This window comes from Paenibacillus sp. FSL R7-0026, assembly GCF_038004485.1.
GTDB classification, from domain to species: domain Bacteria; phylum Bacillota; class Bacilli; order Paenibacillales; family Paenibacillaceae; genus Paenibacillus; species Paenibacillus xylanexedens_A.
The window spans coordinates 6,169,164-6,226,834 of the sequence record NZ_JBBORG010000001.1; the positions used below are offsets into that span (position 1 = coordinate 6,169,164).

General features: G+C 48.7%; 49 protein-coding genes (1 of these 49 only partly in view). 21 read left to right on the plus strand and 28 right to left on the minus strand.

What is annotated here, in order from left to right; translation table 11 throughout:
- Window positions 1–93 precede the first annotated feature (93 nt).
- Complete coding sequence (locus MKY44_RS27030; RefSeq protein WP_341009386.1) at window positions 94–837, plus strand: MBL fold metallo-hydrolase; 744 nt, start codon at window positions 94–96, stop codon at window positions 835–837.
- 176 nt (window positions 838–1,013) lie between these two features.
- Here the strand turns inward: MKY44_RS27030 and MKY44_RS27035 are convergent, their stop codons facing one another.
- The 3 genes from MKY44_RS27035 to MKY44_RS27045 form a co-directional block, all read right to left on the minus strand.
- Complete coding sequence (locus MKY44_RS27035) at window positions 1,014–1,646, minus strand: hypothetical protein (RefSeq protein ID WP_341009387.1); 633 nt, start codon at window positions 1,644–1,646, stop codon at window positions 1,014–1,016.
- Between the two features lie 539 nt (window positions 1,647–2,185).
- The gene (locus MKY44_RS27040) at window positions 2,186–3,667 is read right to left on the minus strand and encodes an alpha-amylase (protein ID WP_076328674.1); all 1,482 of its coding nucleotides are present in this window, start codon (window positions 3,665–3,667) and stop codon (window positions 2,186–2,188) included.
- Window positions 3,668–3,870: 203 nt separating this feature from the next.
- Window positions 3,871–6,183, minus strand: coding sequence for an ATP-dependent DNA helicase (locus MKY44_RS27045; RefSeq protein WP_100528276.1), 2,313 nt, complete (start codon window positions 6,181–6,183; stop codon window positions 3,871–3,873).
- 169 nt (window positions 6,184–6,352) lie between these two features.
- Between MKY44_RS27045 and MKY44_RS27050 the strand changes: the two genes are divergently transcribed.
- From MKY44_RS27050 to MKY44_RS27065, 4 genes are all read left to right on the plus strand, one after another.
- Window positions 6,353–6,565, plus strand: coding sequence for a helix-turn-helix transcriptional regulator (locus tag MKY44_RS27050; protein WP_036612923.1), 213 nt, complete (start codon window positions 6,353–6,355; stop codon window positions 6,563–6,565).
- Window positions 6,555–6,869: a hypothetical protein gene (locus MKY44_RS27055; protein ID WP_341009388.1), complete on the plus strand. Its 315-nt coding sequence runs from the start codon at window positions 6,555–6,557 to the stop codon at window positions 6,867–6,869. The genes MKY44_RS27050 and MKY44_RS27055 overlap by 11 nt, the downstream gene beginning before the upstream one ends.
- 91 nt (window positions 6,870–6,960) lie before the next feature.
- Entirely contained in the window at window positions 6,961–7,458 is a 498-nt protein-coding gene (locus MKY44_RS27060) for an antibiotic biosynthesis monooxygenase family protein (protein WP_341009390.1), read from the plus strand.
- Between the two features lie 230 nt (window positions 7,459–7,688).
- Entirely contained in the window at window positions 7,689–9,611 is a 1,923-nt protein-coding gene (locus MKY44_RS27065) for an LTA synthase family protein (RefSeq protein WP_445670700.1), read from the plus strand.
- Between the two features lie 559 nt (window positions 9,612–10,170).
- Here the strand turns inward: MKY44_RS27065 and MKY44_RS27070 are convergent.
- The 4 genes from MKY44_RS27070 to cidR form a co-directional block, all read right to left on the minus strand.
- On the minus strand, window positions 10,171–10,842 hold the full coding sequence (locus MKY44_RS27070; RefSeq protein ID WP_341009394.1) for a GNAT family N-acetyltransferase: 672 nt from the start codon (window positions 10,840–10,842) through the stop codon (window positions 10,171–10,173).
- Window positions 10,843–10,888: 46 nt separating this feature from the next.
- Window positions 10,889–11,563, minus strand: coding sequence for a GNAT family N-acetyltransferase (locus MKY44_RS27075; RefSeq protein ID WP_341009395.1), 675 nt, complete (start codon window positions 11,561–11,563; stop codon window positions 10,889–10,891).
- Between the two features lie 254 nt (window positions 11,564–11,817).
- The gene (locus MKY44_RS27080; RefSeq protein WP_076209665.1) at window positions 11,818–12,675 is read right to left on the minus strand and encodes a carbon-nitrogen hydrolase family protein; all 858 of its coding nucleotides are present in this window, start codon (window positions 12,673–12,675) and stop codon (window positions 11,818–11,820) included.
- A gap of 112 nt (window positions 12,676–12,787) precedes the next feature.
- Window positions 12,788–13,672: a cidABC operon transcriptional activator CidR gene (cidR, locus tag MKY44_RS27085; RefSeq protein ID WP_341009397.1), complete on the minus strand. Its 885-nt coding sequence runs from the start codon at window positions 13,670–13,672 to the stop codon at window positions 12,788–12,790.
- 163 nt (window positions 13,673–13,835) lie between these two features.
- Between cidR and MKY44_RS27090 the strand changes: the two genes are divergently transcribed.
- From MKY44_RS27090 to MKY44_RS27100, 3 genes are all read left to right on the plus strand, one after another.
- Window positions 13,836–14,207 carry a CidA/LrgA family protein gene (locus MKY44_RS27090; protein ID WP_017691758.1) on the plus strand — a complete coding sequence of 124 codons (372 nt, stop codon included), beginning with the start codon at window positions 13,836–13,838 and terminating at the stop codon, window positions 14,205–14,207.
- Complete coding sequence (locus tag MKY44_RS27095) at window positions 14,204–14,884, plus strand: LrgB family protein (protein WP_047840819.1); 681 nt, start codon at window positions 14,204–14,206, stop codon at window positions 14,882–14,884. Before MKY44_RS27090 ends, MKY44_RS27095 begins: the two co-directional genes overlap by 4 nt.
- A 106-nt stretch (window positions 14,885–14,990) precedes the next feature.
- On the plus strand, window positions 14,991–15,509 hold the full coding sequence (locus MKY44_RS27100; RefSeq protein WP_047840820.1) for an AbrB/MazE/SpoVT family DNA-binding domain-containing protein: 519 nt from the start codon (window positions 14,991–14,993) through the stop codon (window positions 15,507–15,509).
- Between the two features lie 193 nt (window positions 15,510–15,702).
- On the opposite strand, the gene MKY44_RS27105 is transcribed toward MKY44_RS27100, so the two are convergent.
- The gene (locus MKY44_RS27105; protein WP_051447288.1) at window positions 15,703–16,083 is read right to left on the minus strand and encodes a DoxX family protein; all 381 of its coding nucleotides are present in this window, start codon (window positions 16,081–16,083) and stop codon (window positions 15,703–15,705) included.
- A gap of 423 nt (window positions 16,084–16,506) precedes the next feature.
- On the opposite strand from MKY44_RS27105, the gene MKY44_RS27110 reads away from it, so the two are divergent.
- Window positions 16,507–16,806, plus strand: coding sequence for a winged helix-turn-helix transcriptional regulator (locus MKY44_RS27110; RefSeq protein ID WP_026081419.1), 300 nt, complete (start codon window positions 16,507–16,509; stop codon window positions 16,804–16,806).
- Between the two features lie 104 nt (window positions 16,807–16,910).
- Here MKY44_RS27110 and MKY44_RS27115 read toward each other — a convergent pair whose 3' ends face one another.
- The 5 genes from MKY44_RS27115 to MKY44_RS27135 all read right to left on the minus strand — a co-directional run bounded on the left by MKY44_RS27115 (window position 16,911) and on the right by MKY44_RS27135 (window position 23,089).
- Window positions 16,911–17,915, minus strand: coding sequence for a Gfo/Idh/MocA family protein (locus MKY44_RS27115; RefSeq protein ID WP_047840822.1), 1,005 nt, complete (start codon window positions 17,913–17,915; stop codon window positions 16,911–16,913).
- Window positions 17,916–17,983: 68 nt separating this feature from the next.
- Window positions 17,984–19,642 (minus strand): glycerol-3-phosphate dehydrogenase/oxidase, encoded by a 1,659-nt coding sequence (locus MKY44_RS27120; protein WP_341009400.1) that lies wholly within the window; start codon window positions 19,640–19,642, stop codon window positions 17,984–17,986.
- Between the two features lie 400 nt (window positions 19,643–20,042).
- Window positions 20,043–21,530, minus strand: a complete 1,488-nt coding sequence (gene glpK, locus MKY44_RS27125) for a glycerol kinase GlpK (RefSeq protein ID WP_341009401.1) — start codon at window positions 21,528–21,530, stop codon at window positions 20,043–20,045.
- Window positions 21,531–21,558: 28 nt separating this feature from the next.
- On the minus strand, window positions 21,559–22,128 hold the full coding sequence (locus MKY44_RS27130) for a glycerol-3-phosphate responsive antiterminator (protein ID WP_074092664.1): 570 nt from the start codon (window positions 22,126–22,128) through the stop codon (window positions 21,559–21,561).
- Between the two features lie 193 nt (window positions 22,129–22,321).
- Complete coding sequence (locus MKY44_RS27135; protein WP_341009403.1) at window positions 22,322–23,089, minus strand: GTP cyclohydrolase II; 768 nt, start codon at window positions 23,087–23,089, stop codon at window positions 22,322–22,324.
- 323 nt (window positions 23,090–23,412) lie between these two features.
- Between MKY44_RS27135 and MKY44_RS27140 the strand changes: the two genes are divergently transcribed.
- The 4 genes from MKY44_RS27140 (at window position 23,413) to gntK (ending at window position 28,363) form a co-directional block, all read left to right on the plus strand.
- Window positions 23,413–24,687 carry an ABC transporter substrate-binding protein gene (locus MKY44_RS27140; RefSeq protein WP_341009404.1) on the plus strand — a complete coding sequence of 425 codons (1,275 nt, stop codon included), beginning with the start codon at window positions 23,413–23,415 and terminating at the stop codon, window positions 24,685–24,687.
- 128 nt (window positions 24,688–24,815) lie between these two features.
- Window positions 24,816–25,682: a carbohydrate ABC transporter permease gene (locus tag MKY44_RS27145; protein WP_036613110.1), complete on the plus strand. Its 867-nt coding sequence runs from the start codon at window positions 24,816–24,818 to the stop codon at window positions 25,680–25,682.
- A 20-nt stretch (window positions 25,683–25,702) separates the two neighbouring features.
- Complete coding sequence (locus tag MKY44_RS27150) at window positions 25,703–26,530, plus strand: carbohydrate ABC transporter permease (RefSeq protein WP_036612996.1); 828 nt, start codon at window positions 25,703–25,705, stop codon at window positions 26,528–26,530.
- A gap of 282 nt (window positions 26,531–26,812) precedes the next feature.
- A complete protein-coding gene (gene gntK / locus MKY44_RS27155; RefSeq protein WP_341009405.1) occupies window positions 26,813–28,363 on the plus strand; it encodes a gluconokinase in 1,551 nt (516 codons plus the stop codon).
- A gap of 393 nt (window positions 28,364–28,756) precedes the next feature.
- Here the strand turns inward: gntK and MKY44_RS27160 are convergent, their stop codons facing one another.
- Together MKY44_RS27160 and MKY44_RS27165 are read right to left on the minus strand one after the other, a co-directional pair.
- On the minus strand, window positions 28,757–29,278 hold the full coding sequence (locus tag MKY44_RS27160) for a hypothetical protein (RefSeq protein ID WP_341009407.1): 522 nt from the start codon (window positions 29,276–29,278) through the stop codon (window positions 28,757–28,759).
- Window positions 29,279–29,475: 197 nt separating this feature from the next.
- Window positions 29,476–29,874: a nuclear transport factor 2 family protein gene (locus tag MKY44_RS27165; RefSeq protein WP_445670666.1), complete on the minus strand. Its 399-nt coding sequence runs from the start codon at window positions 29,872–29,874 to the stop codon at window positions 29,476–29,478.
- 163 nt (window positions 29,875–30,037) lie between these two features.
- On the opposite strand from MKY44_RS27165, the gene MKY44_RS27170 reads away from it, so the two are divergent.
- The 3 genes from MKY44_RS27170 (at window position 30,038) to MKY44_RS27180 (ending at window position 32,318) form a co-directional block, all read left to right on the plus strand.
- Window positions 30,038–30,355 carry an ArsR/SmtB family transcription factor gene (locus MKY44_RS27170; RefSeq protein ID WP_341009957.1) on the plus strand — a complete coding sequence of 106 codons (318 nt, stop codon included), beginning with the start codon at window positions 30,038–30,040 and terminating at the stop codon, window positions 30,353–30,355.
- A 69-nt stretch (window positions 30,356–30,424) separates the two neighbouring features.
- Window positions 30,425–31,240 (plus strand): hypothetical protein, encoded by an 816-nt coding sequence (locus MKY44_RS27175; protein ID WP_341009410.1) that lies wholly within the window; start codon window positions 30,425–30,427, stop codon window positions 31,238–31,240.
- Window positions 31,241–31,358: 118 nt separating this feature from the next.
- Window positions 31,359–32,318: an MraY family glycosyltransferase gene (locus MKY44_RS27180; RefSeq protein WP_237177487.1), complete on the plus strand. Its 960-nt coding sequence runs from the start codon at window positions 31,359–31,361 to the stop codon at window positions 32,316–32,318.
- Window positions 32,319–32,499: 181 nt separating this feature from the next.
- Here MKY44_RS27180 and MKY44_RS27185 read toward each other — a convergent pair whose 3' ends face one another.
- From MKY44_RS27185 to MKY44_RS27195, 3 genes are all read right to left on the minus strand, one after another.
- On the minus strand, window positions 32,500–33,318 hold the full coding sequence (locus tag MKY44_RS27185) for a carbohydrate ABC transporter permease (protein ID WP_340387935.1): 819 nt from the start codon (window positions 33,316–33,318) through the stop codon (window positions 32,500–32,502).
- On the minus strand, window positions 33,318–34,211 hold the full coding sequence (locus MKY44_RS27190) for a carbohydrate ABC transporter permease (protein WP_076320327.1): 894 nt from the start codon (window positions 34,209–34,211) through the stop codon (window positions 33,318–33,320). The genes MKY44_RS27185 and MKY44_RS27190 overlap by 1 nt, the downstream gene beginning before the upstream one ends.
- A 138-nt stretch (window positions 34,212–34,349) precedes the next feature.
- Entirely contained in the window at window positions 34,350–35,693 is a 1,344-nt protein-coding gene (locus MKY44_RS27195) for an ABC transporter substrate-binding protein (protein WP_341009412.1), read from the minus strand.
- A gap of 490 nt (window positions 35,694–36,183) precedes the next feature.
- On the opposite strand from MKY44_RS27195, the gene MKY44_RS27200 reads away from it, so the two are divergent.
- Window positions 36,184–37,215, plus strand: coding sequence for a LacI family DNA-binding transcriptional regulator (locus MKY44_RS27200; RefSeq protein ID WP_341009958.1), 1,032 nt, complete (start codon window positions 36,184–36,186; stop codon window positions 37,213–37,215).
- A gap of 680 nt (window positions 37,216–37,895) precedes the next feature.
- Here the strand turns inward: MKY44_RS27200 and cydC are convergent.
- Genes cydC through MKY44_RS27220 form a run of 4 tightly spaced genes read right to left on the minus strand, consistent with a single transcriptional unit; the run spans window position 37,896 to window position 44,168 of the window.
- Entirely contained in the window at window positions 37,896–39,833 is a 1,938-nt protein-coding gene (gene cydC / locus MKY44_RS27205; RefSeq protein WP_341009413.1) for a thiol reductant ABC exporter subunit CydC, read from the minus strand.
- A gap of 1 nt (window position 39,834) precedes the next feature.
- Window positions 39,835–41,751, minus strand: a complete 1,917-nt coding sequence (gene cydD, locus MKY44_RS27210; RefSeq protein ID WP_341009414.1) for a thiol reductant ABC exporter subunit CydD — start codon at window positions 41,749–41,751, stop codon at window positions 39,835–39,837.
- Window position 41,752: 1 nt separating this feature from the next.
- On the minus strand, window positions 41,753–42,808 hold the full coding sequence (gene cydB / locus MKY44_RS27215; RefSeq protein WP_240768199.1) for a cytochrome d ubiquinol oxidase subunit II: 1,056 nt from the start codon (window positions 42,806–42,808) through the stop codon (window positions 41,753–41,755).
- Window positions 42,753–44,168, minus strand: a complete 1,416-nt coding sequence (locus tag MKY44_RS27220) for a cytochrome ubiquinol oxidase subunit I (RefSeq protein WP_341009416.1) — start codon at window positions 44,166–44,168, stop codon at window positions 42,753–42,755. Before MKY44_RS27220 ends, cydB begins: the two co-directional genes overlap by 56 nt.
- Before the next feature lie 383 nt (window positions 44,169–44,551).
- Here MKY44_RS27220 and MKY44_RS27225 point away from each other — a divergent pair, with 383 nt between their 5' ends.
- Genes MKY44_RS27225 through MKY44_RS27240 form a run of 4 tightly spaced genes read left to right on the plus strand, consistent with a single transcriptional unit; the run spans window position 44,552 to window position 49,047 of the window.
- Window positions 44,552–45,844 (plus strand): tetratricopeptide repeat protein, encoded by a 1,293-nt coding sequence (locus MKY44_RS27225; RefSeq protein WP_341009418.1) that lies wholly within the window; start codon window positions 44,552–44,554, stop codon window positions 45,842–45,844.
- Window positions 45,841–46,836 carry a glycosyltransferase gene (locus tag MKY44_RS27230; protein WP_341009420.1) on the plus strand — a complete coding sequence of 332 codons (996 nt, stop codon included), beginning with the start codon at window positions 45,841–45,843 and terminating at the stop codon, window positions 46,834–46,836. Before MKY44_RS27225 ends, MKY44_RS27230 begins: the two co-directional genes overlap by 4 nt.
- 1 nt (window position 46,837) lies before the next feature.
- On the plus strand, window positions 46,838–48,379 hold the full coding sequence (locus MKY44_RS27235; RefSeq protein WP_341009422.1) for a glycosyltransferase family 4 protein: 1,542 nt from the start codon (window positions 46,838–46,840) through the stop codon (window positions 48,377–48,379).
- Window positions 48,376–49,047 carry a class I SAM-dependent methyltransferase gene (locus MKY44_RS27240; RefSeq protein ID WP_249912783.1) on the plus strand — a complete coding sequence of 224 codons (672 nt, stop codon included), beginning with the start codon at window positions 48,376–48,378 and terminating at the stop codon, window positions 49,045–49,047. The genes MKY44_RS27235 and MKY44_RS27240 overlap by 4 nt, the downstream gene beginning before the upstream one ends.
- A gap of 261 nt (window positions 49,048–49,308) precedes the next feature.
- Here MKY44_RS27240 and MKY44_RS27245 read toward each other — a convergent pair whose 3' ends face one another.
- The 6 genes from MKY44_RS27245 to MKY44_RS27270 all read right to left on the minus strand — a co-directional run.
- Window positions 49,309–49,773 carry a hypothetical protein gene (locus tag MKY44_RS27245; protein WP_341009423.1) on the minus strand — a complete coding sequence of 155 codons (465 nt, stop codon included), beginning with the start codon at window positions 49,771–49,773 and terminating at the stop codon, window positions 49,309–49,311.
- The gene (locus MKY44_RS27250) at window positions 49,740–51,296 is read right to left on the minus strand and encodes a tetratricopeptide repeat-containing glycosyltransferase family 2 protein (protein ID WP_341009425.1); all 1,557 of its coding nucleotides are present in this window, start codon (window positions 51,294–51,296) and stop codon (window positions 49,740–49,742) included. The genes MKY44_RS27245 and MKY44_RS27250 overlap by 34 nt, the downstream gene beginning before the upstream one ends.
- Window positions 51,297–51,419: 123 nt before the next feature.
- The gene (locus MKY44_RS27255; RefSeq protein WP_341009426.1) at window positions 51,420–53,390 is read right to left on the minus strand and encodes a tetratricopeptide repeat-containing glycosyltransferase family 2 protein; all 1,971 of its coding nucleotides are present in this window, start codon (window positions 53,388–53,390) and stop codon (window positions 51,420–51,422) included.
- Entirely contained in the window at window positions 53,347–55,629 is a 2,283-nt protein-coding gene (locus tag MKY44_RS27260; RefSeq protein WP_341009427.1) for a glycosyltransferase, read from the minus strand. The genes MKY44_RS27255 and MKY44_RS27260 overlap by 44 nt, the downstream gene beginning before the upstream one ends.
- Before the next feature lie 78 nt (window positions 55,630–55,707).
- Window positions 55,708–57,153 carry a DUF6385 domain-containing protein gene (locus MKY44_RS27265; RefSeq protein ID WP_338707274.1) on the minus strand — a complete coding sequence of 482 codons (1,446 nt, stop codon included), beginning with the start codon at window positions 57,151–57,153 and terminating at the stop codon, window positions 55,708–55,710.
- Between the two features lie 45 nt (window positions 57,154–57,198).
- A protein-coding gene (locus MKY44_RS27270) for a DUF6385 domain-containing protein (RefSeq protein ID WP_341009429.1) crosses the window boundary here: on the minus strand, window positions 57,199–57,671 show its 3' portion. It continues 25 nt past the right edge of the window; 473 of the gene's 498 nt are visible here — the last part of the coding sequence; its start codon lies off the right edge, out of view; it ends in the stop codon at window positions 57,199–57,201.

Sequence of the window (57,671 nt, forward strand, 5' to 3'; positions counted from 1 at the left end):
AAAAGGTTGATTTAGGCATATATTCGGGAACAAGGTATACTGGATTTAACGCAAGGATGCTGATCTGAAGATCACACAAGGAGATGAAATGAATTGAAAGTTACTTTTCTCGGCACAGGAGATATGTTCAGCGTGGAGCAGCACCACAATAGTATGCTGGCTGAATTCGGAGACACGCATCTGGTCATTGATTTCCCAGAATCAAATGCTAAAGCACTCAAGGAATATGGATTCGCCATGACCGATATCCACAATGTGTTCATTACGCATCTACATGAAGATCATATTAACGGTGTACAGATGCTCGGATACTACTCACAGATCGTAGGCGACCGCAAACCTCGTCTGTTCATCCACGAACAATTGGTAGATCCGCTCTGGAACATTCTATCCCCCGGCATGCGCTACACAACGGATGGTGAACGTACCATGAGCGATTACTACGATGTCGTCCCCCTGCCAGATGGAGGCACATTCGAACTGGGCGGCGTGACGTTTGAGACGTTTCGGACGCAACATGTTCCCGGTATGGTCAGCAATGGGCTACTCGCCAAACCTTACTTCTATTACAGTGCTGACAGTACACTCGATCAGGAACGGGTGGAGCAAGTTGCCGCTGATGTGCAGCTGATTTTCCATGAATGTCATATGCATGATCTCGTGATCAAATCCCATACCTCATTGAAGGATCTGGAGCAGTTACCCGCGGAAGTGAGACAGAAAACCGTACTGATGCATTATCATGATGAATATGCTGATGCCGACAGACGGGAACAATTCAACCGCGCGCATGATCTGCGGATGGTTGGCACGTTAGAATCATTTGAACTGGAGTAGGTAAAACCACAAACCCGAAAAGCCTGGAGCATTTTCAAAGGAACGAAGTGAGTTCAATCGAATGTGGGATACGATGAATCAGTATTTTGAGAAGTAATAACCTTACTATCTCAAATAGATGAACCGGCAGCGTCTACTCAGATTCCTCATACGGAACTGGTGGGCGTTGCTTTTTCCTATTTTACTATCTCCCATGACTTCATATACTCAATCGTCCTTGAAGACGGCTCGGCCTGAACATGAAAATAATCTTCCGTTCGCTGATCATTTGGGCCATAGGAAATTTTGATATACATATCTGCATAACGCTGGAGGATATTGCTGTCGATCTCCGCCTTTGGCTTCAAGACGTAACTTCTGCTCAAACTCAATCCAAGCGGTTCCTTGTCAGACTCTAAACTAATCTCGTGTGTATTGCTCACATTGGAATGAAATAACTCTCCGGCATCTATTCGATTTATCATGTTGGGATCGAGGGTGAAGGACTGAATGACATTAACCATGGGCACCCGAGCCTCATTCACCAAAATCTCATAAGTAATCCGATCAACTCCGGATTCATGACTCACATCCACCGTTGCAGTCAAAGTATAATCATCAGGCGAGTTCGTCTGAAAAGACTCAAGGTTCTTCGTAACCCGCTCTTTTAAGTCTCTTCGCTCCGAATTCAACGTATACTCATCGGTCCGCTTCGGTTCACCCGCTGGCCCCTGGTTTGGTCCCAAACTGCAAGCCCCCAGACACACGGCTATTACAAATAGGTACATGACCAACGGGAAGAAACGGTTCATCTCTCTTTTGGGGCTCATGCCATCCCTCCTCTTCTCCATCTTCTGCAAAAAATATCGCTTATTACGTTCTCTCATTTTGTTTTCTAACACTCCATATTTGGATTATTGTACCATGTATTAAGATGTGGAACCGAAGTGTTCCTTTCTCATTTCATGTTTTTACTTGTAGCAATGATACGTTTGCCTATGGTGAGCCTTAACCCACGTGAAGCTAACGAATCTGAGAGGGCTTATTCGGCTGAAATCCGAGTTACCAAGTATTCTAACGAATCTCAGACGCGTTAATTTGGTAATATTGCTCCAATTGGCGCTATTTCAATCGTTTTTGAGAGAAATAAGGTTACTGAGGTTCGTTAGAATTCCAATAACGCTAATTCAGTGCAAATAAGGCGTGCTGAGTTCGTTAGGATGGAGTTTTAGTTGTACCTAGAAAAATGCAAAAAAACCACCTGAACACAGGCATGCATGCTCTCCTGTTCAGGTGATTCAACGATCTATCTATATACTGTTTTTATGCGGTCGGTGTACCTTTTCTTATCCTGCCTAGCACTATGCCGTTACTCAGCGTCAGCACAGTCCTCATTCTGTTCAGGAAGGGCCCATACCGAGACGCCTCCACCACACACATGGAAGGTGGCCCAGCCGTCTTCCTCAATGGTAATCTGATCATCACAGCTCTTCGTCAGATCCACCCAAACTTCACCAGCACGATGCTCTCCGATGAACATTCTCTTCTCACCGTCATCCCCGTTGGAGATGACCACTGCACAACCGGAACCTTCGATTTCCTCTACGCCACGACGTACCCAGCCAATCGTATTGGCGTGATCGAAGTAATCTTCCTGCTCCCCATATGCCTTGTTGCAGCGGGCAGATAACAGAATGTCCAGAATTTCTTTTTTGCCATCCACAGGTTCAGGTCCACCAATGCCATAATAATCTCCGTAAAATACAACCGGATACCCATCACGACGTAATAAAGTCAACGCATACGCGCTCGGCTTAAACCAATCACCAATCCATGATTCCAACGCTTCATGAGGTTGGGAGTCATGATTATCTACAAAAGTTACCGCATGGGTAGGATGCGTCTGAACCAGGGTATCATCAAAAATTTTGGAGAGATCAAAGTCTCTACCTGCAAGCGAAGCCTCATGCAACTTGTAGTGAAGAGACACGTCAAATAGGTCGATCTGATAGTCTACCGTATCAAGGAATTCACGACATGCATCCAGGTTCGAATTCCAGAACTCACCTACGATGTAGAAATCCTGACCGCGTTTGCGGATCATCTCTGCTGCGAACTCCTTGATGAATTCGTGGTTGATATGCTTGATCGCATCCAGCCGGAACCCACCACACTGGAGGGTATCGATCAGCCATTTCCCCCAATCGATCATCTCGCGCCGAACATCCGGGTGGTTATAATCTATATTGGCGAACATCAGATAGTCATAGTTGCCAAACTCATCATCGACATTCTCATTCCATTTTTTATTCTCTCCTGCGATGCGGAATACACCTGTTCGTTCTCCCTTGGCATCAAAGTCCGTGCCGTTGAAGTGTTCAGAGTTCCATTTAAAAGAGGAGTATTGATCCCCGCGACCCGGGAATGTGAATTTGGTCCAGCCCTCAATTTCGAAAGGCTCAGAAATTTCCTTCGTCCGATCATTCGGATCAACCTCGATCACTTTGAACACTTCTGTCTCATCTGCTCCGGCCTTGTGATTCATGACCAGATCCACATAGACGGCGATTCCGTTCTTCTGACACTCGGCAATGGCCTCCACCAGTTCCTGCTTGGTGCCATATTTGGTCCGTACGGTACCCTTTTGATCAAATTCGCCCAGATCGTACAGATCATATACACCATAACCTGTATCTTCTGCGGACACTGCCTTGGTTACAGGTGGTACCCATACCGAGTCAATACCTTTGGCTTTCAGTTCCGGGGCCATTTCAGCCAGTCGCTTCCAATGATCTCCGTCTGCAGCCAGGTGCCATTCAAAAAACTGCATCATGGTATGATTTCTCTTCATTTTAACCGACCTCCTTGATTGCTTTCGAAGCGGACCGCGGAACGGATAGGGTAATCGCCGTTGTTCGTTCGTTGCTAACCAAGTTATAACCCTTTCACCCTACCCTTCAATCATATAAAGGAAAGAAATCTGAGAAAAATGTTAAACTTCTTGGTTCAGCATTTGCCTGATTCCATTCAAATTGCTGTGAAGATACATCATATTCAAATTCGTTTATAGTCCCGCCACTCCTCGGGCAGCAAGGAACGATAAGGTTCTTGGATAAAACGATCGTCGACCAGCACCAGCACACCCCTGTCTTCCTCCGTCCGAATCAGCCGTCCACCCGCCTGCAGCACCTTATTCATACCGGGGAAAATATAGGCATAATTGAATCCGTTGCGTCCTGTCCGATCATAATAATCACGTAATACGTTGTTCTCCAGACCAATCTGCGGCAGCCCCGCACCTACCACAACCACGCCATTCAAGCGGTCTCCCGGGAGATCAACCCCCTCCGAGAATACGCCACCCATGACGGCAAATACCAAGCGTGTTCGTTCAGGATTCGGCTGAAATCCATCCAAAAACTGCTCCCGTTCCAGTTCGTTCATGCCTTGCTTTTGTATGACCGTATCCGCTTCATTAGGAAGTTGTGCATAGGTTTCATATATCTCGCGCATATATGGATAGGAAGGGAAGAACACCATCAGATTGCTGCGAGGCCATTCACTTACCAGCTGTTGCAGCATCTCCGCAATGGGTCGCCGGGATTGCTCCCGGTCTTTATATCGCACAGATAAAGGCAGGAGTCTCACATCCAATTGTTCGCGCTGAAACGGCGATGGAATCTGCAATGTATAATCCTCTTCCTCTGCACCCAGCATATCCCGATAATAGCGAAGAGGTGACAATGTGGCCGAAAAATGAATGAGAGAGCGAAATCCTTTAGCCGTCTGACGAAGCAGTACGGAAGGATCAAGACAGAATAACTTCACTCTCACTTCACTTCGAACACACTCTGCATAAGTAATAAAACGTTCATCATACAGCTTGGCAATACGCAGGAAATTCTGTGCCGTGAAGTAGGCATCCAACAGCAACTGATCCGTCTCGGCATTCCCCGAACCACCTTCAACAAGACATTGCTCCGCGACCATGACAAAAGGCTCCAGCCGTTCAATCAGTTCCTCCGGTGCTTCCTGCTGGATGATCTTTCCTTCTTCTCCACCGTTCTTTCGAAGGGTAATCAGATACTTATCAATGGCCCCGGTGTAATCAACAATGGCTTTGGCAGCAGGCACACTGCTGTCCAGCGACTGGAACTCTCTTTTCACATCCAGGAACACTGCCTTCTCCAGTTCGGCGGAAAACATCATTCGGCCACGATCGACCAGATTATGAGCCTCGTCCACCAGTAACACCGTCTTGCGTTTCTGCTCCTCCAACATTCTTTTCAGAGAGATCCTCGGATCGAAAATATAGTTATAATCGCAAATGACCGCATCGGCTGCATACGCCGCATCCAGGGAAAACTCAAACGGACACACCCGATGTTTGCGCGCATACTGCTCGATGACCGGACGTGTCATCAACGTCTCATGTTCCAGCATGTCCAGCACGGCCCCGTTAATACGGTCATAATATCCTTCACACATGCCGCACTGCCCCTTATCACAAGCTTCCTCTTCCTTAAAACAAATCTTGTCCTTCGCGGTCAGACTGATCACATGCATCTTCAATCCTTCCGATTGCATCCGGGCAAAAGCTTCTTCTGCCGCCACCCGTGTCGTCGTCCTTGCGGTCAGATAGAACAATCGGCTCGCTTCGCCTTCGCCAATCGCTTTGACTGTGGGGAACAGCACGGACATCGTTTTACCAATGCCTGTTGGTGCTTTCGCCATCAACCCCTGACCTTCACGGATCGTCTTGTATACGGCTCCTGCCAGCTTCCGCTGTCCCTCCCTGTATTTGCGAAAAGGAAAAGGCAGCTCTTTCACACTGATATCACGCTTTTCTTCATATGCAGCGATCATCTCTGCATATGGCGCATAACCGGCAATCACTTCTGCCGCAAACTGCTCCAGTTCCTGCCGTTCTGCCATTCGGCGAAACCGTCTTTCTTCATGGGTTACCGAATGCACGTACGTCAACTGCACTTGCATGCGTGGTTCATCTTGCTGAACAGCGTACATGTAGGCATACATCATGGCCTGCGCCCAGTGCACGGGAAGACCTTCTCCCAGATCATCCAGATTGCCCGCAGTTGATTTGATCTCATCCACCGTCAACTGACCCTCCAACCGGATCAGGCCATCACATCGTCCCTCCACCACATAGGTCAGATCCCCATGTTGAATCTCAGCTTCGAGCACAATCTCTTTCAGATCCTCTTCCGTGTACTCCTTCTGTACCCGCTGGTGAATTCGAGTCCCCTCTTGCATCGAGGCATTGGTCCGGAACCCTGGACGTATGCTGCCACTGCGGTACACATACTCCACCAAAGGTCTAACCGATATCCGAATTGTTGTTGTCATACGATCACCCGTTCTGTTTGTAGTGATTATACTTTATCATGAAATATGCTTTTGGACACAGCATCACCTCGAAGAAGTGGAAAATATTATAAAGAGAGATTGACATTCCATCGTCGCATAAGTAAAGTTAGCTTTACGTAAAGTTAACTTTACTTATGGGAGGATATACTTGCAAAATCTAATCAGAGACAAACGAATACATATGCACATCACACAGGAAGAACTGTCTCAACGTCTTAAGGTCTCCAGGCAGACCATCATATCGTTGGAATCCGGAAAGTACAAACCTTCTCTTGTTCTTGCTCACAAGCTTGCCCAATTATTTGGCTGTCAGATCGAGGAATTATTTATTTTTGAAGGAGATGAGAATATTGAGTTCTGAATTACTGAATCGGATGATCGGGATCGGTGGAATTGTAGCTGGTTTGTTATTTGCAATAATCATTATTTTCTTCACAAGGATGATTGCAAAAAAGCACAACGGGCTGGATGAGCGGTACCTCTATTGTATCACGAGGGCAAAGGCCTTCTCCTGGAATGCGACAACCATCAGTCTTGCTCTGGCTTGGATCCTCGTAGTTATACTAGACGGGATATCGCTTTCCTTTTTCATTATTACTGCAGTGTTTGTCATTCATTGTTTATCTTCTATTGCGGCAAACCTATACTACTCTGCTCGGAATTAGCCCACCTGTCCGATACATGTGAACCGATTGGACTCACTGATTTCCATATGCTATCTTGAAATAGAATGTACTTAATGAGGAGGCAGCTTCTATGTATATCTATTTGGTTCCTTCACCGATTCCAGATGCACTTGCTGCATACCCGCATCTGACATTGCGAAGCGAAGAGCACGTGCGTCTGGCTATTGAATCCGCAGAACGCCTGATGAATATTGAGTCTGATGATAAAGTAGCCGCATATGAAGCTTTCGATGCCGCAGGCTCCTGGACTGGCGGTAGTTATGCTGTTCTCAACAATATCCCTGTCACAGAGGATGGTCGGAACGATTTTGAAGAACGGTTTAAGAACCGTGCCCGCAAGGTAGAAGACGAGCCTGGCTTTGTCGGTATTCGTGTGCTGCGTCCTCTCAAGGATGACACGTATGTCGTACTTACACTCTGGCAGTCCGAGGAACATTTCAAAGGCTGGCAGGAATCCCAAGCATATAGTCACGCTCACCGTAACCGCAGTACAAGCGAAGGCCTGACCGCACAAAAGCCTACCATGTTCCCCAGACCTTCTTACGTCACAACGTACACTATAGAATAACGAAATTGGGTCACATCTGGCTTTTATCGCAGTAGCCCATGTTTTTCAAACCTCTTCCTGCATGGAAGAGGTTTTTTGCCATCAAATGTTGAAGGCTCTCATTTTTGACACAGCCATGCTGAGATAGGATAATACTTGTTAAATGAAACTTCGGAAGGGAAGGCGGTACCTTGTCACGCAGTTCACTCACCCGATTTCTAAGCGGACCGTTTATATTCTTTACCATTATCATGATGATCAAAAGTTCACTGGCCTGGATCGTTATCTTCGATGACATCCCTGTCTGGAAACCACTGCTGACCGAATTGCCGCTCATCTGGATCGGATTCTGTCTAATTGAGTGGTTTGCTGTCAAGCGGCGAATGTGGATATACCTTGCCATGAATTTGCTGCTCTCAGGGATTTTCTTTGCAGCCATCATGTACTACAAATACTATGGCGTAATCGTTAACTATCACGCGCTGGCACAGGTGAATCAGGTGACCTCGGTCAAGAGCAGCATGTTCTCTTTGCTTGATCCCTATTATTTGTTTATTTTTGCAGACGTTCTGATTATCGGGGGGATACTCATTCGTCGTCGAATCAAGCTCGGGAGTACAGAACGTCCGAACCGCATTCCGCTTGAACGACGTGCCAGAAGACGGGTTGCCTCGGTCATTCTGACCCTTTCCATGATCCTGTGCATGCTTAACATCTATCCCAATCGGGCCAGCATGAGTGAACTTACACAAGCAGAACAGATGGGCATCCTCGGTTACGAGGCGTATACCATCCTGGATCGACCTGATAAACCTGTGCCCATCGCTCACATTGATCAGACTGACATCGACCAACTGAAACAAACGACCGCACTTCCTGCGATTGTGGAGAAGGGTGCCGCAAACGGACGTAACGTGATTATGCTCCAGTTGGAATCGTTCCAAAACTTTCTGATTGGATTAGAGGTAGATGGACAGGAGATTACGCCTAATCTGAATCAATTGGCTAGACAGAGCCTGTATTTTCCGAACTTCTATCAGCAAGTGGGACAGGGAAATACATCAGATGCAGAATTTGTTGTGAACACATCGTTCTACACCCCGCCGAACGGGGCAGCAACAACTGTATATGCGGATAAAGCTCTGCCGAGTCTACCCAAGTTGATGTCAGCAAACGGATATCAGACAGCTACATTCCATACAAATGATGTTCGCTTCTGGAATCGGGATCAGTTATACAAGGCACTTGGATTCGACCAGTATTATGATATTGATTATTTCGGCATGCAGGACTCTATCGCCTTTTCGGCCTCGGATGAAGTCCTATATTCCAAAACACTGGATAAGCTGGAATCCATGCAGTCTTCGGGTGATCCCTTCTATGCCCATGTCATCTCCATGTCAGCCCACCACCCGTACACTTTGCCTAAAAACAAGGTGAAGCTGACGCTGCCAGAGCGTTACAAGGATACGTTGCCCGGTGATTATCTGATATCACAGCATTATGCCGATCAGGCGGTTGGACAGTTGATTGCTGGATTGAAAGAACGGGGATTATGGGAAAATAGCTTGTTTGTCTTGTACGGGGATCACCTGGGGCTTCCCATCTACTCATTGGATCGGGATGACAAAGTCCTTATGAAAGAGTTGTATGGTCGGGAATACACATCGGCAGATATGATTAATATCCCACTCATTATCTCGGCCCCGGGCATTACCCCGGGTGTACAGCTGGAACAGATCGGAGGCCAGGTGGACATTCTGCCAACGATTGCCGGACTTACTGGAGTCTCACTGGAGGACCAATTACACTTCGGACAGGATTTGTTACACGAAGGTGGAAATCTCCTACCCGAACGTTATTACCTTCCTTCCGGCTCGGTGCTAAACGATGCTTCTCTCTTCATACCGGCGAAAGGATACGGGGACGGAACGCATTATTCCCTAGCTGATGCGGGCAGACAAGATGAAGGGCAACAGCAGAAGAATGTTCCGTCAGAAGAGGTACCGAAAATTTCGGCGGACAAGGTACCTCCAGCACTCACCACACCCAATAACAGTGGGGTGTCCTCTTCACGGTTTATAACGAAGGAACAGTATGATCGAGCATTGGATCTTGCACACTTGTCCAACAGTTATTTGAGCCAGCTACCGGACCGAAAGGACGTTAAATAAAAACTAATCGTTACATGTACGGTTAAATAGGCTTCATTAACAATGAATAATAATCTAGGGTATGTTTTCAAAATTAGGTAAGCTATATGATGATAGATATCAGCGTACAGAAAATAAAGTTTCGGAGCCCCCTCTTGAGGTCCCAGCTAGCCGGATCCTGGCCAATGGGTAGACGAATTTCTAAGGAACTCAGGAAGTCTTATTTGACCTTTAGGTCCTCCTGATACATTGTAAAGAACATCAGTCACGTTATTTCCCAAAATCCCTCGAAAAAACGCTGCAAACGGCTGTTTTTTCGGATATAGCGTGTCTCAGGTTCTTTAGATTTCTGCGGATGCTTCAAACCCTTGAATAAGGCGCCTCAGATTCGTTAGGCCTCGCTTCGTGCCTTGCTCCAAACGCAAGCTTAGCAATCATTTTATATCTACATCCAATATCTTTAATGAAACTGAAAAGCCCATTAAACAGAACCGATAACGGTCTGATTAACGGGCCTTTTCTGGTTTTATTGTGGCATAGGACATTACAACACCATTCTCTGTGACAGCCCCGCTTCCGTTTACAACGGCAGTAACGCAACAGACTTACGAGCAGTCAATTGCTCTACCATGGCAAGCCATTCCTGCGGTTTGTTTTGTAACACCGCATAATATCGATTCAGGAAATCAGCCACCAGACTGGCTGGCAGTTCACCAAGCGACTCATCACCTGGCATAAAGCACAGATCCAATCCTCCAACTGCTTCACCGTCCCCTTGCCAGGATGGATGAACATACGGGAAGTCCAGGCGCTGATATCCCAGATGGGACAATACTTCACGACGTACATACGGGTCCATCGGCTTGATACCGCCGAACTCGTGATCCTGACTCAGATAAGGATTATAGATTTCGGCAAACATACCGAACAATTCTTTCCCGTTTGCTGCAGCCAGCTTTTGCAGATCACGCTTGCGGTGATTCGCCAGGAAACTGCCAATTCCCAGACCTTCGCGCCCAATAATCGTGAAGTCCGTCATGGCTACGTTCCAATCCTCGTAATAACGGTACTCCGTCGCTCCAACAACCTGTCCCTCATGCACAGCCACGAACACCCGAATACCCGGATCTTCCAACGGCTCTTCCCACAGTGGGAAGTCCAGTACTTCTTCCCGCGGGAAAATCTCCTGCATCAACTTGTGCATTTGGGCAAACAATGGATCTTTAATGGATGTAATACGCGTGAATTCCATGAATAAATACCCCCTCGATTGATGATGTATTTCGTTTAACATTTCTTTATCTGAACGGATTCCGCCACTCCATCAGGGCAGCATAGTTGCAGGATTCCTCATCGTCCAGATAGTCTGCGGTCACACCAACAGGCATGCGGCCACAGCGAAGCAGGAACGATATCACCGGGTCACGCCTCTCTCCCGCTGCTACCTGATCCAGATATTCCTGCGCAGACAGTTGGTCTGCAACCAAATGATAACCGGGCATTCTACCAGCACCTAGTAACCGATCCATCCCCTGAGCGATGACAAGGTGGTACATCGCCTGCATCATAAGCTGAGCCAGTCCCCATTTGCGGTACTTTGGACGAACACAGAGATCGACAATATACAGCGTGTTGCCATCTGGCTGGTGGTTACGAATATAACCGTCATCCGTTACTTCGGCCCAGGTATGACTTGCTGGATGTGCAGGGTCCCACTGCATCCGCAGCGAGGTCATTGAGCCAGCCAATTCTCCATCCACTTCAATACAGATGGCACCCTCCGGGTAATGCTGCACATGACTGGTGAGCTGCTCGTGACTCCAGAGCAGCTCTTCCGGATAAGGAGGAGGGAAACTCTCCGCCTGAATACGAATGAGCTCCTCAAAGTCGGCAGTAACATAATTGCGGACGACTGCCCTTACCCTTTTGCCACTTCGCTCCGGGTCGGTGATCAGCATTTCTTTGGTATACATGTTGCCGGGTCACCCCTTTCCACTGACAAATGAACTCCAAAACTCTGTTTTGCTTCGGTTTTAATTATGTGTTCAAAAAGGTCGGTTTTCAGTACCGAGAAGATGGGATGAAGCTAGAAATGGAGTAGCGGAGCGTAGGGAAGACTACGTGAGCAACGGACATTTCGGCTGAATTCCATATCCGATGCTGATGATGCCACTAGGCATCCTTCGTAATCAAAAGCGGGCTTTTTGAACAACCTCTATAAGGTTGCCTACTCCCAATCGGTATATAGATCAGTACGGCGGTCACGCCAGGTCGTTACCGATCCACGTTCGCGCACCTCGTACAACAAGTCCAGATCCAGATCGGCGGTCACGATCATATCGTTGTTAATCTCACCCTCGGCCAGAATGCCACGTGGCGGGAACGGAATATCATTCGGCGTAATAATTGCAGCCTGTCCATAGTTTGCACGCATGAAATCAACGGTCGGCAGGTTACCCACTGTTCCGGTTAACACAACGTACACCTGATTCTCCACCGCGCGGGCATGACTCGTATAACGCACACGGTAGAATCCGTGACGATCGTCCGTACAGGAAGGACAGAAAATCACATCAGCACCTTTGGCTTTGGCCATCCGCACAATTTCCGGGAACTCAATATCGTAACAGGTCAGCATGGCAATACGGCCTTTATCCGTGTCGAACACCTCAAGTCCATCCCCGGGAGCCATATTCCATTCCTGTACTTCGGTTGGTGTAATGTGAATCTTGTCCTGGCGCGCGATGCGACCATCCGGGTAGAACATGTGGGCTGTATTATACAGCTTCCCCTCACGTCGAATGACGTGGGTTCCCCCGATAACGTGCATACCGTACTTGGCAGCAAGTGACGTGAACAGTTTTTCATATTGCTCCGTAAAGTTTGGCAGATCCTCAATTGTCAGTGCATTGCCTTGTTCGTCCCCAATGGACATTAATTGTGTTGTGAAAAATTCCGGGAACAGCACAAATTCGGTTCCGTATTCGCTCGCTGTCCGTATGTAATGCTCAGCCTGAGCGGCGAACTGCTCAAACGAGCTGATTGTGTGCAATTGGTATTGTACAGCGGATACCCGCAGTTTCATGTTCGTACACCTCCATCATGATTATGCTTCCATTGTAACAACGATCCGGGGTCAACAAAAGAGTATTTACACTGGGCACTACAATGACAGAACAACCTTCCGATCGCTTCCCTTACTCACCCAGCATCGACTGCGTGAATCCGATCCACTCTCTCGTGGCAAAAGACAGATAGCGGTCCTTCCGCCAGATCATGCCGAGCTGCCATGGAATCGCCGGTTCCACCACGGGTATAATGCGCACGCGCATGTGGTCTACCTCACGACAAATCGTTTCCGGTAGCAAGGCTACCCCCAGATTGGCGGCAACCATCGCGCTGAGCAGATCCCACTGGGAGCTTTCATATACTACCCGGGGCTGGAATCCCGCATGCTGACAAGCCACAATAATCCGGTCATGCAACGCAAAATCTTCCCTAAACAGCACAAAGGCGTCGTTTTCCAGTTCATGCAGCGCAACCGACTCTTTCCCTGCAAGCGGATGTGAAGGGTGTACAAGCAGGTTCAGCTTCTCTTTCACAAACACAAAATGATCCAACAACTCATCCACGGTTGGCAGTACGGCAACGCCAATATCCAGTGCACCACTGATCACATCGGCCTCCACTTTTTTGGCACCATCCTCAAACAACTGAATGGTCACCTGCGGGTAGGCTTTGTGAAATTCACCAATGATCATAGGGAAAAAGCTGGATCCCACCATTGGCGGTAAGCCAATCCGCAGGTGGCCTTTCTTCAAGTTCATCAGATCGTCCAATTCGGACGAAAGACTGCGGAACGATTTTTCAATCTCCAGTGCCTGACGAAAAAACACATGGCCTGCATCGGTTAGTTCCACTTTCTTACCATAACGGTCCAACAACGTGATACCCAACTCCTCTTCAAGACTCTTGACCGTCTTGCTGATCGTGGGCTGGGTGATATACAGAACTTCGGCGGCTTTTGTGAAGCTCTGCTGCCGGGCAACTTCCAGAAAATATTGCAAATGGCGGATATCCATCGGTTGATTCCCACCTCTCATAGATAAATGGAATAGTAAACATTCTTAATATGCATTTTACTCATGAAAGAATGCAATGTAAAATTTGTGATATCAAGTAACGTTTCCATTCATTTTCATAATAACTCAAAGGATTACGTTGATTATATAAGGAGGGATTGAAGTGAAAAAGTGGGGCCTTGGTATTGCACAGGTTGCGCTCTTAATGGTTTTTTCACTGCTCATGGACCTGTTGGCCCGTACTCTCCATCTTCCTGTACCCGGTTCAATACTCGGTATGGTCGTGTTATTCATTCTGCTTCAGACCCGTGTCGTGAAGCTGCGCTGGATTGAAGTTGGAGCTGCCTGGCTGCTCGGTGAACTATTGTTATTTTTTATCCCGTCAGCCGTTGGCATTATGAACTATATGCCCATGCTGGAGCATGACGGACTGCAGATTTTATTCATCGTACTACTTAGTACTTTCCTGGTCATGTCCTGCACAGGCCTGGTTGCTACACGAATCGCCAAACGAAAGGAGCGTCACACCGGATGATTGGATTTCTCTGCCTGCTGTTAACCGTCGGTATCTATGGGGTCGCAAAACGAATGTATCGTAATCTGCCAAAAGTATATCTGTCTCCGTTGCTCATTACACCGCTGCTTGTTGTTGGCATATTGCTTGCAACCGGAACGGATTATGCCACGTATAGCAGTGGTGGCAAATGGCTGAGTCTGCTTCTCCAACCGGCCACGGTGGCTTTTGCCGTACCGCTCTATACCTTTTTCCATGTACTCAAAAAACATATTTCCGAGATTGTCTTCAGTGTCATGACCGGCTCGGTCGTTGCCGTACTTTCTTCTGCCCTGCTCGCCAAATGGTTACGTCTGGATTCAGGTCTAATCCACAGCTTGATCCCGCGCTCCATTACAACACCCATTGCCATGAACGTATCCGCCACCATCGGTGGCATACCCGCAGTGACAGCTGTTTTTGTTATTATGACCGGTCTGCTCGGAGTAATTATGGGACCTTCGATTGTCAAAATGCTGCGCATCGATGGGGAGATTGCACGAGGCACACTGTTTGGAACCGGTGCCCATGGCACAGGGACATCCAAGGCGTTTGAACTGAGTTCCCTGACCGGTACCATCTCCAGCATCTCCATGGTGCTCGCTGCATTGTTCACTTTAGCCGTTGCACCCGTACTTTCCAAACTTATTTTTCCATAATAGATGGCATTATCCCACTTTTTTGAAATATTATTGTTGTATTAAAGCCCTTTCTTCCTTACAATAAGGACAGGTTTTTAATTGTGAATATTGCGGGGGAGATGCGATGAAAAGAACCGGAATGAAGAGATCTCTGGACCGTCTTGGACGAATTGTCCTTCCCAAAGAAATGCGGGATACGATGGAAATCCATATCGGCGATCCGCTTGAGTTTTTCATTGAAGGGAAAGAGTTGATTTTAAGAAAGTACAAATCAACATTATGTATTTTTTGCGGTGATGTAGATACGGAAATGTATTTCAAAGAACAATTCATCTGCCGGACTTGTGCAATTCAATTAAAACACCCGGATGACTCTCCCGACTGGTTCGTACCTCAGAACAAACAGGCTCCTGCACCCGTGGAGCGTCCTGCTTCCAAATCCGCCCCAGTCTCATCTCCCGCTAGGGAAGAAGGGACCACAGCTGACAACCAAGAATACCCGGACCTGCGGCCAAAGACGGCACGCATGCTGCAACAGATGAAAGAAATTGTTGAACAGAATCCCGGTTTGGCTCAACAGCAAATTGCGGAAAAGCTTGGCATCAGCCAAGGACGCGTCTCTCAATTAAAAAAGTTACTATAATCAAAATGGCATTTGATCATTTATAGTCAGAAGACCTTCCGATCAGGAAGTCCCGCTGCAAGAGAACCCGTTGTTTTTCGTGGGTTCTTCTTTTTTTTATATTAAATCCATTCAATCATAAAAAAAGATGACCTATGCTCATCTGCAGCGGCCATCTCATGATATCGTTTCATATCTTCTATACATCTTTAACTTACGCCTGAATAGCGTCCATCTGGCCTTCTTCTTCCGCTTCCAATCTGCGCATACCCACAACCAGGACAATGATGTTAGCTACCAACAACACAGCCGGGAACGGAACAGCAGCATATTGTGCATAGATCAGATGACTTCCCACGGCTCCAATCAGAATGAAGGTCAGTATGCCAGAAGCCAGGATGCGAGTACGTGGAATCAGCAGTCCTACAGCACTAAGCAACTCCGCAGCGCCCAGCAGATACATGGTCCATGTCGGATAAGAGAAACTTTCGAATGTCTGAATCATCATGTCTGCTCCACTAATCTTGTTAAACCCCGTCATGACGAAAACACCTGCTAACACAACCAGAAAAACGTAACCCAAAATCTTGTTCATATGTAGATCCTCCTATAACAAATTATATGTTCCTACTATGTAATGATTATTTTTGCTGCAAATTGTAAAAAAAGAATCTATGTAAAAGTTCCCAAAGGTCACTTTGTTTTCAACCGTTCAGCCCAGTTCATTTTTCAGAATAGTACGCGTTCATATTATACGTATTATTTATCACCAACTTACTTTTGTGAAGTTAGTATATAATAATAATATAATTTCTTCAAGTAATTTTTCACTGTATGATGTATAATACATACAAAAGGTATGTTACAGTATATTTTGTAGTAACCCTCATTTACTTGGATGTCCTATATTCTTAAAGCGGCAGAAATCATGTCCTTTCATATACAACTTTGAAGAAAATAATTATGAATCGAGGTGAACACGTTGAAGCTGAAAAAAGTAAAATCACCAAGTCCCTGTATGATCACTCAAGCCATAGACATCATAGGCAAGAAGTGGGTACTGTTAATCATGTACCAACTGTTGTCCGGACCCAAGCGGTTTACGGAGCTTGAAGCAGAGATGGCGATCAGTGGACGACTTTTATCGGAGCGATTGAAGGAAATGGAGACGGAAGGTATCGTAACCCGACACATGTTTCCCGAGATACCTCCCCGTGTAGAGTATGAATTGACACCGAAAGGCAGAGCCATTGAACCTGTCATTGATCAGATCTACAGTTGGTCATCCGACTGGTTGAAACAGCAGAAATCCGAGTAGTTGAATTGCTGCTCAATAATCTCTACTCAACACAAATACGCCTGAATCAGGCTGATCTGCGGATCATTCCCTGATTCAGGCGTATTTATATTACCTTCAACCTTTTAATGAGAGAGATGTTTTGAAGGTTGAAGCTGTACAGGCAGACCGGAATCTGCCGATGCCAAGGCCGCCGTCGTAATCTCCTGTGTACGGCAGGCATCCGCATAATCGGACAGAATCCGTGAACGGTCTCCCGTACGCAGGGCGTGAATGAACGCTTCATTCTCACGCTCGTATGGATTATGTCCTGCCGGGATCTCCAGACCTGCCATCGCATGTTTTGCCGCACTTGGCAGAAGCAAACGTTCTGGCGTCCAATCCCACACGCCTGCATCCGTGTAGAACTGGAGCCCTGCGCCGCCCTCTCCATCTGGCAACAGACATGTATTGGCGATACTGGCAATCGCTCCACTTTCCAGCTTGAGCGTCACATTCGCCACATCGGCAACGGTGACATGCTCATGCTTCTCATGCATGCTTCGCTGAGCTGCTACAGCATACACTTCCGTAACTTCTCCTGCACAATACCGAAGCAAGTCTACAATATGTGTAGTCTGCTCTACGAATTGTCCTCCTGAACCGTCCTGACGCCGCCACCAGGCGACCCCTGGCATTCCGCCCATCCAGCGGCCAAGAGCCATGCCGACCGTCTGTTCTTTCATCGATTGCTGTAGGACCTGCGCGGCCTCCTGATAACGGAAATGGTATCCTACAGAGGTTAACAATCCACTCTTTTGCACCTGATCCAACACCTGACGCGGAACATCCATTCCGGTGCTCAACGGTTTCTCCACCAGGAATGGAATACCGCGGCGGATTAATTCGGACTCAATCGATCCGTGAGACATCGGTGGCACACAGATATACACCGCATCCAGTTTCTCACCATCCAGCATATGTTCAAGTTCCCCGTAACCAACAGCATCATAAACGGAGGCCATAGCCTCTGCCTTTTCGAGCGATGTTCCACAGACACTCGCAACACGAACACCTTCCATCCGTGCGAGAATATCCGCGTGTACCTTACTGAACCAGCCTGTTCCAATGATTCCGATCTGTAATGTCATGGATGTAATCCCCTCTCTATGTTACACGCTTACATGTTCCATTCGACTCTCGATCTTGAAATCCTGCCTTAGATTTTGCCGGATGCTTCCAGCAACAGCTGATCCAGTTCCTGTGTATGTTTAAGCTCTTGCTCTTCAGACCAGTTCAAACAACCTGCCATATATGAGATAACCGCTGCTTTATAGCGACGAACTTCATCAATACGGAAGAATAAATTACCTGTTCTTCGTACCAAAAAGTCAGACGGGGTTACAGCCATCTCTTCATCAATCGCGTAACGCAGCATCAACAATAGCTCCTGTGGCATGCCATGAAGCTCGGACTTGGTGCGTGGATCGGGCATTCGCTCATATATTGCCTCCACATTGGAACCATACGTGCGAACCAGCCGCTCCGCAGCAGGTCGGGCAAGCCCGAGGGCAACACCGTCCTTGATCTTGCGCTCCGCATACGATACAAATCCAGCCGATCCCCCTACATCACCGCCGGAGATGGGCATCTTCTTTGTTACACAAGGACCTATGGAATGCCCACTCTCCTGCTCCATCTGGCGTGCGACCAGATCAACAACCATCTCGGCCATTTTACGGTATCCGGTTAACTTGCCCCCGGCAATCGTAATCAGATTGGATTCGGATACCCAGACTTCATCTTTACGTGATATTTCGGAAGGATTCTTGCCTTCCTCATGAATTAGTGGACGTACACCCGCCCATCCGGATTCCACGTCCTCGGTACCAATGTGTACATCTGGAAACATGCCATTAACTGCATCAATCACATAATCGCGATCCGAATCGGAAATTTGCGGGTGTGCAGGATCATCTTGATATACAGTGTCGGTTGTTCCTACATAGGTTTTGCCATCACGTGGGACAGCAAATACCATTCGACCATCTGGTGTATCAAAATAGACGGCCTGTCTTAATGGGAATCGTTCACCATCAAAGACCAAATGAATGCCTTTGGTCATCTGCAGCGTTTTCCCCTGGCGCGAACCGTCCAATTCCCGCAGACCGTCCACCCATGGACCGGAAGCGTTGATCACCTTGCTTGCTTTTAGCGTATAGGTCTGCCCATCGATCTGATCCATAGCTTCAATACCTGTAATCTTGCCATTCTCCTTCAGGAACGCTTTCGCCTTGACGTAGTTCACGGCCTGCGCCCCACGTTTGACAGCTTCTTTCATGACTTCAATGGTGAGCCTAGCATCATCAGTCCGGTACTCCACATAGAGTCCACCACCCAACAACCCCTGTTTGCGTAATAAAGGTTCACTATCTGACACCGCTCCAGCACTCAACATTTGGCGTCGTTCACTACGCTTCACCCCGGCGAGCCGATCATACACCATCAGTCCAATGGATGTGCTGAAGCGGCCGAACGTGCCTGCCGTATAGATCGGTAACAACATCGGTTCCGGTGTTGTCACATGTGGCCCATTTTCATAAACAACAGCCCGCTCCCGTCCTACCTCAGCAACCATCTTCACTTCATATTGCTTCAAATATCGCAATCCACCATGGACAAGTTTGGTCGATCGACTGGATGTAGCTGCTGCAAAATCCTGCATTTCGACAAGCGCCGTCTTCAATCCACGCGAAGCCGCATCCAGTGCAATCCCTGCGCCAGTAATCCCACCACCAATAATTAATACGTCAAAATGTGCATTCGCCATGCTTTGCAAATATTCGGTCCGGTGTGCTGACGAGAACGTTTCTGTCATTCTTGAACCTCCTATTGATTTTCTCAATTTTTCCGTAAAAAAACAAAAAAAGGACCACGTCATTCGCTCAGCAATTGCTGAGCGGCACGTGGTCCCTCCCGATCTCCAGACATCATTTTTTAACTTGTGCCTTTATCCTATCACAGATTTTTGACGGCGTGAAGTCCTGAAATGACACATTATTCAAAAAAAATTCAAAAAGTTGTTCTGCCAAAGGATGGAATTTCAAATGAATCCACTAACCTTGTATTTTTCCTTATAGTGGTTATATATTTTGCCTTCTCCAGGAAGAATAACCCTGTAAATCATGCATCATTTTCCACCAGTAAATATCATTTCTAACATATGTTTAGTTAAAAAGTACAAATACCCACACCAAGAAATATTCATTTCATTCCTTTTATTTAAAAGCCATTGCTGCGTTAACTGCACGCTTCCAGCCTGCATACAGTTCTGTTCGTTGTTGCTCAGCCATAACAGGCTGGAAGACACGCTCCGTATTTTCATGATCGGTCAATTCATCCGCACTCGTCCAATATCCAACCGCCAATCCTGCCAGATAAGCCGCACCCAATGCTGTTGTTTCATTCACCGTTGGGCGTTCGACAGGAATGCCCAGAATATCACTCTGGAATTGCATGAGAAAATCATTGGCCGCCGCCCCGCCATCCACACGCAGAGCATGCACGGGAATACCTGAGTCGGATTCCATTGCCTCCAGTACATCCTTGGTCTGATACGCCAACGCCTCAAGCGTAGCACGAATAAAGTGTTCCTTTGTCGTGCCTCGGGTCAGGCCAAACACCGCACCCTTAACCTCACTATCCCAATACGGACTGCCCAGTCCCACAAATGCAGGTACCATATAAACACCGTCTGTGGAAGGCACACGTGAGGCGTAATCCTCGCTATCTTTTGAAGAGCGAAGCATCCTTAATCCGTCACGCAGCCACTGAACCGCAGACCCTGCAACAAAAATGCTGCCTTCGAGCGCATATTCAACCTTGCCATTCATCCCCCAGGCAATCGTTGTAATCAGTCCGTGATCGGATTGTACCGGGCTCTCTCCTGTATTCATAAGCATGAAACAACCGGTCCCATATGTATTTTTCATACTGCCCTTGGTGTAACAGCCCTGACCAAACATCGCTGCCTGCTGATCTCCTGCCGCTCCCGCAATCGGAATCCGATGACCGAAGAAATGATAATCTGTCGTATGTGCATACACCTCGGATGAACCTCGCACCTCTGGCAGCATGGCCTTGGGAATGTCGAGGATAGCCAACAATTCGTCATCCCATTGCAGATCATAGATGTTATAGATTAGGGTACGTGAGGCATTGGATATATCCGTGACATGTGTACCCCCGCTCAGTTTCCAGATCAGCCAACTATCAATTGTGCCAAATAGCAATTCACCCTTCTCGGCCCGCTCCCGGGCACCAGGGACATGATCCAGAATCCACTTTACCTTCGTTCCCGAGAAGTAGGGATCGATCAGTAATCCTGTTTTGCTTCGGAAAAGGTCTCCGAGTCCCTGCATCTTCAATTCTTCACAGATATCTGCGGTCTGTCTGGATTGCCATACCACTGCATTATAGATGGGTCTGCCTGTTTCTTTGTCCCATACCACAACGGTCTCCCGTTGATTGGTAATTCCAATTCCGGCAATCTGAACAGGTTTAATTCCGCTCTCTGCCAGACATGAAGCCATCACGGCAAGAATGGAACTCCAGATTTCGTTGGCATTCTGCTCTACCCAGCCCGGTTTGGGGAAATACTGAGGAAATTCCTGCTGTGCAATGTGCACAATCTCTCCGCCACGGTTAAACAGAATAGCTCGGGAGCTTGTTGTTCCCTGATCCAGAGCCAATATATATTTTTCCATACAGCCAACCTCCTGTTGTGGGTTCTTTTTAAGGTGTAAGCGATTTCTCGAAATGTCGGATCAGATCTGTGTTGGATGTGGTCACTGCCGTAGCCCCGACGCCAAGCGCAAGTTCAACCTCTTCCGGTGAACGGATCAATCCCCCTGCAATAATGGGTATCCCTGTACGCACAGATACTTCCGCAATAATATGCGGAATGACGCCAGGTAATACTTCAATATAATCAGGTTGGGTTTTGGCCAGCAGCAGATAACTTTTCTCCAGCGCATGGGTATCCAGCAGAAAAATACGTTGAATCGCTGTAATGCCTTTCTGCTTTGCCTTCTGAATGACACTCGCTCGTGTAGAGATCAGTCCTGCCGGGCGAATGTGCTGACACAGATACTCTGCCGCATACTCATCGTTTTTTAATCCCTGAACCAGATCTGCATGCAAAAGTATCTTCTTGTCATACCGCCGCGCCTCGTCCATTACACTCTGAAGCTGTGCAATATGGGTTTCCAGCATCACCCCATAGGTATAAGGGCCTTCAATCATCGCTTCAAACTGCTTCATGCTCTTTGCAGCCGGCAATATACGTTGTCCCTCAAATGGCACCTTGGTTCCTCCCGCATTCATCAGATGACTATATTGTATAATCCGCACTGTGGGAACGGCAAGCCATTCCGTGAATCAGAAAAATCTGAGCGCTACGCTATCATCCATGCAAAAAAAGCCGCTGTTGTACTTCTCCATAACAGAGAGTACAACAACGGCTAGCCATCTATTCGTATACGTCTATAAATAATGATTAAGCCTGCGCATGCGGAAGCAGCGTCTCTGCCCCAGCCCAACCATCATTTTCAGCCAAGTGACCGGAACGGTTCACTTTCGTTTGCAGATACTTCTCGTTAAAAGCAGAACGATCTCCCCATAGCGGAACACGTCCACCCACATTCAATCCCGCTTCCTGCAAAGCAGCCAGCTTCCGTGGGTTGTTCGTGATCAATGTAACCGGTGCGGAGCGAAGCGCACGCAATACGGCAATCGCATCGTCATAATTGCGGGCATCGTCTGTGAATCCGAGCTGCAAGTTCGCATCTACCGTATCCAGACCTTCTTCTTGCAAAATGTACGCCATGGCTTTGCTGAACAGACCAATGCCACGTCCCTCATGGTTCGCAAGATAGAACAGTGCACCCGCTCCATGAGCGGCGATCATTTTCATGGATTGCTCCAATTGGAAGCCACAATCACAGCGTTTGCTGCCAAAGATGTCGCCTGTATGACAGATGCTATGCATCCGGATCAGCGCTTCTTGTGCTTCAGCAAAGTCACCGTACACCAGAACACTGGATTGTTGACGCTCTGCCAGTTCAGCCTCAGCAAGAGATTCGATTAACTCGCCGCTCTCCATCGCTTTGTCCGATTTCATCCAGCTGTACCACTGGAATGTCTTGGTCTCCCCATCGAGGTTAACCGGAAGCTTGATTGGTCCCACCAGGTATATAAACTCTTTTCCACTCGGAAAAGTCTGAATTTTGGGGGCAAGCAGTTGAATAATATGTGAATTGATCATTGTCGTTCCTCCTGTTTAGGCCAACTTGTATGTTGATTGATTCGCATCCAGCATGAAATTGGATCACTTGGATGTTATATAGTACGTATCTATATTATTCTCATCATCATTAGTTACTTTATGTAAGTTAGTTTAGAATAAAAATTATAATGTGTCAAGTAACTTTTATTTTTAAAGTAACTACCCAATTTATGTTACGCAATCGACACAAATATGTGTTTCATTTTAGGAATATTGGGTATGAGTTTATAAACTGCTCATACACTAATGTTGTAGTCCAAAGCACTTCATGCCTCGAACTTAATGATGAGGGGGTAATACACATGATCCGCCGGAAAAGAACATGCTGGACAGCCATACTGATGGTCTGCGTCCTGCTCATATGCGGATGCTCCATCTGGCCCGGACAGGACGATTCAGCGAACAACAAAAAGGTAGCGCTTACATTATGGTACTGGAATCGTTCCATCGATGATAAGTTGATTGCCAGGGCTAAGGAAAAGTTCCCCAATATCGAACTGACAGCTCAGAAAATCGGCGGTGATTTCAAAGCAAAGCTCAAAACAACACTCGCTGCACGCTCAGGTGAACCAGACATTGTGGCATTGAACGACTGGATCATGGAGCTATTCCCCAGTGAGGACCGTTTCTATAATCTGTATGATCTCGGTGCAGGCGATATTGAAGACCAATATCTGCCGTGGAAATGGAAGCAAGGTGTTACGCCAAGCGGACAGATGATTGGTTTCCCGATGGATACGGGGCCAACAGCCCTCTTCTACCGAGAAGATCTGTTCAAGGAGGCCGGATTGCCATCTGATCCCGAAGACGTTACACGCCAGATCAACAGCTGGGATGCATATGCTGCTGCCGGAGAACAGCTCAAGGAAAAATTCGGAGGCAAGGTTTTTCTAACCGACAATATTGCAACCGTTTACAATCAAGTCATATCGCAGTCTGCGGAGCGTTATTTCCGGCCGGACGGGTCCTTTATCGGCATGGATTCCCCTATTGTGGGCAAGAGCTGGGATACGGCCGTTGCTTTCAAAGAGAAGGGACTGCTAGCCAATGCAGATGGCTGGACTCCAAGCTGGAACGCCGCGATGAATAATGGCGAAATCGCCTCTTTTGTAGGTGCCGTCTGGATGAAACAAGTGCTTCAGGAAGCCGCTCCGGATACATCTGGGAAGTGGCGGGTCGCTCGGGCACCGGGGGGAGATGGCAACAACGGGGGATCATTCCTGTCCATCCTGAAGTCGAGTGAACATCCTCAGGAAGCCTTTGAACTGGTTCGCTGGCTGCAAAGTCCCGAAAATCAACTGGAGCAATATCAGACATTGAATCTGTTCCCTTCTGCACCAGGTGTGTTTGATGATCCTGCCATGAAAGAAAAAGAACCTTTCTTCGGTGGACAGGCGACAGGGCCTGTATTTGCCGAATCGGCACAGGATGTGCCGGATGCTTTCTTTGGCGAAAGATATCCATCCGTACACAACATTATCACTCGACGGCTGAATGATGTCGCGAAGCAAAATGCCGATCCACAGCAGGTCTGGACGGATACGGTACACCGCGTCGAGCGGGAATTGCAGCGTTAACCTGAACAACGTGTGGTTTCGTTATCCGCAAAGGAGGAATTCATATGGCTGTAACTGAACCTCGTCTTACTCCCGATCCCGGAAATGCAAGACCTGATCTGGATCGGCAGAAGTCACTATGGGCGAGAATGTGGGAACATCGTGCACTCTATGTTGCGATATCGCCGTTTTATATTCTGTTTGCGGTATTTGGGCTGTTCCCAATCGGGTTCTCACTCTATCTGGCTTTTCATAAATGGGATGGCATCGGTGTCATGACGTTTAACGGACTCAACAATTTCAAATACATGCTGACCGATGCCGAGTTCTGGCAAGCCGTGGGCAACACGTTCATGATCTGGATCTATTCGACGATTCCGATGCTCTTCTTCGCCCTGATTATTGCCTTTTTGCTGCATGCACCATTTGTGAAGTTCCGGACCCTGTTTCGGGTCGGTTATTTTCTGCCAAACGTCACATCCATTGTAGCGGTAGCCATTATCTTCGGTGCTTTATTTGCCAACAATTATGGCTTTCTCAATTATCTGTTGCAGTCGGTCGGGCTACCGGTTGTGGAGTGGCTTAATGCACCATGGGGCATTAAAGTCGCAATCTCCTCCATGGTGGTCTGGCGCTGGACCGGATATAACGCCGTCATCTATCTGGCCGGACTTCAGAGTATTCCGCAGACATTATACGAAGCGGCCAAGATTGACGGCGCATCAGCGATACAGTCGTTTTTCCGAATTACAATTCCGATGCTGCGTCCTGTGATCCTGTTTACAGTCATTACATCAACGATTGGCGGTATGCAGCTTTTCACTGAGCCGCAAGTATTGGTAGGTAATGATGGTGGCGCAGGTGCAGCAGGCATGACGATTGTATTGTACCTCTACCGTGAATCCTTCATTAACAATTACTTCGGATATGGCGCTGCCGTTGGTTGGGGCATGTTCCTCATTATCGCCCTGTTCTCGATTGTGAACTGGAAGCTTGTTCAAGGCAAATCATCCTGATGTGATAAGGGGGAGCGCACATGGCGACCAAACACCTCAAATCGCTGGTGTTGTATACCGGTCTTATCGGGGGCATGCTCATATCCATGTTCCCGTTCTATTGGCTGATTGTAATGTCCACCCGGACAACGTCCGATATCTACAAGTTCCCACCCCAGCTCTGGTTCGGCGGTGAACTGTGGAATAATATTACGCGGGTGTTGCAGCAGATTGACTTCTGGGGCGCCTTTCTGAATACGTTGTTTGTGTCAGGCCTTGTGACCATTCTGGTGCTGTTTTTTGACTCACTGGCGGGGTTTGCGTTTGCGAAGTTTGAATTTCCCGGCAAAAAGTGGCTCTTCATCCTGCTGCTCGCCACCATGATGGTACCTTCCCAGCTGTCGCTGGTGCCTTCCTTCGTACTCATGGCTACGTTCGGCTGGGTCGGTTCCTTCAAAGCCCTCATTATTCCGGGCATGGTGAACGCCTTCGGTATCTTCTGGATTCGCCAGTATGCGACAGAGTCGATTCCGAACGATCTGCTGGATGCAGGTCGGATCGACGGCTGTAATTTCTTCCGACTTTATTGGAACGTGGCGTTGCCGATTTTGCGACCTGCCTTTGCTTTCCTCGGCGCGTTCACCTTTATCGGCGTATGGAATGATTATCTGTGGCCTTTGATCGTCCTGACGGATGAACGCAAATACACGTTGCAGATTGCATTGTCTCAATTAAACGGACTGTATAACACAGACTATGCCATGGTTATAGCTGGTACGTTGCTTGCCGTCATTCCGCTCATCGTTATGTTCCTGTTCATCAGCCGTCAGTTTATTTCGGATATCGCCGCAGGAGCGGTGAAGGATTAAGGATCGAGATTGACGTAACCTGCTCCATTTTGATCCATCCCTCAAGTCTGATATTCTTATCTATAGATGAAATAACAGATGCCATATAAGTTGGATGAATGGCGCCACGTACGCGAAGGGGACAGAAAGGGCCTGAAGAAATGGAGTTAAAAGCTTTCCAGAGGAAAGCTACTTCGAAAGCATATGCTTCGCATTTACGTGATCAGAAGGCTTTCTGTTCCCGAAGTGTTAACGTGTAACAGCATTCATTCACTTATATATTTAAGAAAGAGGGATGACAAAATGGCTTCTTCACCCTATATGATCGGCGTAGATATCGGCACGACCTCCACCAAGGCCGTCTTGTTTGAACAGAACGGAACCATTGTGGCACAAGGCAGTGCCGATTATCCGCTTCACACCCCCACACCTGCGATTGCGGAGCAGGATGCGGAAGATATTTTTAAAGCAGTCATTACATCAGTTAAACAGGCCACTTCCAAAGCGGGAGTGAAGCCAGAGGAGATCCTGTTTGTATCCTTCAGTTCGGCCATGCACAGCATTCTGCCTGTCGATCAACACGGCAAACCGCTGATGCGGGCCATGACTTGGGCAGATAATCGCAGTGCCGAGTGGACCGAAGTACTCAAATCGGAGATGAATGGTCACGAAATCTATCTGAGAACAGGTACGCCGATTCATCCGATGTCCCCTCTCACCAAGATCATGTGGCTCACCCGGGATCAACCGGAACTGTTCCAACAGACGCACAAATTCATATCCATGAAAGAATATGTCTTCTATAAATTATTTTCTGAATACGTCATTGATCACTCCATGGCCTCCGCCACCGGACTCATGAATCTGGAGAAACTCGACTGGGATGCAGAGGCGCTACATGTGGCGGGCATTACGCCGGAACACCTCTCCCGATTGGTCCCAACCACACATGTGCTGAAACATGGATTGCACCCGGAGTATGCCAAGGAGATGGGCATTGCGGTCACCACACCGTTTGTCATCGGGGCAAGTGATGGCGTGCTCTCCAATCTGGGCGTTAACGCCATTGATCCAGGCGTCGTGGCCGTGACCATTGGTACCAGTGGAGCGATTCGTACAATCGTAGATAAACCGGTGACCGATCCAAAAGGACGTTTCTTCTGTTATGCGCTCACGGAGGATGCCTGGGTCATTGGTGGACCGGTGAACAATGGCGGTGTTATTTTCCGCTGGATTCGGGACGAGTTTGCGGCTTCCGAGGTGGAGACGGCGAAAAGACTTGGAATTGATCCATATGAAGTGCTCACTCGTGTTGCGGAAAATGTACCTCCGGGTTCGGAAGGTCTCTTGTTCCATCCGTACATGACAGGTGAGCGGGCTCCGCTCTGGAATCCGAACGCACGTGGCTCGTTTTTCGGCCTGACGCTACATCATAAGAAAGAACATATGATTCGCGCTGCGCTCGAAGGTGTATTGTTCAACCTGTATACGGTCATGCTGGCAATCGAAGAAAAGATCGGCCGTCCGAAAAAAATCCAGGCGACAGGCGGCTTCGCCCGCTCTGAGTTGTGGCGCCAGATGATGGCCGATATTTTCGATCAGGATGTCATCATCCCCGAAAGTATTGAAAGCTCCTGTCTCGGCGCAGCCGTACTGGGCTTGTACGCCCTTGGCCGCATCGATTCCCTGAGTGCCGTCTCCGGCATGATCGGATCAACGCATCGGCACCAACCAGACCCGGACAGTGTCCGCGTGTACCGTGAACTGCTGCCGATCTTCATCCGCATCTCCCGCAAATTCGAAGAAGAGTATGCGGATATCGCCGCTTTTCAGAATAAGACGATGCAAGGGTAGGGAAGGCGTGGGATGTTACACGTAGAAGATTCAAAAAGTCGAACATAGAATACGCTAACGAATCGTAGACGTCTTATTTGAAGCTTTTAGCATGTTTTCAAAATCTAACGAACCTGAGACACCTTATATCGGCTTACATGGGCACAAAACTGCTCTAAAACCTAATATGTAGCCAATTAACGTGTCTGTGGTTCGTTAGAATCTTGAATTCACGAAATACCTTCCAATAGCGTGCGTCTGGTTCGTTAGAATTAATACGAGATGCCGTAAGTTAAAGAGGCCCACCCCGCCATGGTTATGTCCATATGGCAATGGGCTTTTTTTCATGCACAGACTATATAAACTCTATTTAGAATGTATCAATTTATCTCTCAGCATTCTTGGAGCTTCCCTTTATATTCTATTAAAGTATCCAGGGGCCGCCACAGCAACCGTCCTAAAATAGAAAAATCTCTTTTCCAGTTCCTGATTCTCTGGTGAAAACTCGGTCAGAAACTCAACTGAATTCAACATTTCTTCGGTCATCACGCTAGGTCTCCACAAAGCCAATTGGATGTCTTTGAAAATAAAAGAAAATCCTAACTCCGCATCGATGTCTCGAGTATATGGTGTCTTACTATCTATTAGCTTAACGAGATCATCAGCCTTTGTTCGAAAAACATCAATATTATCATATGTAAGGACAACATCAGATTCATCAGGTGGATAATCGTGTGGATTACTTACTTCAATAAAACAGAGTTTATTTTCCGAATTATACTCCAATCGGTTATAGAGCTGACTAATCTCCGGGGCGATGCGCTCAATGATCTCTTCTACCTCTGATTTACTCATTCCCAACTTAAATGGTCCAATGCCGACCATGGGTATGACTTCTAAAGGTTCCATAACGTTTCGGTTCCCAACTTCGTTCATGTAGCTCACTCCTCTTTATTTCAACAAATAAGAATTATAACGTTGATCCCTATACTCTATTCCTACCCTAAAAAGAGTGATTGAGCATGTTGGGTATAACAAAACCCCACAGCATGAAAGAACAGTGGAGTTAAGGTTTCCTATCTTTTATTGAATCAGATTTCTAACAACTATAGCACTGAGATCCTAGATTTTAATTACTGATTATACTTGCTGAACGCATTCTGGTCGGCCTGTACATTCTCCAGGTACACGATCTGCCCCGCATCATTCACACGAGCGATATCGATGCCTGCTTTGGCATATACCGTTCCGTCTGCCGCTTGTCCGCATACCGCCCAGTTAGTCTGGTAGCTGCCGTCAGGCTGTTGCACCCACGCGTCCCACATATGTTTTACATCCTTATTGTATTCGTAAAAAGCCTTCATAAAACCATCAAACCCTGATCTGCTGGTGCCGTTAAGCACAATCTCTGCATCCGGTGTAAACAGGGACAATAAGTCCTGCATGGCACGCTCATCTGTGCGTGAAGCATCAAATAAACGGAAATAGTTGTTCAACAGTGTAGTGGTACTCATAGTACTCATAGTACTCATTTATATTCCTCCTAGAATAAAAAGCCGTTTTCCAATCTTTAAGTTCGAATATTTTCGAACTAACTGAAAAGAAATGTATCATACTTCTTATACTGCCTGCAAGATATAGTTCGAAATATTTCAAACATTGAAAGAGAAAGCCGAATATGCTAACGTCATAGATATGAGAACTCCAACGATACCTATGGCTTCGGAATTGAAACTGACCACGGTCTGCAATGCATTGGGCGATCCGATCCGCATGAAAATTGCACACTGCCTGGCCAGCTCTGGCGAGAAAAATTGTTCCGCCTTCGAAGTAGACCATATTTCTAAATCCACGTTGTCCCATCACATCAAAATTTTACGTGAAGCTGGCGTGATCCAGCCGCGCATTGAAGGTAAACAGCACTTCTACTCCCTACGAAAGGACGAACTAAACACACGTTTTCCAGGCCTCGTTGAGATGATTCTGAATACAACCGAGGAATACGTACATTAAAGTAAGCAGGTTTGAGATTGAAGAACTACTTTCATCATGATCGCAATTCCCATAAAGGAGGCTAACCATATGGACAAAAAGGCGGCAAAGATACTGCTGAGCACCTTCTGGGGAGGTGGTGGTTGGAAAACAACCTCTGTACCCTTCTCTGGAGATGAATTTGAATATGCCAAAAGCAAAGGTGTTATGTTCGATCCACTCACGATCACGCATGACGAGATTGTCCAGCGTCTATACGACATGCATCAGGATGACTCGTTCAAGGAACGGGTGATTTCGGCATTTCTACATAGTCTGTCCACCAAAAAAGTCTATCTGCGCAGCGCATTATCCAGCTGGGCTTTAACGTCGAAGATGCCTTTACATACCTATGCGGAACGCCCTGCCCTTCACCCTAATACCAGTGCTTGTGGGGATTGTAATTTCCTGCGTTTGCAGTCAGACAAGGAATATACCAACGTCGATTTAAATGTCCTGAACTTTGAACGGATCAAGTGGGGCGGCGTGCGTCATGGCTGGTTGCTCTACTGCCTGATGGATCTGGAATTACTGCTTCAGGACAACGATGCAAACTATGAAGTAACCCCGGAAGACCAAGCCATCCTGGTCAACCTGCTTGAAGCAGCTCAGACGGAAGACCCCAAAGACAGTGCTCGTTCCCTCGAGAAGAAGTGGAAGAATCTCTTCCCTTCCAGCAAACAGGAGCGAGATGCCCTGCTGGAAATCTGGGCGGCAGCCGGCATACTGGTTCCTGGAGATAAACCGAGAAAACGCAAAGGTGGTTCCAGTGATTTCGTCTTTGCAGCAACTTGGCAAGGTGATGATGGATATAATGCGGAAGTCGCAAATCATTATTTCGGCTCCTATCTTCCTCAAATACAATAAAACCTGAACTTTTGCTCACCTTTGCGTACGTCTGGTTACAATAATGACATCGACAGATTTCCTGTTTAACTCGTATAATAAGGGGAAATTGGTAGATGGGAGTGAAACAAGCGAGTTTATGGTATACATACTGGCTTTTATAGTGTCTTTTGCTGTCGTGGTTCTGCTTATTCCGCCGCTTGGTCGACTGGCTCACCGGCTCGATTTTGTGGACAAGCCTCGGGAAGATGTGGAGCGTAAGCTACACAGGCAACCTATCCCGCTCACGGCGAGTTACGCGATATTTACTGGATTTTTCCTGACATACATTGCTCTGACGAAAGAAATCACATGGGAAACAGCGGCTCTGGTGGCTGGTGGTATGCTTCTGCTAACGATTGGTACCGTCGACGACTGGTACAAAACAAAAGGCAAAGATTTTCCTGCCCTACCCAAAATGCTCGTACAAGTCTCTGCGGCAGTGCTCGTATTTGCTTCTGGCATTGCGTTCACCGGATTCGTGAATCCCTTCAACGCGGAATATGTCATGCTTCCGATCTGGTTGCAATTCATTCTCACGATCCTGTGGATCTTCGGGGTGACCACCGTCATCAACTTCTCGGACGGCATGGACGGACTGGCTGGCGGATTATCGGCCATCTCGGCAATTACCCTGTTCATCGTGGCGCTTGCCAAAGGTCAAACTGATTCCGCACTCATGTCGATCATTCTGGTCGGTGTAACGATTGGTTATCTGAAGTACAACAAAGCTCCTGCCAAAGTGTTCATGGGTGATGCAGGCGCTACGTTCCTTGGCTTCATTTTGGCGGTTATCGCTCTGGATGGTGCATTCAAACAAGCAACCATGTTGTCCATCTTCATTCCAATTCTGGCGCTGGGTGTACCGATCTTCGACAACATCTTTGTCGTCATCAAACGTTTCATTCAAGGTAAAGCGATCTATCAGGCCGATGCGAGTCAAGCCCATTATCGGTTGCTGCGTGCCGGATTGAATCAAAATCAGGTGGTAGGTGTACTGTATCTAGTCAGCACATGTCTGTGTCTATCCTCCATTATTCTGATGTTAGTGGAGTTATAAAACCAAAATAACGATGAAAATAATAGAAGCCACCTTCATTGCGTTGAGGGTGGCTTTCTTATGATGTTTTTTTGGATCGCTTGCCTTTTTTTCGTACTACACTCTGTACGTCCCACTATCCCTGATGCCTGCGTGACTCCTCCTTAAGAGGCACTTTCAGTTAAAGCGGAGTGATTCTAACTTACGATTTAACAGCCCCTGCCATAGCACCTCCAACAATGAAACGTTGCAAAGCAACATACAGGACAACCAGTGGCAAGGTAACAATCAGAATGCCACAGGCGAGCAGCGGCCAGTTGTTCATGTATTGTCCATAAAATGTAAAGAGTCCTTTGGTTACCGGCTGATAATTCGGATCAGATAAATAAATGGTTGGCCCGATAATATCGTTCCATACACCAATCGCGGTAAGAATAATACCTGTTGCCAGGATCGGTTTCATTAACGGAACAAGGATGGTGAACAGATACCTTGTATACCCGCACCCGTCCATGGCAGAGGCCTCATCCAGTTCACGCGATATTGATTTGATATAACCCACAAACATGAGAAAGGCAATGCCCGTACCTGTCGTCTTCAATAAGATGTACCCAATTTGGGTGTTGTAAAGACCCAGATTATTGATGAGGGAAAACTGCGGAATGAGCGGGTTGGGAAGGTACATGGAAATCAGAAAGAAAATATAAATGAGTGTGCTGAATTTAACATATCTGCGTGCGAGCGGGAATGCAGCAAATATAGATAAAATCAACGTCAGCAGGGTGGACATCCCTGTATAGAGCACACTGTTCCACATATACTGAGAGAAGTTCCCTTTGTTCCATGCTTCGGAAAAGTTCTCAAGCCGGATCCCTTCGGTAAGAGCTACAGGATTGAGCAGATACTCTGTCTGTGTCTTCATGGATACATTGAACAGATAGAATAGAGGGAAAACGTACAACGCAAGCATGAGCAGAACGATAACGTAGCTGACCATTCTGGACGTTTGACTCTGTTTCATTACGCTTCCACCTCTCTTCTGCGGAGATAAAATAAAGCAACCATCGATATGGTAAATACAAAGAGGAACTGAATCATCGCGACAGCAGAAGCCAAACCGTAATCAGCCGTTCCTGTGCCAAATGCCGTAGCATAAACATCAAACGCAAGCGTCGTTGTATTGAACTTGCCGCCTGTAAGTACATAGATAATATCAAAGGTTTGCAATGCCCCTATGATAGACAAGAGCATGTTAACCGTGAATGCAGGAGCAATCATGGGGAATGTAATGTTCGTAAATGCTTTCCATCCCGAAGCACCATCCATGTAACCCGCCTCATACAGATCGCTCGGAATGGACTGCAGACCTGCAAGAAAAATCGTCATGGAGTAACCCATGTACATCCAGATTTGAACAAAAATAATCAGTTCAAAGGCGATATTATAATCGCCAAAAAAGTTGGAACTGGTACCAAAGAAATTCAGAAAGGACTGGGCTGGTCCGCCCAGCGGATTTGCAACGAGTTGCCAAATGAGTCCAGACACAGTAACCCCCAGCACCACTGGCAAAAAGAATACCGCGCGATATAATTTATCGCCTCTAAGCTTTTTATTGATCAAAATCGCTATAAACAAACCCACTGCATTTTGTATGATCACAACAGCAAATGCAAAGTATAAGGATCGCCCAATAGCATCCATTCGGTCTCCAGCATTGGATGCACCAAAAAATGTTTTATAGTTTTCAAAGCCGATAAAGCTCCATTCCTGGCCCCGAACACCAGTAGCATCTGTAAACGAAAACAGTATCGTCACAAGTGATGGACCGAAGCCAAACACGACATAAAGTAACAACGGAATGCTCAAATACAGATAAGGAATAAGTCTTGCCTTACCTTTCCCAAACGGATACATCGTCCTCACACCTTTCATGGGGTAAAACTAAGACATAAGAAAACCGGAATAACAGCCTTGTCTGGCCTGAAGGCTCAGACCCGAGCGCTATTCCGGCGCATGCGGCCAACTTGTGCCATGAATATGAATGATTATGAATTACTTTGGAGCAGCAGCATCCCAGTCCGCTTGGGATTTACCTGCAAGCTCTTCCGGTGTTGCAATCGGTCCGGCTGGCTTGAGCATCTCTGCGTGAACGCTGGCCTCCGAAATGTACTGTCCTACATTCTGACGGTTAATGAACAACTGATCCCAAGAAAGTTTAAAGTCCTCCAGGTAAGGCTGAATGCCTTGGATAAACTCACTTGTCATCTCCACATCAGGCTGTGTAGGCAGGAAGCCGGCTGCATTCACAAATTCCGTGTAGTTCTCTTTCTCCGATAACATATCAAGCCATTTCATTGCGTAATCCTTGTTCGGTGAGTTATCCACCACCATCCAGGTCATATCGTATTTACCCGCCAGATTTTTGTTCTTGGCTGCATCATTGCTACCTGGAATTGGGAAATACCCAAACTTCAGATCAGGGTTGGCTGTTTGAATTGTTGTTGCATCCCAAGTGCCGTCAGCAATCATAGCCACCTTGCCTGTAGCGAACAAACTGGGCAATGTTCCGTAGTCAATACCCATGAAACCAGGCATTGCATTGTTCATCAGATCCTGAGATTTCTGCAAGACTTCAAGTTGAACCGGATCAGTCAGCTTGGTTTCACCAGTCCATAGACCTTTGATATAAGCAAGCTGATCTTCATGAATAGAGGCCTGAAGCCCTTGCACTGCAAGACCTATTGGCCATACATCTTTACCCGCCAGACCCAGCGCTTCGACACCATTGTCTTTGAACACTTTGATAACATGTTGCAATTCATCCCAGGTTGTAGGGATCTCCAGATTATATTTTGCGAAGAGTTCCTTATTGTAGAACAGTCCTGTGAATGCCACCTTGCCCATGTTTACACCGTACACCTTATCGTTATACGTCATTGCGTTCTGTACATCCGCTTCATTGTAGTTTTTGATAAAAGATTGATCAGACAGATCACTGATTAACCCGGCATCGATCCATTGCTTCCACATCGGACCAGCAGCACCACTGGACCACTCCTGTGGTGCGCCTACAAAACTTGATTTGAGTGGAATGATATCCACGTCCCCATTACTTCCGGCGTTCATCCGTGTTTGCATCAACTGATCGTAAGTCGCGTCTGCCGGAACCGTTGTATATTCCACCTTTACGTCCGGATATTTCGCTTCAAATTTCGTATTAAACTCTTTGATGTAGTTGTTAATATTCTCTTGCTGCCAGTGAATGATCTTCAAGGTAACTTTTTTGCTGCTGTCTGTAGCCTGAGTTCCTTCTGATTCCGAAGAGCTGCTACTACAAGCGGCGAGCACACATAATAAAGCGGTTACAAGTACAATGGCTAAAGTCATTTTCTTCATTTTCGTTGTCCCCCAAATTTTTGAATTAAATCTACGAAATTAGTTTCGTTAATTCCACCCTTATTATGACTTCAGATCTTTATTTTGTAAATAGTCATTTTGTTTTTTTGATTTTCATGCTCCAACCCGCTTGATAAAAGCTTTATTTATTGCTGTATACGTTGAAATCAAGGTAACCTTTACGATAATTACGAAAGTTACGAAACACAGCATATAACATAATTTCATATAGAGCCCCAGATAACCCGGTATTCCTTTAACTGGACTCAAAATCTCTAAAACAATTAAGATTACGAGCTAAAATTCGTCCTTATTTTCGTTACAAACCTCCTTGATCACTTCAAACCTATGGATGCATATTATTTCAAGTGTGAAACCCCCTCTCTGCTGTTGACTCTCCGGTCTATGTAGCATAGAATACTTGCAAGAAAGCGAAAAAACCGATACAGCCCCAGTTTACGAAACTAGTTTAGGAATCCGAGGGATGTTTATGAATATCAAAGCGATAGCGAGTTTAGCCGGCGTGTCTGTAGCCACGGTGTCCAAGATTATCAATAACTATCCAGATATTAGCGAGGAAACGCGCCAGCGTGTGCTTAAAATTATGGAAGAGACAGGCTATCGTCCATCTTCTTCAGCCAAAACACTGGCAACCAAAAAATCCAGCCTCGTTGGCGTTGTGTTTGCAGGGAAGCTGAACGTGGATTTCAGCCACCCTTTCTTCGTACAGGTTATCAATGCGTTTAAGAAACAAATTGGCTTGCTTGGATACGATCTACTCTTCTTCTCGAATGAGAAGTTTCTGGATCAAGGTGAGGACTACTTGGCGAGATCCAAGTATTTTCAAGTGGATGGCTGTATTATTATTGCGGGGGATGAGGTCGAGAGCAGCATATTCGACCTGGATGCCAGCCCGATTCCTTGTATCGGAATAGATATCGAGCTAACAGGACAAAGCTCCTGTTACATCATGTCCGATAACGATAAGATCTCAACCAAAGTTGTAGAACAATTTTATATGAACGGTTATCGAGATGTTGGTTTTATCGGGCTGGAGCGCGCCTCTCTTGTGATGCAACAGAGAGAGATGGCTTTCAAACGTTCACTAAATCAGTTTAGTCTTGATGAAAAACCCGAGTGGGTTGTATACAGCAAAGATTATGCTGCAGCGGATGGATACGAAGCGGCCAAGAAAATGCTCGCCTGCAAGACTCTGCCACGTGCCGTGTTTGCAGCCACAGATCTACTTGCCTTTGGAGCTATTCGCGCCTTTAAGGAAGTGGGGTTACGCATTCCAGAAGATATAGCTGTGGCAGGTTGTGACGACATCGAAGCCTGCCGTTATACCGATCCACCGCTAACAACCGTCAAGCAGGATACGGACAAAATTGGACGCCTTGCTGCCATGATTCTGTTCGATCTGATGAACAAACAAATGGATAATCGTTGCATTAAAGTAGAGCCGGAACTGGTTGTGCGTCAATCCTGTGGCACAGCCATGCTGCTGGCACAGGAAATCTGAGCATTAAGTCTTTGGGACTGGCTGCTGCAGATCAATTCACATCATAGACATAGCGATTTTTCATACTATATAAATTGAACTTAACATTTACACGAGAACGTAGAGGACAGAAGTAACCTGAAGAAGCGGAGCTAAAAGCTTTCTGAAAGAAAGCTACTTCGTAAGCTAAACTTCGCCTTTATCACCAGATTTTCTCCTTTGTAAAGCCGAATATAAAAAATCTGGGGATAACAGCGATCAGAAGGTTGTTCTGTCATCGGAGTGGCAAGTGTAAATATTCTTTAGTTCAATTTATATAGAGTCCACACCAGGAAGCGAAAAGAGGATGTCTCCTACGTCATGAATATGACAGGGGGCATCCCTTGTTTGTGTTATTTTGTTTTTAATGAACTTGAGACACGCTAATTCGCTTCCATTTGCCGAGATCTGAGATCTAACGAATCACAGAGACGTTATTTCGTCGATTCGGTGGATTTTTTAGGTTTGATCACGTTTTATGGCGAAATAGCGTTACTGAGATTCGTTAAATCTTGCAAGCGTTGACGATCCGCCTTTTAAGGTGCGGCAGGTTCGTTAGCGCTTGGAGCGAGGCGGAATTCCTTTTGAGACAGCCCCATTTGCGATGCTGAGTGAACGTACAGTCCTGCTCTGAGATCATGGTTATATCGAGAAAGTTCCTGCTATCTGGAAGCGGCAGTAGGCAGCTTGCCCTCTACTGTCTGCAAGTCAGACCATCCGGGTCGATCAAGTTCAATGAGACGGCGGTATCGCTCTTCCCCAGCCAGCAATTGTTCGTGAGAACCCTGTATGGCAATCTTTCCATTTTCCATAAAAATAAGTTCGTCCATCTGTTCCGCACCAATCAGGTGATGGGTGACCCAGATCATCGTTTTGCCTTGCAAGCTGTCCAGAATGGTGCGCATCAACTCGCGTTCCGTCACTGGATCAAGCCCAACGGTTGGTTCATCCAATATAATAACGGGCGTCTCCCGGAGCAGTACTCTGGCCAGAGCAATCCGTTGCCTTTCCCCACCAGAGAAACGCAGCCCCGTCTCCAGCATCGGTGTGTCATATCCCTGCGGCAAAGATTCGATCAGACCGGATAACCCTACTTGGGCGGCCACCTGACGAATCTCCTCATCCATTGCATGTGGACGACCAATCCGCAAATTATTGGCTACCGTGGTGTCGAACAGGTGTGGACTCTGATTCAGCACTGCGATGACATCAGTGACACTCTCACCCAAGGTCTGCACAGGCATATTATTGATCAGAACTTTCCCCGCAGATGGACGCAAAGCCCCCTGAATCAGCTTCAACAATGTCGATTTGCCACCGCCGCTTCGTCCAAGAATGGCTAATCGTTTGCCTTGTGGCAGATGAAGAGATACGTCCTGTACGGCGTAGGAATCATCCGCTGCATAACGGTAACTTACGCGATTAATCTCGATGTCTGCTCTGAGTTTGGGTGGAATGCGAAGACAAATTCGTCTGTCCGGGATATCATTCGCAGCTGGCAAGGACTCGGATGGCTGTCCAACCATCACGTTGCCGTTTTTTACTACAGAGATCGATTCGCCCGTTCCATCCGCATCACCGGCTCCATTCTGCAACGGAAGATAATCTTTCCCTTCGAGCTGCTTCAAGCGATCCAGTGATTCTCGGTACTGTGGAAGATGCTCCACCGCATCCCCTACAGGGAGAAGTGTTTCCGTGAGCGGAAATAACACCAGTACAAAAGCAGCAATCATCACGGCAGGTAATTGCCCGACAGAAGCGGCGTTCCCGGCCCATAACGTAACCGATACCACCAGCAGGCCAATGACGCACTGGGCCATCAGATCACGCCAGCGTGTCCAACGCCGCAACTTGCGACGAACTGCGTCGACCTGTTCCTCCGCCTCTTCCTGCTGCTGAACAAATTCTGCCGCTCGTCCACTTGCAAGCCAATCTCCCAGTCCAAGTACACCGTCAGTTAGACGGGTATACAACCTGCTGTTATCCTTTTTCAGCCGCACACGCCATTTCCAAGTCACTTTCAGCGAGATCACAGGTAACACGGCAACGAGAAATAACATATACAAGCCCATCCACACCGCAAATCCAAGATCCACACTGCCAAAAGCAATCACAGCTGCACCGTACATCACAAGCGCGGTAACGGCAGGAAACACGGTACGCAAATAGATATCTTGCAACCGCTCCACATCATCGGCAAGTGCTCCGAGTACATCTCCTGTCTGCATACGAGAGCGCAGGAACAGGGCCTGTGGCTCCAGAATGCGATATAACTTCACCCGCTGATCAGCCAATACGCGCAGTACGGCATCATGTCCTGCCAATCGTTCGATATATCGAAAAACAGCTCGGAATATCCCAAATGCACGTACCCCAACAATAGGTACATACACCATCAGAATATTTTCAGGACGCAGCGCAGACTTGGAGATCAGAAATCCGGAGGTGAACAGCAACAGTACCGCACACAAGGCAGCGCATGTGCCCAGCGCAATGACTGCGATGAATCTCAATCGGTACTGTGCCACATACGGAGCAATCCAGCTATTTTTTTCTTTTCCGTTACGGACGTTCTCCATATGTTCATATCCGGACTTCATTTTATATCGCCTCCATCTGGGCCTGAATCATCTGATAATATACACCTTGTCGTGCCAGTAATTCCTGATGTGTTCCCGTCTCTGCCACTGTGCCGCCATCCATGACAATAATTCGATCCATATGCGGCATCCAATGCAGACGATGGGTAGCCAAAAATACAAGTTTTCCTTCAAACAGCGGCAACATCGTCTGCTTCAGTTCATACTCTGTTTCCACATCCAGATGTGCTGTCGGTTCATCAAGCAGCAGAATGCTGCGTTTACTAAGCAAGGCTCTTGCCAGCGCTACCCGTTGCTCCTGCCCACCACTGAGTTGTCTGCCGCCAGCCCCAATTAGCTCATGCAGCCCACCGGATAATGAGGTCAGAAGCTTGGTTAATCCAGCTGCGCTAATGGCCTTGGCCACTTCCGCATCCGAAGCCTCCGGCATATAGAAACGAACGTTATCGGCCAGGCTTCCACTGAAAATATACGGATGCTGCGGGATAGCTGCCGTCTGTCTTCGCCAGGATTCAAGCATATCCTGTGTCACAGGCTGGCCGTTAGCCAGTACTTGACCCGAAGTAGGCAGCTGAAATCCAGCCAATACATCAATCAACGTGGATTTGCCTGCTCCGCTGGCACCAATAATACCGATTTTGCCAAGACCCGTGATCTGAAATGTGACATCCTTTAGCGAATAAGGACCTTCATCATCATGCCGTACCTGTACATCCGTTAGAGCCAATCTGCTATTCTCATTCCAAGAGAACCCTGAGGAAGAGGAAGAAACAAGCTCAGGAGTAGTAGAAACAGAAGCAGGATCAGGAGCAAGATGCCCCGCAGCCGTTTTATCATTCAACACGACACGTATGGTCGAAGTAGTAGCTTTCCCCTTACCCGAAGATAACGATGATGCAGATCCCGTCCCATCCTCTGCCATGTCCGCGTGCGCAACAACGTTTGCATAGGCTTCTTTCTGTTTCCGCTCAGCAGCTTTCCCCCGTTCAATCACCTGATTAATGGTCGCTCCGGCTTCCTTACCGTCCAATGTGGCATGATAATCAGCGCCTAGCATACGTACAGGCAGGAAATATTCGGGTGCCAAAATCAGTACCGTCAACGCAGGGCCAAGCAGCATATGCCCTTCCGTCAGACGTAATCCCAGACCAACCGCCACGGAAGCAACGGACAGCATGGTGAAGAAATCGAGTGCAAACGAAGACAGAAAGGCCATGCGCAGAGTAGACATCGTCGCCTTCCGATACCGCTGACTGACCCGCAGAATGGACCCTTCATGTGTTTTGCTCTGTCCCAATGTTTTTAGCGTCTCCAGCCCCCGCAGGGTATCAACAAAATGGTTAGCGAGTGCTTTGTAGGATCTGAATTGTCCGTCTATCTTACGCTGAGCTGCGAGGCCAATCAGAATCATGAACACAATCAGGATTGGGAGTGTCAGCATCAGACTAACCCCGGACATCAGATCCAGCTTGAACACATACAGCAAAATGACGATGGGGGTGAACCCCATGCCCAGCATGCGAGGAATGAATAGTTCCAGATACGTCTTGAATTGAGCTGTTCCCTCACGTGCCAGTGTAACCAGATGGCCTGTGCCCTCTGTCTTGGCATAACGCGGCCCAAGCCTGAACCACTGCTCCACCATCTGTCTGCGCAGATCGGTCCCTGCCTTCTCCGCATATCGTGAAGTCACGAGTTGTAACCAGAAGGATAGGGCGTAGCGGGCGGCAAAAGCAGCCAGGAACAGCAGCAGTACCGGGTACTGCTCCGTTACGGATGAACCTTCAAACAATGCCGTGATGGCCTGTGCCAGCCATTTGGCTTGCATAATGATCGTCATCGCCTGTAGCAGCACCAGCGCTGAGGCCAGCGCAAGTACCGGCCGGATGCCCGGCAGCTTCATCAGCCCCCGTCCCATATCAGTACTCCAGGTGGTGCTGCTCGTTCAGACGTTTGCGGAAGATATAATAACTCCAGATCTGATAACCGAGAACAAACGGCAGCAGTGTGCATGCTACAATGGTCATTACTTTCAATGAATAAGCGCCGGATGCGGCGTTGTATACGGTCAGGTCATATGCCGCTCCAAAGGAACTCACCATCACTCTTGGGAAAAGTCCGATAAATACCGAGGCAAAGGCAATTGCAATAACTCCCCCAGTCATACCAAAAGCCCAGCCTTCACGCTTTTGACGAACAAAGTAGGCCGCAAGTGCAAGCGAGACTGCGCCAAGTACAACCATGATCCAAAGAGCCCAGCCGCGTACGGCGAACACATCCGTCATGAAATACGTCATTAACGCGTAAACAGCGAGTAGTGCAGCCAGCGGCAGCATCAATTTTTGCGCTGTCTTCAAGGCACGCTCTCTGAGATCACCTACTGTTCGTAGTGATGCAAACAGCAATCCATGAACCAGACACAGCAGGGTTACGCTCAAGCCACCAATCACGGTGTACGGATTAACAATATCGAGGAATCCTGCACGCAACTGCATCTCCCCATCAATGGGCAGACCTTTCATCAACGTGGCAAAGACCACTCCGAACAGGAAAGGCAAGAGCGCGCTGGAGACAACAATGATGATGTCCCATGTTTTGCGCCAGCGCTGCTGTTTCATTTTACTGCGGAATTCGAAAGCAACTCCGCGGCCAATCAAGGCAAGCAACACCACCACAAGTGGCAGGTAAAAACCACTGAACAACGTCGCATACCAGTGCGGGAAGGCAGCAAACATTGCTCCCCCCGCCGTAATCAGCCATACTTCATTACCATCCCAGAACGGACCGATCGAGTTGATCAGGGTCCGGCGTTCACGGTCTGTTTTGGCAATAATGCCTGTAGACATCCCCACACCAAAATCAAAACCTTCCAAAAAGAAGAAACCAACAAACAATACGGCAATCAGCAAAAACCACAACTCACTTAGTGACAACGGAATAACCTCCATCCACGCCGAACGGATCGGCCGATTCATCGTGATCTTCCGGCTTCTCGACCGCAAATGGGCCTGCCTTGATCTCACGAACGAACAGGTATACCATCACGATTCCGAGAACCGTATACGCAGCGGTAAATGCAATGGTCGAAAACAGGATCATTCCTGCGGATACATTCGGTGAGACTCCGGCTTCGGTGGTCATATAACCAAATACCGTCCATGGCTGTCTTCCAACCTCGGTCATAATCCAACCTGATGTATTGGCGATAAACGGCAAGGATATAGCGAATACCATCAGACGCATAAACCACTTTCCAGCGACCTCCAGCTTCTTACGAATGGCCAGAAACGTACCGTATAGCGCCAGTGCAATCATCAAACCACCCGCTGCGATCATGATGCGGAAACTCCAGAATGTTGTCCGTACCGGCGGGATGTAGTCCCCCGGCCCATACGTCTGTTCATACTCAGCTTGAAGTTCCTTCATGCCTTTGACACTACCGGAGAACTTGCTGTAGGACAGGTAACTGAGCAATCCAGGGATTTTGATCTCACCCGTACTCTCCTGTTTATCCGGATCGATAAAAGCGACCACCGTCCATGGTGCCGGATCTTCTGTCGTTGTCCATGTGCCCTCACTGGCTGCCATCTTCATCGGCTGTGTCTCCACCAGATATTGCGCCTGGAAGTGACCCGAGAATGCGACGCCGAATGAGGAAACAAGAGCGATAATGATCGCAATATTAAACGATTTGCGGAAGATCTCCACATCCTGCTTTTTCATCAATTTGTAGGCACTGATCCCGGTTACGACGAAGGCTCCTGTCATCAATGCCCCAAAGATTGTATGTGGGAACTCAACGAGAAGCTGACCATTTGTGATGAGTGCAAAGAAATCATTCATCTCGGCTCGGCCGTTGTTAATCTCAAACCCAACAGGATGTTGCATAAATGAATTGGCTGCCAGAATCCACAGCGCGGACAGGAATGTGCCGACAAACACCAGCCAGATGCAGGCCAGATGCACTTTTTTGGACAAACGATCCCATCCAAATATCCACAATCCAATAAATGTAGACTCCATAAAAAACGCCAGTAGCGCTTCAATAGCCAGTGGCGCACCGAACACGTCCCCGACAAATCGGGAGTACTCGGACCAGTTCATGCCGAACTGGAACTCTTGCAGAATACCTGTGACAACCCCGACGGCAAAGTTAATCAGGAACAGTTTGCCCCAGAACTTGGCCATCGTTTTGTAGATTTCCTTCCCCTTAACAACGTACAACGTCTCCATGATTGCAACCAACAGTACAAGACCGATGGATAGCGGGACAAAAAAGAAATGGAAAATCGTTGTAAGTGCATATTGGATACGCGATAACATAATCGGATCCATACCGTTACCCCTTCTTTCTGTTCACTTCGCAGTATGCGTATTTGGCATTGAAGCTGCACCTTCGCTGTCTATCCGCCAAATACGTTGATGAACGTATTGTGCCAGATTACCTATTTTATACATGTGAGAATTATCACAATCTTCGTCTCTAGAGCAAAAAAAAGTGATCCTGGTCACACAAAAGATAAAATTCAGCCTATTATCACAGCTTGCCAACTTCATCTATTCATGGAAGATACTCATGTTTGGGACGGAATGCCCATATGTTAGTCTCAGGCATATCATGCGAAGTACCGTGAGGGCTTTACATATGAAGTGAAAGCATGAAACACAAGCAGAGCGAATGACGCTCCATATTACAGTCAAGGTGAGGTGAACTATTCATGGAAAAACCTGCACCACTACCAGGTGAAGACACCGAAGCCAGCCTGGATAAGGCCAGTACAACACAGTCCCCGGTCCGGTATGTTCTCTTCCCTCGCAAAGGAGGCTGGTCATCCTTTCCCTATCCCGATATTGCTGCACTGCTGTCGATCGAGGGAGAGGTCTACTATGTCAGCAGCCTGACGCAAACAGAAGATGTACCTCCGGTCATTACCGTCATCTCCCTCCCTGAAGCCGAGCAGCTATTGCTGGAACCTCGCACCGTAGCCGTAGTCGCCCATCCCTACTGGCTAATGGCTACAGCTTCGCTGGAGCCTGAGCTATGTATTGCCCTGCTCCCCGAACCTGCTGGAAACGAAGCAGAATCTCCGCTATGGGAGAGCAGTATTTCCAAACTGGTCGGCATCGCCGATCTGGTAGGCACATCCTCCGAAACACGTTATATGAAGCTGTTATTCCAAGGCGTACGTGCTATCTGGCTGGGCGGAGAAGACCCTGCACCTGCGGGTACGATGCAAAAGGATGATCTCGAAGTCCCTCTCCGGGACTACGAACTGCTCTTCTTGCATGCGCTGCGGCAGATCCTGTCAGGCACTCCAGATAGCGTCACCCTGCTTCAATGCAGTGTACGTGCCGACTTCTACCGTCAGCTACGTGCCAAAGCAGGTGCACATGAGACGATATCCTTTTTGCTGGCAGCCTATGAGTACTTGCTTGAAGATCCTCGGGCTATCCATTCACTTCAAGAGGCATTCTCCCATGCGGTCTTGAATGGTCGTAGTGATTGTGTAGTCTCCCACTATAGATTCCTGTCTGCCATTCATGCCCGGACCGGACAGTTGGAGGACGCCCTGCGGGTGTACGGAATTAGTGCAGCCGATGAACAAGAACAGCATCATTATGAACAGCTCTGTCGCTGGCTTGAGGCGGGAGAAGATCAACTTGTACGAGCGGAATTACTGCGTATGAACGATGATTACGGAAACGCCCTGCGTATCCTGGACGAACTTGGCGGAGAAACGGCGAGACATTGGAAATTCCGCATCTACAAGGAGACTGGACGTGTGGAAGAAGCACTGGCTCTGGTGCATGCAGTCGATATTCAGGATGATGCCAGTCGCCGGGAATATCAGCAATTATCCGGTAGTGCGCTGGCACTGCGAGGGGAACGACACGGGGCAGTCCGACATTTCCTTGAGACAGCACTGGAGGATGAAGATGCGCTGGCCCGGATTGTCGAGCTGGAGCTGTTGGATCATGCTGTACAGCAATTGCTTGGGGAGGTGCCATGATGCTGGACCCAAAGAAGCGTAGACAACAGTTGAATGGGCCAATGGTGCACAGGGATATCCGAACCGAAACCACTTACACACCAACCGAAACAGTCGATCGAACACATACAGACGCATTGGGAAATGGCGATTACACCCCGGATCATGCACAACCAACACAGGACATCCGAAGCCAAGTGCATCACTGGGGTGATTCACAAGGTCAGGCAGAACAGAGTGCAGCTATAACACAAGAGGAAACAAGTGTATTCAAAGAGCCCTTCTCCATTCGCCGGGTTCGCAAAAGCAAAGGCAACAAGCTGACCGCCATGCTTCAGGTTCGCAACGAACGTGGCCGATACCTTGAAGAAGTATTGCATGATCTGAGTGAGTTCGTGGATGAGATCGTGATTGTGGACGATGCCAGCACAGACGGAACACCGGATCTATGCAAAGCCTATCCAAAGGTGGTCCGTCTGGAGGTATTGGAGAAACCGCTGTTCGCCGAGGAATGGCGCCTTCGCAACACCTTATGGCAAGCGGCTGCGGGAACATGTCCCGACTGGTTACTCTCGGTTGATGCGGATGAGCTGTACAGCTCAGAGGCCAAGAAAGCCATACGCACTCTGATTAATCAGGAGTATGCGGACTGGTTTGCATTCCGTTTCTACGACATGTGGGGTGGCCGGACCCACTACCGGGAAGATGATCTCTGGTCTCTGCACAAACGGCATACCGCTTCACTTGTACGGTATATGCCTGGATATCCTTATTTTTATCCACAACAGAATCATCACGTTCCCCGTCTTCCCTTGTCCTGCACTGTATTGCCTGGGGTCAGTACGGAACTGAAGGTTCAGCATCTCGGCTGGGCCGGCAGTCTGGAGGACCGGGTTCGTAAATATTTGCGTTACAAGCGCATTGATCCTAGCGGTGAGTGGGGCAATCTTGCACATTACGAGTCTATTCTCGATCCGGAACCTCGGCTGATTCCCTGGAAGGAGGGACCGTGAGATGGGCGTGGTGAGTATTCTGACGCATAGTTTCACCGATGGGTATAACCGGGAATTCGGTCGTGTATTTGGTGGCGGACTGGAACGCTATATTCTGGATCTGTGCAGTGTCATCCGAGGACTCGGGCATATTCCCGAGGTTCATCAGCTCTCTTATTTTGAAGCATTCCAGACTCGGACGGAGCAGATTGACGTATTTGGTTATTCGTACGATATGGATAATGTACCGGAAGCCTTTGACCGGATGGCAGCAGCAGCGCGCGGCCCAGTGATCTATGCCAGCTGTCTGTGGCAACCCATCACCTATAAACCCGGCAGTCTTGGCATCTGTCACGGCATTAACTGGGATCGTCCCGGACTGCCACTGGAGACCAAACAACAAGTCGCGGAACATATTCAACTGGCTCTGGATGGACTCGTGCGCATTGTATCCGTGGATTCCCATTTCCAGACCTTTTGCCGGGCCGCTTGTACCTATACCGACCCAAGACAGGTTGTCCTGATTCCCAATGCAGTGGATACGTCCTATTTCACACCAGCCCCACCAACACGGACCTTCGAGCAAGAACAGGAAGACGAATGGCTTGCCGCATGGAAGAATGATCTGGCGAGTCATGAAGAAAATGTTGGTGCAGTTATATCAGGGGTGCAAGCTGTAGAAGGCAAGGGGGGAACGAGTCGTGATGAAGCGGACAGTGGTAAGGCTAACAGAGATGGAGGTGAGGATACAGATAGCGATCAAGAACGAGAGGGGAAAGAAACGGTAGATTTCCATTTGAATATATCGAAACTGGAAGAAGTCGAGGCAGATGGCGCAACGTATAGGTTTGCTCATAACCACCGGCATTCAAAGGATTGCGCTACGGAGATTCTAGTAGAAGCAGATGCTGAGTATCAGATTAATGGTCCGATTCAGGGACAGGTTGAAAAGAAAACTGTAGATGCCCGGATGACCTCTCCCCGCCCAATTCGCATTATCTATCCACGCCGCATCAGCATGGAACGGGGTATTATTCCAATGATGCTGGCGGCGGATAAACTACTTGGAGCCTTTCCGGATCTGGAGATTGAATTTGCAGGGGAACTGGTCGAAGGCAGTACGGTCGGGAGAGTCTTTCGTTACTGGCATCGTACTCATCCACATGCGGAGCGAATTAACCAGCGCACGTATGATTTCCGGGATATTCGGGAGGCCTACCATCAGGCAGATATCGCCGTAATTCCAACCGTGTTCTCGGAAGGCACCTCCTATGCCTGTCTGGAAGCGATGAGCTGTGGACTTCCGGTAATTGCCTCCAATGTTGGCGGATTGAATGATCTGATTCAGGATGGTTTTAATGGGCTGCTAGTACCTCCTGGTGAGCAGGAACTAACCGCCGCTCTGGTACGTCTTGTACAGGATCGGGCCGAGCGAGAACGACTGGGAATCTATGCGCGCGAGACTGCACTATCCTATGATCTTGCCAGGTGGCGGAGCCGGTGGAGCACGGTGTTGGAATCTTTTTTGGCAGAGACAGGATTAAAGGAGGGAATTCGGGGATGATGGATACGCCCAAGGCAACGGAATTCATGGAATCAAGATACATTCGGCAAAGTGATCCTAAAACGGACACACTGGTCTTCCCGCTGCATCCGGCATGGTGGAGCCGTCCCTACGAATATGAATGGGCCCGGCGGTTTGCACGTCCGGATGATGTCGTCCTTGATGCAGCCTGCGGCATCTCCCATCCATTCAAATTCTGGCTCGCCGAACACTGCCGCGAGGTTCACGCCTGCGACTGGGATGAACGTATTTTGTCTGAAGAGGCGATAAGACTGGATATTGTTTCTGATTTTGGCGAGCAAGCCGCCCAGGATCTGCCGGAATCAACTCTCGTCAGATTGCACCGTGCGCAGGCCAATCTGGCCCAGCTTCCGTACGAGTCGGGTAAGTTTGATCGGGTGTTCTGTATCTCTGTACTGGAGCATCTGGATACGGGCACGATGCTGCGGGCGTTTCGGGAATTCGCCCGGGTGCTGAAGCCAAACGGACAGTTAATCGCTACCTTCGATGTGCCCGAGATGCGGCCTGATCTGCTGGAGACGATTATGGCTGTCACCGGATTAACCATTGAAGATAAGCTGAATGTGGAGGAGCCGGACGATGCCATCTGGTCTGACATGTACGGCACGCCGATCCGCTGTTTTCGAGCGGTGATATGCAAAGGTTGAGACGAATTGGGTTGCGTTGGGTTAAGTGCAGAGTGGAAAATTAAGGGCTTAAGAGCTCGACCCATTAGCAACGGAAATATACACGGTTCGGGCAATGCTCCGATTACCAGTAGCTCCGTTGCTTTTGCAATTTCAATTGGAGATCAATTGAGAAACAGTTCGGGATTACAGGGATTGGGGGTTGGGGACTAGAGACTAGCAATCAGAAATTAGTGATTAAAGATTAAAGATTAAAGATTAAAGATTAAAGATTAAAGGAAATTATAGGTGTATCAGTAACATGTTGCACTGGTTGGTGTACTCTTTGGCAGAGGCTGCGCCGGGTGCTGTCAGGCGCAGCAGGGTTTGCAGGCCCGGCGGGATTTTCGTCGCCGGGCGACCTTTGGCGGCAGGTTGCCGCGCAGTGAGTTGGGCCAATTCGGCCCATTCACGCGCCAGGTTCTGCCGCCCGGCGAGCAGCGCGAGCGTGCCCGCAAGGAGCGCGTGAGCGGTGCGCTCCGGGGCGGGCACTTCGTCCGCGAAGGGCTGCTGCGCGCCGTCAGGCGTGCCGCATAGCGCAAGCAGCCCTTCGCGGACGCTCACGGGTGCGCGCAGCAACCCGCAGCGGGCCGCAGGCGGAAGCGCTGCGAGCAACGCCAGCGCGCCGCGGGGCGGCAGGGCTTGCAGCAGGCGCAGCCATGCGGCCCAGGCGCCTACGCCGGCGAGCGCTTGCGCAGCGGCGAGCACGCCGCCTCGCGCTGGCGCGGCCGGGCCAGCGGGCGCCGCGCCGCGGGGCTGGCTGCCGGCCGTGGCCCCGCGCTGAGCAACGCCTCAGCGGCGTGGGCCGCTGCGGGCAGCGCTGCCTGCTGGCGAGCCGCCGCTCGGGCGTTGCGCCTGCCGGGCTGCTTGTGGCCCAGCGCCCAAAGCGCCAGGGCCGCCTCTGGCCCGTGCTGCGCATGCGCCGCCCAGGGCTGCAAAGCCGCCCGAGCCGCGGTGTCCTCGCCCAGCTGGGCCAGCGCAAGCCCGGCGGCAAGCGGCTGTGCCCGCAGCGGTGCAGCCAGCGCCGCCGCATGGCGCAACAGCCACTCCGGCCGATGCGCGGCAAGCGCGGCCGGGATCAACGCTTGCCATGCCACAGGCGGCAAGCTTACCCGAGCGGCGACGCTGGCGATGGCATGCGGCCGCCCTATGGCTGCGGCCAGCAACAACAGCCGCTGCCATGCAGCCATGCTGCCGGGTTGCATGCCCAGCGCCGCTATGTACGCGGCTTCTGCCTCTGCCCAGCGACCAGTCCGCTCATATGCCATGCCTTCCAGCGTCAGGCTACGATAGGTCCCAGCACCAGAGACTGATGTATACCTGCTGGCTGTAAAAGCAGCTGATTTAGCCTGTTTTAACCAACCCAAGGCCACGTCCTCTCTCCCTTGGTCCAGTTCAAGTACAGCACCAAGCTCCAACAAATCCGGAAAATCCTCATACACGGGCGCCCATGCTTCCACTACAGCAAGTGCCCGTTCCGGGATGCCAATCTCTCGCCAGGCGTAAGCCGTTTTCAGCACCAGATCCGAGTGATATCCACACTCCGGCATAAGTTGTGCTAATAATGGCTGTAACAAACGGAGTGCTTCATCATACTTCGCTTGCTGAAACCACTCGGCAGCCAGAGCATATAACAACTCCGGTTGGTCGCCCTCCTGATTCAACGCGGAGCGGATCAATTGCATATTTCGTGCACCTTTATTTTTGGCAGTAATCACCTGCTCCAGATATCCATAATGAATGACCTCAAGTCCAGAATGAAACACACCTTGCGGAGCCAGTGCCAGGATGGAAGAAGCAATCTCTTCATGAATTCTGCCCTGAAAGGCAATTCGGGGATCATTTCGGAACAAACGACATACCGCATCCGTCACACGCTCTTCACCGGACACACCCAGCAGACTTGTGACCTGTATCCAGTATCCCCACACGTCATCCCTACTTGCCGCTAACAACCGCATGAGTTCTGTCTTCATCTGAGGGGTCTGTACCCATACCTCATCCGCATCAAGCACCAGAATCCACGGTTTCGTAGCAGCGGCCAGCGACAAATTACGGACTTCACTGAAATCTCCGTTCCATTCCGTATGAATTACAACAGCACCATGGAGACGCGCAATTTCAGTTGTATCGTCTACCGAGCCTGTGTCCACAACGATGATCTCATCCACAACATCCCTGACTGCATTCAAGCACCGCTGGAGTGAACCGGCTTCATCCTTCACGATCATACACAAACTAATCCCTATGCCCATATTCATCACCACCCCTCACCAACGGAGTTCAGCCCCATCCAGTACGCATCTGCATTACCTTTAGCTCCTGCACCTACCTTATATCATTTAGCTCTCGAATTAGTTCTCGAACCCATCCGCCCCTGGCAGTTCAAGCCGAATATGCTGAACAACAGGCCAACAACGGTGTCGATGTCCATCTGCATGCTGAGCGAACACCTCCAGATGATGATCCGCAGCACTGACCAATCTCTTCACCAGCCAGTTTGTTCCCGTCAGGGTATCCGAAGCCCCAGGGAAAGACTCCATGTAACCGGCCTTCCCGTTTTCCTTGTTGCCTTCCATCACTTTCTCCTTCTCTCCCGCTCGAACGCTCTCCCCAACAGATAAATCATCTCCAGCCAACTGCTGTCGACACATCTGAATTAGACTATGCAGCTCTTTCCATCTCCCTGACTGTACACATCCTTCCATCATCAGTCCAAGGGCCTGCCAACCATCATACTCTGTTCCTGCAACCGTTCCGTCTATGCTGGAGCCCATGTCCTTCTTCGTTGTTGCTCTCAGACCCACCGTTCGCCCTGTCGGCACATTCACTTCCTCATTCGTTACTGCTCCTAGCTGCGAACTACGCTTCAACCACAACGTCAGTGGATCATCTCCGTTGACTTCCTTGCCTTCTATCCACTCCAAACGTTCGAGCCATCGAGCAGACGAGATCGCGAGCAGCCCTTTTTTCCGCTGCACAGGTTCCAGTTTCAGACGCGCCTTGTTCCATCTTCCCTGTTGGATTTGGAGCATCGCCTCCGCCACAGATAAACGCTCCCTCATCTCTCCGGAAGGTTGTGTGGATACACCCGATAACAATTCCAGAGCCGCATCATAACAACGAGATTGCTCCAGAATGCCCAATACTTTGTGTGTAGCCTCTTCCGAACTGAGTGCAAAGCGCTCCCTCACCAGCTCTGGAATCTGATGTTCCTGCCCGGAAACTCGCATAATTCGGAATATCCGATAGAGCGGAGGTAACAGACTGGATTTGGCACGCACCGCTTCCACGTAAGCATCTACCGCACCCTCCAGATCTGCCCTTCCTTCCAGTAATCGTCCTAACGTATACCATGTCTGATAGGTGCCGATGCCTTCTTCCGTATGGTATATGGGGGGAGGTGGACCCATGCGAATAGCTTCACGGAGCGAATATTCTGCCCGATCTGCATCACCCAATGCGTCTGCACATCCCCCGCGATGGTGCATCAGATCCGTGTATTCTGGAAAGAGTTCAAGCGCAGCATCAATGCGATCCAATGCCTCCTGCCAGCGATTCAGATGCTGGAGACAACGAACTTCATATTTGAACAGCAAATGCGCGTAACTGGTCACCGCAGGATCAATCCCCATCCGAGCCACACCAAACGTCTCCAAGGCCCGCTCCGCTTCCCCCACACGCAGATACTCGACACCCAGATTATAGTGATGGAACGGCTGATCCGGTTCTTCCTCCACTGCCTGTTGCAGCAGGCGAACATTACGCTTCACCTTATCTTTGCGCTCCACAATCGCCGTCTGATACCCATAATGATGGATGACCATGTCCGTCACATGAAATGCAGCCTCTGGGTTCCTACGGCAAATTGCCGCCGCAATCTGCTCATGAATTCGACCTTCGAACCGATGCTCCGGGGCATTACGAAAGAGACGCAAAACCGGATTCACGGTAACCCCCTGCTGACCCGTACCTGTATAGTTATGAATGTTTAAAAACAATCCGTCACATCCGCTGACCGCCGTCCAGCTCCTGATCTGCTCCCGCGCAGCCCTATCGAGCGCCTCGTCCGCATCAAGAAAGAGAATCCAGTCGCCGGAAGCGCGCTCCAGGCCAGCATTCCGTGCTGCGGCAAAATCATCGCACCACTCAAATGCCACAACCACCGCTCCATATTGCTTCGCAATCTCCGCGCTGCGATCCGATGAACCGGTGTCCACTACAATAATTTCGTCCACCGCTCCCTGGACACTGGCAAGACAATGAGGCAGCAACTCTTCCTCATCCTTCACGATCATGCATAGGGAAATTCGTTCCGCTCGCAAGCTGATTCCTCCTTTCCTTCGCTTGGAAAAACGTACGCCAAGGGATGCCTTCGGTCGTTCGCAGCCTTTGTTCCAGTGCAGTATATTGTGCAGAGAGTACACCTGAAGACGAAGAACGAACCATTTCCTGCTGGATGGCCTCCATTGCCAACCGCATGTAACATACAGCTGCTCCAGCTCGGGCCTGCCGCATATCAGGCTCCCGCTCCAGAGCCTGCTCGAACAGAGAGAGCGCTTGATCATTGTGGCCTTTGGCATACAGCGTTTCACCCAGCCAGAATAAACCTTCAGCATCCAGTTCACTCTCGGTCATGCACTGAATCAGGATGTTCGCGGCTACCATGGTATACCCCTGACGATACAGCAGACTTGCAAACTTTCGCCTTCGAGTTAAAGTCGTTCCCCAATGATCACACATCATCATGGCCCGCAACTCATGCAGTTGCTCAGCAAGTGTAAGCTGTCCTGTCTTTACGGCTTGCTGCACAACCTTTTCTGGTACCATCTCTGCCTGCGGACCCCATTGCATAAGCTTTTGTTCTTGTGAAGCAGGTTTCATGCTTCGCGGCTCTTTGGTTAACTGATTCAGCAGTCGATCCATGACCTTCCAAACGTTCTTTTCTTGTGGAAGCGTAGTTGCGAGGAACGCCTCGGATAATCGTAATCCGTTGGTCCAACAAGCCAGTGCCCAATCCATTCTGTGCTCAGCCGGCAGATTGACTTCATTTATACACCCTGCGCTCCAGTGTTCTTCTGCCAGTTGCAGCGCTTCGGAAACCCTATTCGCACATAACATCCAATGTATTCGATCCGCTACATGGATACGAGCGGTACGCACATCAGTATCCAGCATTTTCAATGCCTGTTCATATACCCCACAGCCTGCTAGAACATAAATCACCTTCACCAGATGGTCCTCATTTGTCACTGCATATGAATGGGGCATTTCAACACGAATCGAATCACCGTGACCCGATTCCTCGAATCCTCGGCATCTGGCGAGCAATGTTTCTGCTATGTTCTCATCGGTTTCACCGCATTGTTGCAGCACATCTGCCAACCCTGCCCATGCCGGAGCATATGTGAACATGCTGTCCAGAGCCAGCCCGTACAGATGTGCAGACTCATTCAGGAATCCCCGTTTCTGTGCAAGTCTTGCCATGGCGGTATAAGCTCTGTAACTGTCAGAACCTGCTTCCGTTACATATGACGCGTCTAAAGCGCTACCGCCATCACTGTGTCCAACACGGTCTATTCCTTCCCGGCAGTCCGTTGCTCGGGCATACGATTGATATGCACGCTCCTCCAAACCTTGCAGCTCCAACGTCTCCCCATACAACAGGTGCAGATCAGCATAAGATGGATAACGCTGTCTTTCCACAGCCAGAATTGCATGCGCCTCGTCGTAATGTTCCGATCCCACAAGGGTCTTTGCATAATCTCTAACCAGTGTAGGTCGATATGGTGCGAGCAACTCTGTCAAGCGCAATGATTCACGGAACGCTTCAATTGCCTGTTCGACCTGACCAAGCTGGCAATACGTTACTCCCAGATTGTACAGGTGAAAAGGCTGTGCAGGCTCATCTGCGAGTTCCCGCTCAATCAGCTTTAAATTACGTCTTGGTTTATGTTCCTTCGCAATTGTTGAGGCCAGATATCCATCATGAATCAGACATAGTGGAGCAAGCGGTTCAGTCTCGATCAATTGGCTTTGTTCATCTGTATAGGTCTCGCTCTTATTCATATCAGCAGCCTCATCCAGGACAAGCTTGCTTGGCATACAACGAACCAACTGCTCATGGACGCGTCCCGCATATCGATACCCCTGATGAGCACGGAACAGCCTCACTGGCTGAGAGATAACACTCTCTTCTACCCCTTCACCGTATCGATTCTCTATGGTAATACGTAATCTTGAAATGCTTTTATGGACTTTAGGTAAATAATTCAGCAGTTCTTCCAATCCCTGCGTAACGTACTCATCGGCATCCAAACACAGGACCCATTCCGTGCTCGCCAGAGGCAGACTGATATTTCGTGCATTGGCAAAGTCATCTTGCCAGCGGGCGTGAAATACCGTTGCTCCGTACGTTCTGGCGATCTCGGGTGTACGGTCGGATGAGCCAGTATCGGTGATAAAACATTCCGTGCTGATATGCTTCAAGCTGTCGAGACAGCGGGGCAGGTGATGTTCTTCATTTTGAACAATCATATGGATTCCAAGTAAACGGTTCTTCAAATGCAACCACCTCCAATACAAAAAAGTACATGAAGTCCACCAAAGGAACTCCATGTACCTATATGACAAATAAATGGGTTATGTGCCTTGTCCATTGAAGAACACATCAATCGTGCTAGGTGCGCCGATTAGGCTGGAGCGGTAGGAAAGACGCGTGTATTTGAGAAAACGCTGCGGTACCAATACATCGACTGACCCGGACAAAATGCCCGTTACCGTCGTCACATCCGTGTACCAGTTCGTTCCGTTTGCGCTGATCTCAACAAGAGCATCTACCCGGTTTACACCCGGCCCCCGGTTATATACAAAGAAAGAATACGTGCCAAATACACTGGTCGTAACCGCTGGGAGCGCTGTGAAGGTGTTTGCGGTCGGGGTGCTTATGAGTTGGGACTCCTGAAAACTCTTCTGTGAAATGGACGTCACACTGCTAAGTGTTCCCGCTGTAATTGTAGCACCCAGCACACTGGTAATCGTTCCGTTCAACAAATTTGTCAGGGTTCCTGCGGTGATCGTTGCCCCGAGTACACTCGTAATCGTACCGTTCAGCAGGTTCGTCAATGTACCAGCAGTTACGGTTGCGCCAAGTACGCTTGTAATGGTTCCGTTCAATAAGTTCGTCAGGGTTCCGGCTGTAATCGTTGCTCCCAGTACACTCGTAATCGTACCATTCAGCAAATTGGTCAACGTACCCGCTGTTACCGTTGCACCGAGTACACTGGTGATCGTACCTGCGGTAATCGTTGCTCCGAGTATACCTGTGATGGTACCCGCCGTGATGGTCGCTCCAAGCACGCTAGTGATCGTTCCAGCGGTAATCGTCGCTCCCAATACACTGGTAATCGTACCATTCAGCAAGTTCGTCAATGTTCCTGCGGTCACCGTGGCCCCGAGCACACTCGTGATCGTTCCGGCGGTAATCGTTGCTCCCAATACACTGGTGATCGTACCATTCAGCAAGTTCGTCAGTGTTCCTGCTGTCACCGTGGCTCCGAGCACACTCGTGATCGTTCCGGCGGTAATCGTCGCTCCCAATACACTGGTGATCGTACCATTCAGTAAGTTCGTCAACGTTCCTGCGGTCACCGTGGCTCCGAGCACACTCGTGATTGTACCATTCAGCAAGTTAGTTAGTGTTCCTGCTGTCACGGTTGCCCCGAGTACACTGGTGATGGTTCCCGCCGTGATCGTTGCTCCCAATACACTTGTGATCGTACCATTTAGCAAGTTCGTTAAAGTACCCGCTGTTACTGTGGCTCCAAGCACACTGTTGATCGTACCTGCCGTGATCGTTGCTCCAAGTACACTCGTGATCGTTCCGTTCAGAATGTTAGTAATGGTTCCGGCGTTAATTGTAACCGTGGTCAGACCTGAGATGTTACTGATCGTTCCGTCCAAAATAATGCCAACCACGTTCCCGCTCGTATCCGTTCTGACAGGCTGGGCTGTGCCTGTACTATCCTGGCCAAAAATCAACGTTCTCAGATTATCCGGATTCGTATTAAACGTTGTAAAGTTAGGCATGTGTCTCGTCCTCCTCCCTGGTCAAATCTGTGAGATCATACTCCCTTACGGCATACGCTGTGCCTGAAAGTAAACATCGAGCCGGGTCGGCTGATCCGGTTCAACGGATCGAATTGCAAGCCGGGTATAGTGCAAAAATCGCAATGGTACCAGCGCTTTGGTCTGGCCTCCCGCGACCACCTCCTGGCTGTCCACAGCATAATCCACGGCATTTGGGCTGATCTGGATCTGTACAAGAGCCGGATGTTTTCCCCGATTCACAACGCCATAGGTATACATGCTGAGTGATGAGGTGTCTTGTGCCGGGAGTGAATCCATGCTGCTACTGGTTTCGGCTCCGACATACGTATGCTCTGTAAAACAATGAATAGCACCAGGGAGTTTCGTGCGTGAGGAAGCACCCTGCTTGAACCGGGGACGAGTAATCCGGGAACAAGGGGGTTTCAGCAATTTAGCGCGGCAGGAATGACGGGAGCTGCGGCGACTGACATATTTAGTTGGTTGCTTCATTCTCTTCT

Bases quoted from the DNA above. Each gene is read 5' to 3' on its own strand.
- MKY44_RS27265 (WP_338707274.1), bottom strand. From the start codon at position 57,153: ATGCCTAACTTTACAACGTTTAATACGAATCCGGATAATCTGAGAACG.
- MKY44_RS27075 (WP_341009395.1), bottom strand. From the start codon at position 11,563: ATGTATACCAAAGAAATGCTGATCACCGACCCGGAGCGAAGTGGCAAA.
- MKY44_RS27150 (WP_036612996.1), top strand. From the start codon at position 25,703: ATGGCGACCAAACACCTCAAATCGCTGGTGTTGTATACCGGTCTTATC.
- glpK (WP_341009401.1), bottom strand. From the start codon at position 21,530: ATGGAAAAATATATATTGGCTCTGGATCAGGGAACAACAAGCTCCCGA.
- MKY44_RS27240 (WP_249912783.1), top strand. From the start codon at position 48,376: ATGATGGATACGCCCAAGGCAACGGAATTCATGGAATCAAGATACATT.
- MKY44_RS27120 (WP_341009400.1), bottom strand. From the start codon at position 19,642: ATGACAGAAACGTTCTCGTCAGCACACCGGACCGAATATTTGCAAAGC.
- gntK (WP_341009405.1), top strand. From the start codon at position 26,813: ATGGCTTCTTCACCCTATATGATCGGCGTAGATATCGGCACGACCTCC.
- MKY44_RS27045 (WP_100528276.1), bottom strand. From the start codon at position 6,183: ATGACAACAACAATTCGGATATCGGTTAGACCTTTGGTGGAGTATGTG.
- MKY44_RS27165 (WP_445670666.1), bottom strand. From the start codon at position 29,874: ATGAGTACTATGAGTACTATGAGTACCACTACACTGTTGAACAACTAT.
- MKY44_RS27170 (WP_341009957.1), top strand. From the start codon at position 30,038: ATGAGAACTCCAACGATACCTATGGCTTCGGAATTGAAACTGACCACG.
- MKY44_RS27135 (WP_341009403.1), bottom strand. From the start codon at position 23,089: ATGATCAATTCACATATTATTCAACTGCTTGCCCCCAAAATTCAGACT.
- MKY44_RS27250 (WP_341009425.1), bottom strand. From the start codon at position 51,296: ATGATCGTGAAGGATGAAGCCGGTTCACTCCAGCGGTGCTTGAATGCA.
- cydC (WP_341009413.1), bottom strand. From the start codon at position 39,833: ATGAAGTCCGGATATGAACATATGGAGAACGTCCGTAACGGAAAAGAA.
- MKY44_RS27195 (WP_341009412.1), bottom strand. From the start codon at position 35,693: ATGAAGAAAATGACTTTAGCCATTGTACTTGTAACCGCTTTATTATGT.
- MKY44_RS27145 (WP_036613110.1), top strand. From the start codon at position 24,816: ATGTGGGAACATCGTGCACTCTATGTTGCGATATCGCCGTTTTATATT.
- MKY44_RS27230 (WP_341009420.1), top strand. From the start codon at position 45,841: ATGATGCTGGACCCAAAGAAGCGTAGACAACAGTTGAATGGGCCAATG.
- MKY44_RS27040 (WP_076328674.1), bottom strand. From the start codon at position 3,667: ATGAAGAGAAATCATACCATGATGCAGTTTTTTGAATGGCACCTGGCT.
- MKY44_RS27175 (WP_341009410.1), top strand. From the start codon at position 30,425: ATGGACAAAAAGGCGGCAAAGATACTGCTGAGCACCTTCTGGGGAGGT.
- MKY44_RS27200 (WP_341009958.1), top strand. From the start codon at position 36,184: ATGAATATCAAAGCGATAGCGAGTTTAGCCGGCGTGTCTGTAGCCACG.
- MKY44_RS27160 (WP_341009407.1), bottom strand. From the start codon at position 29,278: ATGAACGAAGTTGGGAACCGAAACGTTATGGAACCTTTAGAAGTCATA.
- MKY44_RS27225 (WP_341009418.1), top strand. From the start codon at position 44,552: ATGGAAAAACCTGCACCACTACCAGGTGAAGACACCGAAGCCAGCCTG.
- MKY44_RS27080 (WP_076209665.1), bottom strand. From the start codon at position 12,675: ATGAAACTGCGGGTATCCGCTGTACAATACCAATTGCACACAATCAGC.
- MKY44_RS27115 (WP_047840822.1), bottom strand. From the start codon at position 17,915: ATGACATTACAGATCGGAATCATTGGAACAGGCTGGTTCAGTAAGGTA.
- MKY44_RS27035 (WP_341009387.1), bottom strand. From the start codon at position 1,646: ATGAGCCCCAAAAGAGAGATGAACCGTTTCTTCCCGTTGGTCATGTAC.
- cydB (WP_240768199.1), bottom strand. From the start codon at position 42,808: ATGAATCGGCCGATCCGTTCGGCGTGGATGGAGGTTATTCCGTTGTCA.
- MKY44_RS27095 (WP_047840819.1), top strand. From the start codon at position 14,204: ATGATTGGATTTCTCTGCCTGCTGTTAACCGTCGGTATCTATGGGGTC.
- MKY44_RS27070 (WP_341009394.1), bottom strand. From the start codon at position 10,842: ATGGAATTCACGCGTATTACATCCATTAAAGATCCATTGTTTGCCCAA.
- MKY44_RS27105 (WP_051447288.1), bottom strand. From the start codon at position 16,083: ATGAACAAGATTTTGGGTTACGTTTTTCTGGTTGTGTTAGCAGGTGTT.
- MKY44_RS27065 (WP_445670700.1), top strand. From the start codon at position 7,689: ATGATGATCAAAAGTTCACTGGCCTGGATCGTTATCTTCGATGACATC.
- MKY44_RS27140 (WP_341009404.1), top strand. From the start codon at position 23,413: ATGATCCGCCGGAAAAGAACATGCTGGACAGCCATACTGATGGTCTGC.
- MKY44_RS27190 (WP_076320327.1), bottom strand. From the start codon at position 34,211: ATGTATCCGTTTGGGAAAGGTAAGGCAAGACTTATTCCTTATCTGTAT.
- MKY44_RS27100 (WP_047840820.1), top strand. From the start codon at position 14,991: ATGAAAAGAACCGGAATGAAGAGATCTCTGGACCGTCTTGGACGAATT.
- MKY44_RS27110 (WP_026081419.1), top strand. From the start codon at position 16,507: ATGATCACTCAAGCCATAGACATCATAGGCAAGAAGTGGGTACTGTTA.
- cydD (WP_341009414.1), bottom strand. From the start codon at position 41,751: ATGGGACGGGGGCTGATGAAGCTGCCGGGCATCCGGCCGGTACTTGCG.
- MKY44_RS27220 (WP_341009416.1), bottom strand. From the start codon at position 44,168: ATGGATCCGATTATGTTATCGCGTATCCAATATGCACTTACAACGATT.
- MKY44_RS27180 (WP_237177487.1), top strand. From the start codon at position 31,359: ATGGTATACATACTGGCTTTTATAGTGTCTTTTGCTGTCGTGGTTCTG.
- MKY44_RS27060 (WP_341009390.1), top strand. From the start codon at position 6,961: ATGTATATCTATTTGGTTCCTTCACCGATTCCAGATGCACTTGCTGCA.
- MKY44_RS27235 (WP_341009422.1), top strand. From the start codon at position 46,838: ATGGGCGTGGTGAGTATTCTGACGCATAGTTTCACCGATGGGTATAAC.
- MKY44_RS27185 (WP_340387935.1), bottom strand. From the start codon at position 33,318: ATGAAACAGAGTCAAACGTCCAGAATGGTCAGCTACGTTATCGTTCTG.
- cidR (WP_341009397.1), bottom strand. From the start codon at position 13,672: ATGGATATCCGCCATTTGCAATATTTTCTGGAAGTTGCCCGGCAGCAG.